Raw genomic sequence first — 51,356 nt, forward strand, 5'->3', positions numbered from 1 at the left:
TCTTCAATTCTCTTAATGATTTTTCTGCTCTTCGTCAGAGACAGAATTCAACGCAATACTAAGCTTTCATCTCAACCCTGTAAGCTAAGATATTCTCGTGTATCGCGTCGGGATGAGTGCATTATAGGGAAAAAAAACTGGTACGCAAGCACTTTTATAAATATGCGCGCTCGACCGGTTCTTTTTCAGCCAAATAAAATCTCAAAAACATACAACTGACTGATTTATATGGTTAATTTATTTTTGAAGAGTTTTGATCTTTATATCTACTATCTTTATAGGCTGTTTTGGTACGTTTTGATGCATGCCATAGTTTGATGTAGGGACCTGAACAATACGGTCAACCACATCCATTCCTTTAATTACTTTTCCAAAAACTGCATAACCAGGATTACCTGCAGAACGATTTAAAAAATTATTATCTGCAACGTTTATGAAAAACTGACTAGTAGCTGAGTCAGGATTTGCTGTACGAGCCATTGCCAAAGTTCCTCGTGTGTTAGCAATTCCATTTCCAGCTTCGTTTTTGATTGGTGCTCGGGTTGTCTTTTCCTGCATATTTGCAGTAAGTCCACCGCCCTGCACCATGAAACCAGGAATTACGCGATGGAAGATCGTATCTTTATAAAAGTTCGACTTTATATAGGTTTTAAAATTCTTTACGCTGATTGGGGCTTTCTCGTCATAAAGTTGTATTTCTATGTTGCCTAAATTTGTTTGCATTTCAACTAAAGTATCAGCCCAAACTGAATGACTGCTTAGACCTAAGCAACATAGCATTAATAATTTTTTCATATATTCCTACAGTAAAATGCAAAAACTTAATAGAGGTTAAATTTAATCGTCTATATAAAAGAATTCTAGTGAGTATTTATTATCTTTTATTTAAGGCCTAATATTTTGGATGTGTCCATGTTCCACGTGAAACATGGACTAAACTTTTATTTAGCTATTTTTATCCCAAAATTTTCTGAAGTTTTTACTGATCTCGATGGTATAGCGTTTTGCCTTTTTCGAAATAGGTGTCAAATTTATAAAACCATGGGTTTGATCTGGATATTCTTCATAATGCATTTTGACGCCATTTTGTCTTAGCTTATAGCTATAAATTTTTGCTTCGTCATGCAGTACGTCATGACCAGCCGTAATCACAAAAGCTGGTGGATTCTTTTTCAAATTACCATAAGTTGGAGAAATAATTGGATCATCTAATTCTACATTATGCTGAGTTGCATAATATTGAGTGACATAATTAATATCGCTATCCGTCAAAACTAATCCTTCGTTATAAGCATAAAAAGAAGGATGTCGGCTTTTAAAATCAACTGTAGGATAAATGAGAAGCTGTGCTTGTGGAGCATAAGGTTTGTTTACTGATCGTTGAGCTACAACCGTACTGATATTTCCACCTGCACTATCGCCTGCTACAGCAATACGATTTTTTAATATTTTTAGCTGTCTACGATTTTGATAGACCCAAGCCAATGCATCTTCGCATGATTGAATTAAATGTTGAGGTGAGACTTCTGGTGCAAGAGGATAATCAATGCTGAGTACTTGTACTTTTGCGTATTTGGCCAATATGCGGCACACCTCATCATGAGTATCTAACCCACCCACGACAAAACCTCCTCCGTGATAGAAAACCAATAGAGGTAATTTTTTATTAGGTGCCGGGTGATAGTGTCTTGCGAAAATAGTTCCGCTTTGAAGCGGTAAGCGAATATCTTCTACAGAGTCTACTTCTGTTGATTTCTGACGGATAGCCAACATTTGTGTATCGAATTGCCGTCTAGACTCTAAAGGATCTGAACCAATAAAACCGATACGTCCCTGTTTAATTTGTACGGCCATCATACATTTAGTGAACGAGTCGAGATCTGGGTATTGGTAGGAATATCCTAGAATTTTGGCAAGTGACTCTTGGGCCAATCGAGGTAACTTATCAAGAGCTCGAGCAGCAGGCCCTTGGCCCTTATCTAGCAATGTTTGAATTTTTTGATTAAATGCTGTCATGCCTATCTCCATGAATTCCTCTTATCCTTCATATTTTCTACAGAATTCTTTGTTGTTTGACTATATTCGCATACAACTCATGTAATCAAGATACAAAGGTAAAAACCAATCTACGCTAATCTGATTTATAGCAAATGTCATTAACAAATCTGTCGTTTAAAACAGGACTTTTTTGCCAATTATTGTTAACAGACAAAAGGAGATTGTGCTATGTCAGCAAAACTAGTTGTTACTTTGTTAGCAACCAGTCTTTTAACTGTAGGCTGTGTTGCTTATACAGATGACCCTTATTATCGCGGTGGTTATGGTTACCATGATCATGATGATGATCGTTATGACCGTAATGATGGACGTCGATATAGTGATTGGGAGCGAAAACGTTGGGAAGAGCGTAAAAGAATATACGAACAACAACGTAAAGATGTTCGCGAACTGGACAGAAATCGTCGGGATTGGGGAAAAAGACATCGTGAATGGGAGAAGAAACGCCTAGAAGATCGTGATCATGACCACCGAGATTATCGTCATGATGACTAATCTCATTACTATATAAAAAGCCCCAAAGAGATAAGTCTTTTGGGGCTTTTTTGAGAATTCTAAATTCTCTTAATTATAGAGTAATGAGTAGCAGCTCACTTCATACATAAATCGGCATCTTAAATATATGACTCTATAATTTTTTAACTGTTCTTATCGCTAAGAATTACTGAGCTGTCGCAGAACCTGAAACAGAACCAGAAGCACCAGCATCAACTTGACCTGGTTGTGCTTGACCAGAAACACCAGCATCTACACCTACACCAGCTTGTACGCCAGATGGGCTAGCGCTAGTTTGAGCAGAACCTGATGCATTTAAACCAGCTTCAGATGCACAACCAACAGCTGTAAAAGCAACACCAGCAAGTACTACAGAGATAAGACCTAATTTTTTCATAATCGCTTTCCTTTCATTACGACAAACATTTAAATGCAAAGTTCATCTTCGCGCTGCCTATAATTCACAATTTTTTTTTCTGACGTGCGTATCATTGGTTGTCTTTTGTAGTAATAGAAGTACAAATTGTGCAATTTTTTATTAAAATCTCTTCCTTAGCCTCACCTCTACCTTTTATATAGAAGCCACAACTTAAGCTTTTGTTTAATTTTATCAATTTCTAATTTTTATCTTAGCCTTTTACTCTAGTCAAAAATTTTCTCTTTATAGAAACGCTATATAAGGTGCGTAGAATGTTACAGAGACTTTTTACTTAAAAATGCCTTAGTTCATCGAAAAAAGCCGCGTATAGACCACGGCTTTTTTGAATTTTTTTAGCGCGTCACCTTAAATTATGGCCATTGCATCTCGCCTTTTACAACTTTTGCACCTAGCTCTAGGCTATCCACACTCTTTAATGTTGGATATTGTTTCTGCATGAGCTGACTTAGCTCACTCGCATTTTTACTTACTTTGACCGCTTTCTCATAGCTCTTGAGATAGTCGATAGAAAAGTTAACTGCATCTAAACCTTGTGGAGCTCCCTCAACCATATGAGCTGGAACAACTGTTTGAGGCTGCAATGCTTTAATATTTTCTAAAGTTTGAATCACTTCATTGCGGTCTTTAACTTTTGGTGTATCCGCCATCCATAAATGAATGCCTGAAGAGACAGGAATACCCCCTACTACTGCTTTAGAAGAAGGAACCCATAAATAAGTAAGTTCTTTCTTTCCTTTAATTTCGATTGACTCATTTTCTAACTTTAAGGTTTTAGCAGTATAAGCTTGAGGCACAATAATTTGGCTAGGCGCATTTGCACCCATTTGTGGACCCCAATATTTCACTTTAAGCGCTTGAGTATCTTGGATATGTTTAACAGTTTCCGGCGTTGCGATGATTTGTACATTTGGGAAGTATTGTTTAAATACATCTAAGCCAAAGTAATAGTCCGGATCTCCATAACTTACGAAAATTGTCTTTAGTGTTTTACCACTATCCAAAATATCCGCAGCAATACGTAATGCTTCAGATTTTGAGAATTGCGCATTCACCAACAGAACTTCTTTATCGCCTTCAATTAAAGTAGAAGTCACACCGAAATGTTCGGGTTTAGCCAAGAAACTTTGAATTTTCAAATCTTGCGCAAAAGCTGAGGAAGTTACTGTTAAAGCAGTAGCAGTTGCTAGGGCTGAAGCAGTTAATTTAAAAAATTTCATTATGTATTCTCCAAATTCATGAGAAATACTTTAAATTGCAATTCCTGTAAGGTAAATGCACTAAATTAAGATAAACTGTTGCATACATTGTAATAATGATAAAGCATATGGACACATTAAAAGCCATACAAGTTTTTGTTTCTATTGCTCAGCATGGCAATTTGACCAAAGCCGCAGAACACCTAAATTATTCACGTGCGATGGTTTCTCGTTATCTTGAGCACCTAGAACACACATTCTCAACTCGACTATTCCAAAGAAATACCCGAAAAATATCTCTCACTCCAGCGGGTGAAAAAGCCCTGCTCTACTGCGAGAATATTTTACAACAACAGCAACTTTTACAAGAGCTAGCCGCACCTGAACAACATAATGGTACGATTCGTTTTACCTGTGGTTTATTTTTATTTCAATTAGGGGTTGGAGAATGTATTCGCCAATTTAAACAGCAACATCCGCATATTCAATTTGATGTATATCTGACTGAAAATACAATGGACCTAATTGATGCACAGGTCGATTTAGCCTTACGTATAACACAAAAAGTTGCAGACGGATTAATTGCGAGACCAGTTTGTCAAATCGAGTCTGTTTTCTGTGCTCATCCTGATTATTTAAAACAGCACAGTCCCCTCTCCCATCCAAGACAACTGATTCAACATGATTGTTTAGCTCATCATAGCCAACATCAATTTTGGACACTTTTTGATACTGAACAGCAGCCTCAAAACTATCCTTTGAACGTTACCTTTAAAAGTAATGATGTAAATGCTGTTTATGACATGTGTGTACATGCTCAAGGTGTGGCGATGCTACCTACTTTATTAGTTAAAAAAGATTTAAAAGAAAAAAGATTAGTTCCTTTATTTAAAAACTTTTCAGCTCCTGAGTTAAGTTTGTCGGTGGTATATGCTTCGAGACAACATTTACCCAAAATAACGCAAGAATTTATTGCTTTTATGATCGAAAACTTAGATTTTTACTTAAAACCGCAAAATTAAAAGTTTTAAATTGCCGTGTACGCTTGAATTTTTAGGCAATGCCCATACTTCATCCCTATTAATGAATTACAGCATATGCATGGCAGTTCAGGTTTTACCCAGTAAATGCTGATGCCAAAAGGACTGTACATGTTTAAAAACCCATTTAAACGGAGATCATCAATGGCTAATGAGCAAAATGAGCAAGCTCAAGACATTCAACACGAGCAAGCAGAGCAATCTAATGAGCAAACTCAGGCTGAAGGTGTAGAGCAAGCAAACGACGTTACCGTTGAATCTTTACAAGCACAAATCACCAAATTAGAAGAAAGCCTAAAACTTGAAAAAGCACGTACTGCGAATGCAGTTTACGAAGCACAAAAAAGTGTAGAGCGTATTCAACGTGAGTCTGACAAGCATAAAGAGACTGTGCTTGAAAAATTTGCAAAAGAATTACTAGATTCTGTTGATAATTTAGAGCGTGCAATTCAAGCAGCTGGCGATGAAGAAACACCAGTACTTGAAGGTATTAAGCTAACCTTGAAGTCGCTGTTAACCACACTTGAAAAATTTGGTGTTGTAGAAGCTGATACAAAAAATGGCTTCAATGCAGATTTACATCAAGCTGTAGGTATTGACCCAAATGCTAAAGCGAATGAAATCGGTAGCGTTTTACAAAAGGGCTATACATTAAATGGTCGCTTATTGCGTCCTGCTATGGTTATGGTTGGTCAATAAATAATTTTTTGAGAGTTTTTAGATTTTTTTTCGCTAAAACGCTTGAAAAAAATAGATTCACTCTCATATCGGATAACAAGCAAAAACATTGCAAAAGAATTTTTGAGGAAAACGTCACATGGCAAAAATTATTGGTATTGACTTAGGTACTACCAACTCATGCGTTGCTGTACTTGAAGGCGATAAAGTAAAAGTAATCGAAAACGCTGAAGGCGCACGTACAACTCCATCGATCATTGCTTATAAAGATGGCGAGATCTTAGTAGGTCAAAGTGCTAAGCGTCAGGCAGTAACTAACCCGAAAAATACATTATTCGCTATCAAGCGTTTAATCGGTCGTCGTTATGAAGATCAAGCGGTACAAAAAGATATCGGTCTTGTACCTTATAAAATCATCAAAGCAGACAATGGCGATGCTTGGGTTGAAGTAAACGATAAAAAATTAGCGCCTCAACAGGTTTCTGCTGAAATCTTGAAAAAGATGAAGAAAACTGCAGAAGACTATTTAGGTGAAACAGTTACTGAAGCAGTTATTACTGTTCCTGCTTACTTTAACGATGCTCAACGTCAAGCAACTAAAGATGCGGGTAAAATCGCTGGCTTAGACGTTAAACGTATCATTAACGAACCAACTGCTGCTGCACTTGCGTTCGGTATGGACAAAAAAGAAGGTGACCGTAAAGTTGCAGTTTACGACTTAGGTGGTGGTACTTTTGACGTATCAATCATTGAAATCGCAGACCTTGATGGCGACCAACAAATCGAAGTGTTATCAACAAATGGTGATACTTTCCTTGGTGGTGAAGACTTTGATAACGCATTAATTGAATTCTTAGTTGAAGAATTTAAGAAAGAACAAAGTGTGAACTTGAAAAATGATCCACTTGCGTTACAACGTTTAAAAGAAGCTGCTGAAAAAGCAAAAATCGAGCTTTCTTCATCTAACGCAACTGAAATCAACCTTCCATACATCACTGCTGATGCAACTGGTCCTAAACACTTAGTGATCAATGTAACACGTGCGAAACTTGAAGGTTTAGTTGCTGATTTGGTTGCTCGTACAATTGAACCTTGTAAAATCGCTCTTAAAGATGCTGGTCTTTCGACTTCTGACATCTCTGACGTAATCTTGGTTGGTGGTCAGTCTCGTATGCCACTTGTACAACAAAAAGTACAAGAATTCTTTGGTAAAGAGCCACGTAAAGACGTAAACCCTGACGAAGCAGTTGCAATCGGTGCTGCGATTCAAGGTGCGGTATTGTCTGGTGACAAAACTGACGTTCTTTTATTAGACGTAACACCATTAACTTTAGGTATTGAAACAATGGGTGGTGTATTAACACCAATCATTGAGAAAAACACGACGATTCCTGCGAAGAAATCACAAGTGTTCTCTACTGCTGCTGACAACCAGCCTGCTGTAGACATTTCAGTTTACCAAGGTGAACGTAAGATGGCTCAACAAAACAAATTGTTGGGTAACTTCCAATTAGGCGACATTCCACCTGCTCCACGTGGTGTGCCTCAAATTGAAGTATCTTTCGACATCAATGCTGATGGTATCTTGAAAGTATCTGCTAAAGATAAGAGCACTGGTAAAGAGCAATCTATCCAGATTAAAGCAAACTCAGGTTTGTCTGATGCTGAAATCGAAGCAATGATTAAAGATGCTGAAGCGAATGCTGAAGAAGATCGTAAGTTTGAAGAACTTGCAAAAGCTCGTAACGAAGCTGACGCATTAATTTCAAGCTCGAACAAAGCAGTTAAAGATCTTGGTGATAAAGTTACTGAAGATGAAAAAACAGCTGTAAGCACTGCCGTTTCTGAACTTGAAGCAGCAACAAAAGAAAACGATGTAGAAGATATCAAAGCGAAAACTGAAGCTTTACAAAACATCTTGATGCCTATCACTCAACGTGCTTACGAACAAGCACAACAAGCTGGTGGCGCTGAAGGCTTTGATCCAAATGCATTCCAAGGTGGCGATGCGGGTCAACAAAAAGCAGATGATGGCGTTGTAGATGCTGAATTCACTGAAGTTAAAGATGACAAAAAATAATTTGTTTCTTTAATAAAAAACCGCGCTTAGGCGCGGTTTTTTATTAGTTACAAAAATTAACAATAAGATTTTTAATGATATTATCCAAATATTTCTGTCAGAAAGATCAATAATAAAAATTAAATATTTAATTTTAAATAATATTTTTTTGTTAAAAGACCACTGTTATTTACTACATTAATTATTTGATTATTGCCAAGTCTGAGAACATCTTTTTTAATTTTTCGATCAATATCACAAACGCCACCTAATCTATTGAGATTTTTATCATTTTGACGAATTAAATTAACTAGCTAACAATAAGATTTATTTATATTTTTTATTTTGCCATGAAAAAATTTCTATGGTGGGGATTGAGCTTATGCTTATGCATGGGCTTACAAACAACACTTTTTGCTCAAAGCAATCTGCCAATTAATTCATCTCAACAACCTTTAAAATACCGAATTGCTTTTATTGACCCGCGGTTTCAAATCACCAAAGAACAATTAGTTGAGGTAAGCCAACAAGCGGCTGAAATCTGGCAAAAAGAAACTGGGAAGACCTATTTTATTTATGATTCACAGGCTCAATTATCAATTAACTTAATCTATGATGATCATCAAATGCTTAAAGATGAACAACAAAACAATTTGGATGGACTTTTGCAAAAGCAGGAAGCATGGCGCATTAAAAATGAAGAAATTGTTTTAAATAAACAAGAGGTTGCACAACTATCAACTGATTTGAATGAGAAAAAGATAAGTCTAAGAGCTGAGTTTGAACAATATCAACAAGACGTAATACGCTTTAATCAAGGAGAACAGCAGTACTATCGGGCCGATAATTTAAAAGAACGGAAAAAACAACTAGAACAGAAATCGGAAGATTTACGAATTGAATCCAACAGTCTAAATTTTAAAATTCAAGCACTTAACTTAAAGATTAAAGAGCTAAATCGAGAGCAAAGTGATTTAAGTGCCTTAAAAACACAATTCAAGTTAGAGCAAAAAACTAGTATTCAACCCTTCCATAAAGGATTATTCAGTCAAAACCAAATCCAGATTTACGGCTATGCTTCTTTAAATGATTTACGCTTGACCCTTGCTCATGAACTTGGCCATGCTTTAGGTCTCAAACATACGACTAATCCTAAATCTTTAATGTATCCCTATTTAAAAGAGCAAGATATTCATAACTTTAAATTAACAGATTCAGATTTAGATTTATTAGGTTCAATTTATAGACCAAATTAAGGAAAAATCGTTAAAGTTAAATGATTAAAAAAACTAAACAAAACTAAATAAATTAAATTTTTTCTAAAAAATAATTTGGCATTTGGTAAAAAATAATGAGACTAAAGTCTCATTTATTTTCCTGATTTGTACGTTTTTTGATTGATTTTTCATTTTATATTCTTATAATACGTTTTTTTTAAAATCTCCCCCCTTCGATTATGCGTTTAACATCTTTGTTATTAGGCGTAGCCTTTGCTTTTTCTAATTTTCAGGCTAATGCTAATCTTGCAACTCCAGCTCATACTCAAATCCAGCAAAAAACAGGTCAACATTTGACTTATAAAATTGCTGATATTGATCCACGTTTTGGTTTAAGCCAAGACCAATTAATTCAAATTAGTCAACAAGCTGCGGACATTTGGAAGCAAGGCACGGGACAGGATTATTTTACTTATGATCCAAATGCAAAGTTAGAAATTCGTTTAGTTTACGATAATAGTCAAAGCCGTTCTGAACAGCGTCAAAAAATCGCAGCTCAGTTCCAACAAGAACAGCAACGTGTAATTGATGAGCAGCAACAAATTAAGCAATTGAAGCAAACTTTAAGTCAAACTCAGTCTAACCTTGAAAGTAAAAAGCAGATTTTGAATGAAAAATTGAAAAATTTTGACCAGCAAATGATGCAATTTAACCAAGGTAAATTAGCACCTGAATATAGTGCTAAATCTCTGGCTAAAACTCAGAAAGATTTGCAAAAACAAACTGTTGCTTTAAAGAAAGAAATTGCTGCTTATAATCAGCAAGCTAAAGATTTAAATGTAAAAGTTACTCATTTTAATCAGATTAATAATGAGTTTAATAATTCATTGAACCAATTTAAGCAAAATGCTCAAGCGGATGTCTTTAAAAAAGGTATCTACAACGGCAAACAAATTGTGATTTATGAGTTTAAGTCTATTGATGATTTACGCTTAACGATTGCTCATGAGTTAGGACATGCGCTTGGCTTAAAACATAGTGATCAACCAAATGCATTGATGCACTCAGTTCGTAAAGATGGTGACAAAAAAATCACTGGCCTTACAGATGCTGATCGTGATCTATTAAGTGCTTTACCTCAATAATTAAAGACTTGATATAAAATGATGTATCTATTTCTATATAGATACATCGAAATTGATATCAAAGTCATGTTATTGTGGTCATAAGAGCTAACGAAAATAGAATGGAGATCAAGATGAGTTATTATCATATCCTGATTGAAGTAAATGATCATATCAGCACAATTGAACAGACAAGAGATATTGAACTGTTTGATATTATTGAAATTAAACCATACCTCCATTCTATTCTAATTCCCTTTTTCAATGAGCATGAAATCGAGCTTGAGGATGAAAATATCGAATATAAAGATATTCTCCATCTTGAAGTAAAACAAACACTGTTACCGATTGAACATTTAATTGAAGAAGAACAAAAGCAGTTACCAAGTGATACTGATGTCACCATTACTGCATATGAAATCTTTAATGATCGTGACTTAAGCCAAGATGTTACTTCAGTTATTTTTGATATTTTGGAAGCGGTTAAATTAGAGTAGTAAGCTTACATAATTGCCTATAAAAAAGGTCTGCTCATGCAGACCTTTTTTATTATTTTCAGATTATTGCATCATTTTTTGAGCTTGTTCTTGACGGAATGCGCGTAAGATTTGTTGCCCTGCCCGTCCCGTTGGATTTAAACCTAAACGGGTTTGCTCCTGACGAATAGCTACACGGGTTTTATCACCAATAAGGCCATCAACTGCACCAATATCATAGCCACGATTAATCAAAAACTGTTGGATTTCACGACGCTCGGCACGTGAAGTTCCTGGATCATCAGTTGGCCAAGATGAAACAAATGGACCAGCACCTTTTAAACGATCAGATAAATGGGCAATCGCAAGTCCATAACTTTCCGCAGCGTTATAGCTGTAAATAGCATCAAAATTCTTAAATACTAAAAATACTGGACCATTTACGCCTGCAGGTGCCATTAAACCCGCTGAAGTACTGCTAGATAAAGCCCCTTGAATAAGTGGAGAACCATCAATTCGAGTTACCCCTCGTGCACTCCAGCTACTTAAAGCTTTCTTTGAACGTCGCCCTTCTCCATCAATTGACATACCTTGGGGTACTTTAACTTCAAAACCCCACGGCATTCCTGTTTGCCACCCTGCTTTATTTAAGAAATTAGCCGTTGAAGCCAGCGCATCAGCTGTACTCGACACTAAATCTCGACGGCCATCGCCATCAAAATCAACAGCTAAACGTTCATAAGTAGATGGCATAAATTGAGTATGACCAAATGCCCCAGCCCATGAACCTTTTAATTGATCTTCGGTTAAATCACCACGTTGTAAAATACGCATAGTGGCAAAAAACTCAGTGCGGAAATAACTTTGTCGACGACCTTCGCAACTTAAAGTTCCGAGTGCTTGTAATAAAGGATATTTTCCAGAAATATCACCAAAATTACTTTCGACACCCCACACTGCTACAATTGTTTCCGGCGGCACACCGTAGGTTTGAGAAGCACGGTTTAAAACATCTCGATGTTGCGCCAGTTTTTGTTTACCAAGCTCAACGCGCTCTTCATCAACTAGACCAGAAAGATAATCCCAAATTGGTGTCGAAAATTCTGGTTGGTAATTTAATTTATCAATAACTGAATAATCTGGGGTCAAGTTTTGAGTATAACGATCATAAGTTGTACCAGCCACACCAGCAGCAATTGCTTGAGAACGTAAATTTGCCAAACAGCTTTGGAAATTATTATTAGGCGTATAATCTTCGCTCGTCACTACTGGAACAGTAGCACTGCTAGATATTGTAGAACCATTAATTACGAGCTCTGCTTGAGCCTGAGTCATCGCTAAAAATACAGAGCCAACAATACAAGAAAAACGTCGCATATTATCCTAGTTCGATTTTTAAATTTAAATTTGTAAGTACCATACCATTATGAGTCCAAAATTTCAGAGAGAAAACGTAAATTTGAATTCATAATCTCTACTTTAAATTCATTTCCTATGTTTTAAATTCAAATTTTCTACTTTATTTTTGAATTTAAAATTCTCCTGATTGAAATTATTAGTTTTGAATTCAAAACCGATACTCAAGTTTAAATTCAAAAGTACTTCTTTTAAATTTAAACTACAAACTTCTTTTATTGTGGATAACTTTATCCACAACAGAGCAAAAACCACTTCTATTCCTTAATTCTATTCTATATCACCTTATTATTTATTACAGGCTGGAGCCAATCACTACAGAAACCCGTATTTTTTAAATTTAAAGATCAGCCAAAAATTTTAAATTCAAAACCTCATACCAATAGACTTCTGTTTTTGAATTTAAAAATGCACATCCAATTCCCTCATTTAAATTTAAAAATACTTTCGTGGATAACTAGTTTTAAATTCAAAAGTACCCAAAACAGTCATTTATGATTTTAAATTCAAATTATGGTAGCCTTTTTAAATTCAAAAACCCCAATTAAAGTTATCCACAGCACCAAAATATGTGAGTTCTCTTATTTTTAAATTTAAAAGATAAAAAAAGCGATCCGAAGATCGCTTTTTAGAGAATTAAAAATACTTTTAGAGGGTCATATCTTTTGTTAAAGCAAGTGGTTCTGGCAAAATTTCTGCCAATTGACGGCATAAATTCGTCAATTCATTACTATCCACAGGCATTAAAGTGATATGACCTAATTTGCGGCCAGCACGTTCTGACTTGTTATAAAGATGCAGATGAGCACCATTTAAGGCAAGTACATCTTCAGTTTTAGGATGCTGACCAATAATATTGATCATAACCGTTGGGCGAACAACTTCTGTTGAGCCTAGTGGTAATCCTGCAACAGCTCGAATATGGTTTTCAAACTGTGAACATACGGCGCCTTCAATTGACCAGTGGCCTGAGTTATGCACACGCGGTGCCATCTCATTTGCACACAAACCTTGTTCAGTTACAAATAGCTCGAGAGTCAATACGCCTACATAGTTGAGGTGATTCAGCAAACGTGTAATGTAGTCTTGAGCAACGGGTTGCAAAGCTTCACTATTCGGTGCAGGAACAATTGAATGCGATAAGATACCATTATGATGATGATTTTCAGCCAATGGCCAAGTTTTTACTTCACCATTTTGGCCACGCACCGCAATAATTGAAACTTCGCGAGAGAATTTAACAAAGCTTTCGGCAACTAGACTTTTTGCAGGCCCAAGTTCAGCCCAAGCAGTATCAATTTGGTCCTCTGAACGAAGTACAAACTGACCTTTGCCGTCATATCCACCCGTTGCAGTCTTAAGCACGATCGGTAAACCAAGCTCAGCAACAGCCTTTTTCAAGCTTTCTAGACTATCTACTGCACGATACGGCGCAACCGGAATAGCAAGCTCATCAAATAATGCTTTTTCTGACAAACGATTTTGCGCAGTTGCTAAAGCAATACGGGGAGGGTGCAACGTTTTGGTTTGTGTCAAAACATCCACATCTTCAACTGGCGTATTTTCAAACTCAAGACTAAAAACATCAGCACTTTCAATAAACTGCTTTAAACCTTGCTCATCTTGGCTAGAAAAGACTTGGCCTAAAACATCTGCTGGACAATCTGTATTTGCTTCAAAAAAAGTACACTGAATATTTAATGGTAACGCCGCTTGAGCCATCATTCGACCCAGTTGCCCACCACCAAAAATACCGATAGTTTTATCCATCTCAGCCTCTTACACCTGACCCGGAATATTTTTGCTTGCAACTTTATCAGTTTGCGCAGCACGGAAATCAGCAACATTTTTTGCAATTTCAGGACGAGTTAAACCTAAGATTTGTGCTGCCATAATTGCAGCATTCGTCGCACCTGCTGGACCAATCGCCAAAGTACCCACTGCAATACCAGCTGGCATTTGTACGATTGAAAGCAAAGAGTCTACGCCATTTAAAATTGATGATTTAACTGGCACACCTAAAACTGGTAAATCAGTTTTTGCGGCACACATTCCAGGTAAATGCGCTGCACCACCTGCACCGGCGATAATCACTTGAATACCGCGATCACGCGCAGTTTCTGCATATTCAAATAAACGATCTGGAGTACGATGAGCAGATACCACTTCCGCTTCAAATGGGACACCAAGCTGTTTAAGCATATTGGCTGTGTTTTCGAGAGTTGCCCAATCAGATTGAGAACCCATAATAATTCCAACGAGAGGTTGAGCGTCTTGTGCTGCGGCCGCATTCATTGCTAATGTTCCAGAGACAAAAGTAAAAGAAGATAAATCTCGACGAGAGCCAAGTTTTAAATGGTTCGGAAGCTCATTATTATAGACTGATTTTTCATCTCACGAAAATTTAACTGACCAGCTCTGCGAATATTTTTAATATCATCAAAAAATGTCATGGTTTAACAGCGAAACATCCTCAAATTTTATTAATATAGCGCGCTTAATCAAATCAATGCTTTTGACTATGAAAGCCCAACACTAAGAGATCAACAATTTTCTAAAATTCTAAAAAAAGCGTGTAAACATCCTACAAAATAATCTGGTATTTAGAAGAGCAATGGCTTGTACAAAATAGAATAAATCATTTAATTCACAAGCCGTTACAGATTATTGGCTTCTAAATACGAAATAAACACAACCAAATAGGCATAACATTGCCCACAAATAATCGAGTTTAAATGGTTGTTTAAATAAGAAAATCATAAAAGGTACAAACACGACCAGTGTAACCACTTCCTGAGTGATCTTCATTTCACCGAGTAACCAGCCTTGCGCGCTTAGCATACGAGTGGCTGGAATCATAAAACTGTATTCAAGTAAGGCAATAATCCAACCGAATAGAATCGCTTGCCAAAGTGGAGCGTGGTGCAAAAATTTAAGATGCCCATACCATGCGAGCGTCATAAAGCAGTTAGAAATAATTAATAGCGTAAAAGCTAAAACCGTTGGGCTCAAAGGCACATCCTTCATCATCACGATGATTTAAGTATTTTAACGATACAAAATATTATAAAAGATAAAACTGTAATTCAGCTTAAATCTAAAAAATAAAGCTGTAGTTTTATTAGGGCCTCAAACACATAGAACAACAACGATTTTTGACTATCTTTTCGAGTTTAGCCTTGCTATCGTTGCTGGCAAATTTATCAATAATGCACACATAGCAATTCATTTTAATGTTGTGTACAAAAGCAGTGGAGAAGGCGAGCAATGCATCTGCATATCTTGGGTATTTGTGGAACTTTTATGGGCTCTTTAGCACTTTTGGCTCGTGATTTAGGACATAAGGTAACCGGTTCCGATTTAAACGTTTACCCTCCAATGTCTACCCAGTTAGAAAATGCAGGCATTACACTCATGCAAGGCTATGACCGTAGTCATTTACAGCCTCATCCGGACTTGGTTATTGTCGGTAATGCCATGAAACGTGGTATTGATGCCGTGGAATATATGCTGAACGAAGGCTTGCCTTATATTTCTGGGCCACAGTTCCTAGCCGACCATGTTTTACAAGGTAAACACGTGCTTGGTGTAGCGGGTACTCACGGAAAAACAACCACAACGACTATGTTGGCTTGGGTACTTGATCAGGCGGGTTTAAATCCGGGCTTTTTAATTGGTGGTGTTCCACTTGGTTTTAGTGAAAGCGCTCGTTTAGGTGGTGGCAAATACTTCTGTGTTGAAGCCGATGAATATGACTCTGCTTTCTTTGATAAACGTTCTAAGTTTGTTCATTATCATCCGAAAACGGCGATTTTAAACAATCTTGAATTTGACCATGCCGATATTTTTGATGACCTAGCAGCGATTCAAAAGCAATTCCATCATCTTGTTCGTACCATTCCAAGTGAAGGCCGTATTATTGCGCCGATTACTGAAACGCATATTGATGAAGTACTTGAAATGGGTTGCTGGACACCAGTGATTCGTACAAGTTTAGAAGCGAATGAAAAAGCTGCTCTGTCTGCCGAATTAATTTCAATTGATGGCAGCCATTTTAAAGTACTCGAAAATGGCAACGCCGTTGGTGAAGTTAAATGGACTATGACAGGGCAACATAGTGTCGCTAATGCTTTGGCAACCATTGCAGCCGCTCAACATGTAGGCGTTGCACTTGAAACGGCTTGTGAAGCTTTGTCTAACTTTGGCGGTGTAAAACGTCGTATGGAGTTACTCGGCACAGTCAACGGCATTGAAGTTTATGATGACTTTGCTCACCACCCAACAGCAATTGACACCACTTTAGATGGTGCACGTAAACGCTTAGGTGAACGCCGTTTATGGGCCATTATTGAACCACGTTCAAATACAATGCGTATGGGCAGTCATAAAGATGGCTTAGCACATTCAGCACGCTTAGCAGACGAAGTGATCTGGTATCAGCCAGAAGGCTTAGATTGGGATTTACAACCTGTAATTGAAGCTGCTTCTAATTGTGCTCAAGTCAGTCGTTCACTTGATGAAATTATTGAACGTATTGTCAATGAAGCGGGCGAGGGCGATGCTGTTGTGATTATGTCTAACGGTGGCTTTGGTGGCTTACATCAAAAATTAATGAGCGCATTAAAAGCGAAAGCTGCTTAACCTCCGCTTTAGATGATTCAATAAAAAACGGGTTTCAAATTGAAACCCGTTTTTATATCAATTACTTTTCAAACTTTTTCTGGTTCTATAGTAGTCATAAATTTATTAGAAACCATTAAACGTAAACTATAGACAATACCCATCGCAAAAACGCTATATCCCACGTTATTACAAATAAACGGAATACATAAAATAATAAGCGCGGTAATCGGGTAAAACCATTTTGTGATTCCAGATAAGCATTGGAACTCGTAAAGTATCCAAATACAGGTGGTATAGAGCACCACGCTCACCGCAACAACTATTCCCATATATAAATCGGAAATATGCGCATGATGGGTTGTGACATCTACGGCAGCAGCCAGCGCAGCACCGACCGCAGCAATAGTGACAAAAACAAAATAATGGCCGTATCCCCAAACAAAAGGACGTACACCTTTAATATGATGGTGATGTTCACTACGATCAAAATAAGCCCACCACATTGCAAACATCAGTATCAATCCACCAATCATCAAGAAGACTGCAGGGATATTTATTGACTGAGTTGCTAAAGCATCACGAATCGCATTAAAACTACCGATAATTGATTCACCCAACACAATAATTGTGAGTAGGGCATAGCGCTCTACAATATGATGAGGATGCCACGGCGTTGGAGAATATTTTTCTGCATAGATCGGAACAATAAGCTCCAACACCACTAAAAATAAAAATACGGGGATAGAAAGTATGTGGGCGAAATTAGCCACTAACCAACCAATTTGTACTAAGACTATACCTATCGCATAGCGATAAGCCGTAATTCGCCGTTCAGGATCATGTTTTGCTGCTCGTAGCCACTGGGTAACGAGCGCTAAACGCATAATCACATAACCCACAATAATGATGTCAAAGTCCTGACTATGAAATACATCAGGAATACCTGCGGCCATGACCAAAGACCCTACAATCTGTACAAAAGTAAGGCATCGATACAATGCATCATCATTATCATATGCCGAAGCAAACCATGAAAAATTCATCCATGCCCACCACAGCGCGAAAAACACCATCAGGTAGCTTGGTAATGCATGCCAGAGGTGATTTTCAATAATTGCGTGGTGTAACTGCTGACCAGCTGTTGCAATCGCGACCACAAAAATTAAATCGAACAATAATTCGAGGGGAGTCGCTGCTCTATGTGGTTGTTTTGGATCTCTTGGAGATAGGGGCCTCAAACTTAATTTTTTCTGTTCTTCTTGAGTAGTCATGAAACAATGTTCTCGAATAAAGTGCCGAAACGTTAACACTTTAATCTCAACGCTCAGATCACGCATTAAAAATTATATAGACCTACTGTTTAATCTTTACTCATCAGTAGACTATATTTCATTTTTGTGACAATTCTTTATCAAGACATTAAGCTTAATTCTTTATCATAGCTCACGTTTTTGTTCTTGTTTGGAATATGAATGTCTTTAGAAACACTCAACCTTAGCTTATTCCATGTGATTAATGGGGCTCAGGATGCGAGTCAATTTATCATTCGTCTTGCTATCTTTTTTGCTAATGATCTCCTCTATATTCTCTTATTCATCCTTACATTTTTATGGTTCTATGGCGATCAAGATTTAAAAAATAGGGTCATTAAATCTGTCTTTTTAACCTGCGTATCACTTTTAGTAGGTTATGTTATTTCTCTGTTTTACCATCACTCAAGACCGTTTGTAATGGGTGTTGGTACGACTTTTATTGAACATTCACCAACTGCATCTTTCCCAAGTAATCATATGCTAATTTTTAGCACCATTGCCCTGTCTTATTTATTTGCTCAGCGCAAAATGATTGGAATCATTCTTTTATTTTTATCATTTGTAGTGGCGTGGTCACGTATTTATTTAGGTGTGCATTTTCCTTTAGACATGTTAGGGGCCTTTATTGTCGCACTACTGGTCAATACGGCGGGTTATTACTTCTGGAATGCTTATGGTACGCATTTAACAGCATTCTTTATTCACCTTTATCAAATTATATGCAAACCACTTTTAGACCGCGGTTTCATTAAATAACCTATAGATCTTTTTTGCATTCACCCTCGACATTAAGTTCAGTTGCGTAATACAAAAAAATCTGCCATTCTATGTGGACTTGGATATGTTTTATCCAAAACAGAATTTAGTTTGACAAGGGGAGTAGCCTCCTCCAAACATAACAGCAATGTTATGTGTCAGATATCGTCAATACACTTTTATTAAAAAGTCGGTATCTGAGCATCGTGAAATTCATGATGTAGGCAAGACCTTGATCATGTTGATACAGATGTTTAATTCATCTGGCAACGGGTCAAGGTTTTTTTATGCCCAATTGCCGGATGTAGGGAGGATTTATGGAATCGATCGGCAATCTATGGCTGTACGTAGCATTCTTTGGCATCGTCATTGTAATGCTCTTAATTGACTTTTTAGGATTTAAGCAAAAGCAAGGTCAGGATGTCTCAATTAAGCAAGCTGCTTATTGGAGTGTAGCGTGGGTAAGCGTCGCAGCCTTATTTGGTGGTGGTTTATGGCTTTATCTACAACAAACGGTCGGAGTGACCTTAGCAAACCAAAAAACCATGGAATACTTTGCGGGTTACTTACTCGAAAAGTCCCTCGCAATTGACAACGTTTTCGTCTGGTTAATGATTTTCGCTGCGTTTGCTATTCCTGCTGCGTTACAACGTAAAATTTTGCTCTACGGCGTATTAGGCGCAATTGTACTTCGTACCCTCTTTATTTTTATTGGTGCATGGTTCGTTCAAGAGTTCTCGTGGGTGCTTTATATCTTCGGTGCGTTCTTGGTATATACAGGCTTTAAGTTCTTAAAAGGCCAAGAAGAAGAAACCAATATTGAAGATATCAAGCTCTTAAAATGGTTACGTAACCATATGCGTATTACACCGCAGCTTGAAGGTGACAAGTTCTTTGTACGTCAAAACGGTTTATTGTGGGCAACGCCGTTATTTCTAGTTTTGATTTTGGTTGAAGCTTCAGACGTGATTTTCGCAGTAGATTCTATTCCTGCTATTTTCGCGGTAACTAGCGATCCGTTTATTGTTTTAACAGCGAACTTAATGGCAATTTTAGGTTTACGCGCAATGTTCTTCTTACTTGCTGGTGCTGCGACTAAATTGCATTACTTGCCATACGGCTTAGGTATTATCTTATTGTTCATTGGTGCAAAAATGTTGTTGCTTGATGTATTCCACATGCCAATCTGGATCTCGTTAAGCTTTATCGTAATAGTCTTAGCAATCACTGCTTACCTTTCTTTACGTCATAATAAGCGACAAATCTCATAGAATTTTTACTTACATAATATTAAAGGGCTTTCATAGAAAGCCCTTTTTAAATTAGGAATTGACTATTTTTAATTTTGGCCATTGTTGTAACCAATTTTTGCTTTCTACACGATTTTTGAAAGTCTGATAACTAACTAGAGCTGAATTCCAACGTAGATTCAATTCAAATAAATCTGATAAGCCAAAAGGTGCAATTATTTCTAAATTACCGAAAGTGTCGAAACGTATTGCTACAGCTGTTGCTGTTTCTGACCATAATGATAATGCTTCCTCAATCGAAGTTAATGGTTGAATTTTTTCACCATTATCTTTACGGTACCATGTATGTACCAAAGCCTGATTAACAACATCCCAATCTTGATTTGGAAATTTGCTTTTTAAATCACTTTGCAATTCTTTTTGATAACTATCATCATATTCATTAGCATCATAATAAATCACATCCATATCACTTGTATTTAAATCATAAGTTTTGCCATGTAAATATGACCAAACAGTATTTCTCACAGCGCCAGCACTTAAATAAACTTTTGGATGCAATTGAGAAATGATAGCTAATATCTTTAATAAACAAGGAGATTTCATCACCAAATCAATAAAATCTTGTTGATAATTATTATATATATTTGTCATATTTGGAAAAATACTAAAGTCATCCACCATGTAATAGTACATAGAAGCTCTGTACTTTAAAAGCGCTGATCAATATCATATGCCAACTTAAAATTTATCTTTCCTAATCAGAAACATAATAGATAACAGCTATTCGGTATTTTATGCCGAACATACTTATTAAAATGTGTGGAGTCTCATGCGTTCTAAAAAAATTAATCTTGTCGTTGTCCCTCTATTACTCACGGCATGTAGCCATAATGATGGTCCTTTAGTACAAGACGTATATAACAACCAATATGATTGTGCTCGCGACTGGAATACCCAAACTTGTGAAGAAGAAAATAGCTCAAGTGGGCATGGTTCTAGTTATGTTGGAACACGCTATTTAGGGCCTGCGTATTATCAAAATAATCGGGAAGTTTCTTTTCACGGCAATACCTTACATCCTTACAGCAATTTGAGTGTGGGTCGTCCCATCATTTCAAGCACAGCGAAAAGTTCGTCTTTTTCATCCCCAATTCGTGGTGGTTTTGGCCGTAGCGGTTTTTCTTTCGGCGGCTAAATCTTCAGGCATTTACTTAATATGAAAAGAAAAATATTTGCTCCACGCCCAGACTGGCAAGTGGAGCATCAAAATATTGGTTTCGATTATTTTAATTTACCTTCTCTTGATGGCTCAATTTACTGGTCTGAAGGAGTTGCGTATGAGTTCACACTTAAGCAGATTGAACAACTTGAAGATGCAGCAAATGAACTGCATCAGATGTGTTTATCGGTGGTAGGAGATCTCATTCAACGGGGCAATTATCCAACTTATTTTCAAATTCCTGAAGTCGCTATAAACCATATTGAACATTCTTGGAAACAGAATGCACCCATGCTCTATGGCCGCTTTGATTTCGCTTACGATGGGCGAAATATCAAAATGCTGGAATATAACGCCGACACCCCGACTGGCTTACTTGAAGCTTCTGTTGCGCAGTGGCTGTGGATAGAACAAGTCTCGGGCATTGCAAACCGAGATCAATTTAATAGCATTCATGAAGACCTAATCAAACGCTGGAAGACAATTTTACCGCGTGGTAGCCATGTGCATTTTGCTGCTTGTCAGGAGGCTGGAAGGGAAGACTGGGGTAATTTAGAGTACTTGATGGATACGGCTTATCAAGCTCATCTACAAGTTTCCGAGCTTTCTATGGAAAACATAGGCTGGAACGACCAAGATTTTGTCGATCTTCATAACCGCCCCATTCAAAACATATTTAAGCTCTACCCATGGGAATGGATTTGGGAAGAAGCATTTTCTCAATATATCCATCCACAAACACAATGGATTGAACCTTGCTGGAAAATGTTATTTTCAAATAAAGCAATTCTGGTTGAACTTTGGAAACGTTATCCAAACCATCCATTGTTGGTCGAAACCCATACGTATGAACCGCAACAAGCTTTGTCTGGTAAATGGGTGAAAAAGCCGATTTTGGCAAGGGAAGGAGCCAATATTCGAATTTTACAAAATGGTCATGACCAAGGTGCAGCTTCTGGTAGCTTTTATTTTGATGACTACGACAAATATGGTTATGTCGTACAGAAATGGGTAGACACCCCATTATTTTCGGGGCAACTGCCTACACTCGGTTTATGGATGATGGGACATCAATGCGCAGGGATGTCTATTCGTGAAGATTGTTATGACATTATTGGTAATGATGCTCACTTTGCAGCACATTATTTTATTGAGTAATAAACGCCTAAATATATTTAAAAAAGCACTTTAAAAGTGCTTTTTATTGTGCCATCAACGCAATCAATCAGTGCATTCTAAGTACATAGTAAATAATCAACGTTCTTTTTTAAAAAGCCAAATTAGAACAAAAATTCAAAAATATAATGACTTAATCTTATGTAATTTAATACTTTTATCTTTATTTCTTTAATTAAAAATTAATATTGGCAAGCTCTTTGCATCTCCTAAAAAGAAAAAAGCCTAGATTTTAAGGGCTCGCGAGAGCCCTGATTTTTTTAAGGAGTGATGCCATGAATGCGATTCCAACTTTAACGCCCCTTGCCATGCCATGTAACAGCAGTTTTGAAGCAAAAGATTGGGAAATTTTATCTACTCACTGGTATCCCGTCGCACGTACTCAAGATGTCTCTACTGCACCTCAACGCGTCACGCTACTAGACGTCAATATGGCGTTATATAAAACAGAAAGCGGTGAAATTCATCTGGTTCGAGACATTTGTCCACATCGTGGGGTGCCTTTAACCAAAGGTTGGGTCGATGGTGAGGAGATTGTGTGTCCTTATCATGGCCTACGCTACAACACCGAAGGAAAATGTACCCAAATACCAGCACAACCTGAGTTAACCAAAATTTCTGATCGCTTTTCCCTGACCAAATTTCCAGTCGTGCAACGATATGGCCTGATTTGGACCAGTATTCATGGTCGTGATATTACTCGAGCCAGTATTCCTGTATTAGATACTTGGGAGCATGCAGAACATCAATCAATTTTACCGCCTTTTGTCGATATTGGCGGCTCTAGCGGACGTCAACTTGAAGGGTTTATTGATGTCGCTCATTTTGCTTGGGTACATCACAACGCCTTTGCGAGTCGTGATAATCCCGTCGTCCCTAAATATCACACTGAATGTACTGAATATGGCTTAAAAACGGTCTATATCAGCAATGTCAGTAACTATCCGCATGAGCTAAAGCATCTCGAACCAGAAGGCTTTTTGTGGAAACGTACCTTTGATGTCTATCCACCTTTTTCAGCCGTACTCACGGTCGATTTTCCAGAAGGCGGTGTCTTAAAAATCTTGAATGCTTGTTGTCCTGTTTCAAGTAATAAAACCCGTTTATTTGTTCCACTCACGCGTAACTTTGACCAAACTGGCGATTTAGAAAAGGTATATGCATTTAATGCGCAAATTTTTGCTGAAGACCAAGATATGATCGAATCACAAAAGCCAGAAGAACTACCGCTTGATTTAATGATGGAAGCTCATTTTGAAGCAGACCGTTCATCAACGACTTATCGACGGATTTTGGCAGAATGGGGACTAAGTAAACGTTATACCGTTTAAATCTTGGCTAACTGGGGTACAATCAACCGAAAAAAGTGAAAATATATAGGCTTTCCATGTCATTGATTGCAAATACCACCGTTGTGCGTGGTCGTTTTTTAGATATTCAACAAACTGTCTCTGAGCCAACTGATATTCCAAATCAAGTGCGTTATTTAGAAGATGGTGTATTGATTAGTGAACATGGAAAAATCAAATGGTTTGGTGCATGGGCAGACGCTCAACAGCATCTACCGGCTGGAGTTGAGGTTCAACATTACCCAGAACAATTGATTGTACCTGGCTTTATTGATACCCATATTCACTTCCCACAAACTGAAATGGTTGGAGCATACGGCGAACAGCTTTTAAGCTGGCTTAATACTTATACATTCCCAACTGAAATCCAGTTTCAGGACAAAGCATATGCAAGTGAAATTGCCCAGTTCTTTGTTCAAGAACTCTTAAAACATGGTACAACCACAGCACTGGTTTTCTGTACAGTCCATCCGGAATCTGTTGATGCCTTATTTGAAGCCGCAGAACACGTTCAGATGCGTTTAATTGCCGGTAAGGTACTCATGGACCGGCATGCACCTGAAGCGCTGTGTGACACACCAGAAACGTCTTACAGCGACACCAAAGCACTTATTGAAAAATGGCATGGTAAAGGCCGTGCTCTGTATGCGATTACGCCACGTTTTGCACCGACTTCTACACCTGAGCAATTAGAAAGAGCAGGGCAGTTAAAACAAGAATTTCCGGATGTATATGTACATACCCACTTAAGTGAAAACAAAGATGAAATTGCTTGGGTGAAATCTTTATTTCCTGAACAAGCTGGCTATTTAGATGTTTATCAACATTATGGCCTGACTGGTAAGCGTTCCGTTTTTGCGCATTGCGTTCACTTAGAAGATGAAGAATGGCAATGCATGCATAATACGCAGTCTGCTATCGCATTTTGCCCAACTTCAAACTTGTTCTTAGGCAGTGGTTTATTCCCATTGAAAAAAACATGGGAAAAACAAGTAAAAGTGGGCTTGGGTACAGATATCGGTGCTGGTACATCATTTAGTTTATTGCAAACTGTTAACGAGGCTTATAAGGTACAGCAGTTACAAGGCGATAAACTTTCAGCTTATGAAGCGTTCTATCATGCAACTTTAGGTGGAGCAAAAGCGCTTGATTTGCAAGATCAGTTAGGCAACTTCAACGTCGGTAAAGAAGCAGACTTTGTGGTACTGAATCTCAAGCCAACAGCATTACAGGAACTTCGCCAGTCTAAATCCAAATCTGTTGAAGATTCACTGTTTGCATTATTCACTTTAGGTGATGACCGTAATATTGAAGCGACTTATATTTATGGAAACCGTGCTTATCAAAAAGAAACAGCCAAATAAAAAAGGCATTGTTAAGTTTTTGTTATTATTTGGAATATGTGCTCTTGCGTTAAAGCGTGATAGACATAGTCCGCAAAATGATGAAATTTCACAGTCATCAAAGGGTGCATGAAACGTCATTTTGCTTTAAAATTTTACCATTAACTCAGATTTTCGAGGTGTTGCAGGTCAACACCTTTTTTATTTTTTCTTTTATATCTTGTAGGAATCTGCCATGACTGTTGCAATGAGCATCATGATTTCAACCGAAGAAATTCAAGCAAAAGTCAAAGAGCTCGGCGAGCAAATTAACGCTCACTATGCAAATAGTGATAAAGAATTAGTCCTTATTGGATTACTTCGTGGTTCTGTTATTTTCATGGCAGACTTGTGCCGTACAATTACCAAACCGCATGAACTCGACTTCATGACAGTGTCTAGCTACGGCGGCGGTACGACTTCAAGTCGAGATGTTAAAATCTTAAAAGATCTTGACGGTGAAATTCGCGGTAAAGATGTATTGGTTGTTGAAGACATTATCGACTCAGGCAATACCTTAAGCAAAGTAGTTGAAATGTTGCAAACTCGTGAGCCAAATTCGATTCAACTTTGCACATTAGTGAGTAAACCATCTCGCCGTGAAATTGATCTTGAAGTGAAATTTTTAGGTTTTGAAGTAGAAGACAGATTCATTGTGGGCTATGGCCTAGACTACGACCAAAAATATCGCCACTTACCTTTTATTGGTGAAATTGGTTTATAAATTTCATAAAAATAGCACCGCAAGGTGCTATTTTTTTATATAAAACCTGAGCTTTGAACAAAAAAGACACAAAAAGTCGCAATCTGCTACAGACAAAATAGACAGCTCTACCGCACGATAGAATATGAAGCAAAATCATTAACTTCATCAAAAAAACAACTGGAGAACAAATATGTGGTCACTTATTGTTGCTATTGTGGTTGGTTTCTTTGCTGGTTTAATCGCTCGTGCTTTACATCCAGGGGACGATAAAGCAGGTTTCATCGTAACTACCTTGATTGGTATTGCTGGTTCACTTTTAGCCACTTATGGCGGTCGTTTACTTGGACTTTACGGCGAAAACTCAGCTGCAGGCTTTATCGCATCCGTGATTGGTGCCGTCGTTATTCTTTTTATCTACAACTTGATTGCACGAAAAAGTTAATTACTTTTAGGCAATCAAAAAGCACCTAATGGTGCTTTTTTTAATTTATTTTAAAGGCCTAACTCTTTCCACACTGCCTGAATTTCTTCAGCAGAACGGGCTCCAACCAGTTTAAAACCATTTGCAAAAATTAAGGTCGGAGTGCCATTAAAACCCAGTTTTTTTCCTAATTCCAAATTACGATCAATTGGGTTTGCACAGCTCGTAACTGTTGGTTTAACGCCTTGTTGAATCAGTTTTTTCCATGAGTAAGATTGATTTGGTGCACACCAAACTTGTCTAGAAACCACAATAGACTGAGGTTTTAAAGGATAGATAAACGTGTAAATAGTCACATCTTTAAGCTTGTCTAGTTCAGGTTCAAGCTGCTTACAATAAGGACAATTTGGATCAGAAAATACTGCTAAAATATGCTGACCATTACCTTTGACTGTTTTAATTGCATCTTTTAGAGGTAGCTGTTTCCAATCAATTGAGTTCTGTCCTAAAACTAAATCTTTGGTTAAGTTCTTCTGGTCTTTTAACCGAATCATAGAGCCTATAAACATATGTTGTCCATCTTCACCAACATAAATGATTTGCTGATCAAGATTAGCGCTATATAGCCCAGGCATTTCAGTTTTCTGAATATTGCTAATTTTCAAATTAGGATATTGTTTTTTAATATTTTCCCTAACAGTATCCACATTAGCGAAACTCACACTTGCAGTTAAACTAAATAGTGCCAATATTCCTAATTTTTTAAGCATAAAACCGACTCATAGGTAGGAGAGGAACTATTTTAATCAGTTCAGCTTTTTAAAACAGAACTGATTACCGAGTTATAACCAAACTGCCACTCATTTATGCCAATGTTTCACGTGGAACATAAATAGGTTTTAGAGTATTAATTTCTACCGATATATGCACAATTTCATCATGAATGGATAAAGCATGGCGAATTTGGTCTGCAGTTAAAGAAATATCATCAGTTTCGAGTGCCAAAATACAAGAAAACTTACCTTTCGCGACCTTCCAAACATGAATATCTGTAATTTCAATATGTTTAGGAAATTCAGCAATGACTTCACGAATTTCTTCAACCACAGGATGATCCATTTCAGCATCTAAGAGAGTTTTTCCTGTCTCTTTCATTAAGCCGAGAGACCATTTTGCAACCAAAATAGCACCTAAAATTCCTAAAAGTGCATCTAAAAAATCCCATCCGAAATATTTACCTGCGAAAAGTGCAATAATTGCGAAAACAGAAGTCACAGCATCTGCAACCACATGTAAAAAAGCAGCTTTTTGATTTAAATCATGGTGATGATGCCCATGATCATGATCATGATCATGATGGTGATGGTGATGGTGATGGTGATGGTGATGGTGTCCATCATCGTGAAGTAACCATGCGCAAATCAAATTAATGATCAAACCCAAAATCGCAATCGGAATAGCTTCATTATAAAAAATTTCAACTGGATTAAATAAACGTTGTATCGATTGAAGCGCCATAAAAATGGCGACCACCATCAACAAAATTGCACTGCTATAACCCGCTAAAATCTCGATTTTCCAAGTTCCAAAACTAAACCGGCGATCTTTTGAATAATGACGAGCCGCACGATAAGCAAAATAGGCTAAACCGAGAGCCAACATATGTGAACTCATATGCCAACCATCAGCCAGAAGTGCCATTGAATTGAAAAACCATCCACCCAATATTTCTAGCACCATCATGGATGCAGTTAAAATTGTTGCAATCAAAATACGTTTTTGTGCAAGTGGATTTCCTTCATCAAACTGATGTTGATGATGACGTGATACACTATGATCCTGCATAAAATTTAAACCCAATATACTCCCTACCAGTATATTAAATTATACAAGAGAACACAGATGAGTCACGTCGGTCAGGATAAAAAAATAGTTAATCGTGTAAAACGACTAAAAGGACAAATTAATAGTATTGAGCATGCTGTGGAACAGCCAGATATTTCATGTATAGAAATACTTCAACAAGTTGCTGCAATTAAAGGGGCGATAAATGGTCTAATGAGTGAATTGATGGAACAGCACTTACATCATCATGTGCTCAAAGAAGCAAAAGTCGATCAGAATGAGTTAGATGAGTTTTTAAAGGTTCTAAAAAGATACGGTTAACGAGTGACTGAATGACGCAGCTAAGTGCATCATTCAGAATTTTGTAATTATTTTCCAATACAGAATGAACCAAAAATCTTGCCTAATAGGTCATCGGCACTAAAGTCACCAGTAATTTCCCCTAAAGCATTTTGGGCAAGACGTAGAGACTCAGCAACCAGTTCACCTGCGTTAAACACAACAAGTTGCTCGCGTGCTTCTAAAAGATAGAGCTGTGTGCGCTTCATTGCGTCTAAATGGCGTGTTCTTGCAATAAAGGTGTCTTCCTCAGGGTGGAAGCCTGCATGCGCTGTAATCGCATCTACGAGGCCTTGTACGCCCATTTCTTGTTTTGCAGAAACGGTTATATGACGGAACCCTTGAAAATCGCTTATTTCAGCTAATTGACCAGTTAAATCGCATTTATTACCAATTAACATTAAACGACGCGGTTCAATGTGCTCAGCAAAATATTCTTGAGCAAGTTTTAAGGGGTCATCACCTTGATTTAAATCATAAACCAGCAATAACAAATCAGCCTGCTCAATTTCTTTGATTGCTCTACGAATCCCTTCTTTTTCAACGATGTCACCTGTCTCACGAAGGCCGGCTGTGTCTGTTAAAGTGATTGGTAGACCATTTAAGCTAATTTTTTCATGCAATACATCACGGGTTGTACCGGCAATATCCGTCACAATTGCACGCTCAACACCTGCAAGCGCATTTAACAGGCTTGATTTACCCGCATTTGGTTTACCTGCAATAACAACTTGTAAACCTTCACGTAATAATTGCCCTTGTCGTGCAGAGGTTTGAACTGCATGTACCGACTGCTGAACATCTTCAAGTAAAGCTAAAATTTTGCCATCTGCCAAAAAATCGATTTCTTCTTCAGGAAAATCAATTGCAGCTTCAACATGCAAGCGTAAATGAATCAGTTTTTCTAAAACGGTATTAATTTTTGTTGAAAAAGCGCCTTGTAAAGAACGAACTGCAGAGCGTGCCGCAGCTTGCGAAGTCGCATCAATCAGATCTGCAATTGCTTCTGCTTGTACCAAATCCATCTTGCCATTTTCAAAAGCTCGCATGGAAAATTCACCGGCTTTTGCAGCAATTGCACCAAGCTCAAATAAGCGTCCAAGCAAGGCATTTTGAATGACCGGACCGCCGTGACCTTGTAGCTCTACAACATCTTCACCTGTAAACGAGTGTGGATTAGGAAAGCAAAGAACAATCCCTTCATCCATAATGTTGCTATCAGCATCATAAAACTTACGAAAACCCGCCATACGTGCTTCAGGCAAGTTTTTTTGTGTCAGGTTTTGAGCAATTTCATAAGCCTTAGGTCCAGATAGGCGAATCACGCCCACACCACCACGCCCAGGTGGCGTTGCAATTGCAGCAATCGTGGTTTGACTTTGCATATTATTCACCTAAAAACCTAAAATCCAGCCAAAGAAAAATCCGCCTAAGATTACCATCTTAAGCGGATTTATTCAGCAAAAGTTCAACGATTAAGAAGCCGATTCAGTCTTACTGATACGACTTTTCTCAACACTCTTATTAATAAACGATTGCTGTAAAATAGTAATACTGTTGTTCACAATCCAGTACAGCACGAGACCTGCCGGGAAGAACAACATAAATACAGTGAACATAATCGGCATAATGCGGAACACTTTTGCCTGCATTGGATCAGCTGGTTGCGGGTTCAACATCTGCTGAGCAAACATGGTAACACCCATGATTAACGGCAAGATGAACCAAGGATCCATCGCTGACAAGTCTTGAATCCAACCTAACCATGGTGCATGACGTAATTCCACACTTTCCATGAGTACCCAGTACAAAGCAAGGAAAATTGGCATTTGTAGCAACAATGGTAAACAGCCTGAAAGTGGATTTACTTGTTCACGCTTGTATAAAGCCATCATTTCTTGCGAGAAGCGCATACGGTCTTCACCGAACTCTTCTTTCATGCGTTGCATTTCTGGTGCAATCACACGCATTTTCGCCATAGAACGATAACTTTTTGAAGATAAAGGCCACAAAATCAATTTTACTAAAATCGTAAGTAAAATGATTGACCATCCCCAGTTACCCACAATGTTATGGAAGAATTGAAGACCTAAGAACAGTAACTTAGCAATCGGCCATAACCAACCATAATCAACAGTCTGATTTAAACCAACAGCTAAATCTTTTAATTCAGATTGTACTTTCGGACCTGAATAAAGTTTTGCATCCACTTCCATTGAAGTGCCTGCCGGAACATTAATCACTGGTGAAGTAAAACCAATGATATTCATATGATCAGCAGATTGACGAGATTCAAGTTTAGCCACATAAGGCTGGCCATTGGCTTGAGTTAACTTAAGATTTCCAGGAATCCAAGCACTGACAAAATAATGCTGAACAATCGCAACCCATCCACCTTTCGCTTCAGTATTTACTTTTTCTTCTGAGAAATTAGCAAATTTAAGCTTATTGTAATGTGCATCAGGCGTTCCCCAAGCTCCACCTAAGAAAGTTCCTAGAGTGAAAATACCTTGAGAAGATTTACCAGGATCATCAGAATTATCACGCTTTAATTGTCCAAACATCTGACCTTGCCAGCTTTGTTGGCTACGGTTAATGACTTGATGTTTTACAACAATTGGATATTGACCTTGGGTGAAAGTAAAAGTCTTAATAATTTCAACGCCTTCAGGTGTTTTAAATACCATCGGAACGTTTAAAACTTTTCCAGTTTGACCCTTTTGATCCTGTACGCCTTTAGCATCAGCCAAAGTATATGATGTTTTTTCAACAGCATATAATGGACGACCACCACGACTACTATCTGGTCCATTCAAACCAATTAAGCCAGATTGAGCAACATATGTACGCTTGGCATCATTTTCAAGCATAACAAAAGGTTGATCGCTGTCTTTGCTTTTGTCGTGTGAGAGTAATTCAATACGAACAATATCACCACCTTTTGGATTGATCCAAATATGGTAAAGGTCAGTTTGTACTGAAATAAGCTGTTGATTCACAGGTGCAGTTGCATCTGTGGTTTGTGACTGCGCAATATTTGCTTGTGGCACATCGGAAGCCACTGTTGCATTTTTAGCATTTGGCAAATCAGCAGATACTTCATGCGAGCTTACAGCCGCCGCTTGTTGTTGCGGTGCAGTTGCAGCATTTCCATAATCTTTTTGCCAAGCCAAAATGAGCAAATATGCGGTGACAAACATGGCCCCGAGAATTGCAAACCTGGCCCATTGTTGCATATCTATTACCCCAAATGGTTAGAGAGATTTTGCTTCAGTAAACGATCACGAAAGGGTACAGCAACATGATGCGTTTGAGAATCTATTTGATGAAACGAAATAAAACGAATTGCTTTTGGCGGTACCGGATCATATCCAGATCCTCCCCACGGATGACAACGACAAATCCGTTTAGAAGATAACCAAACGCCTTTTATCGCACCATGAGTTTGCAATGCTTCTATCGCATATTGGGAACAAGTCGGGATATAACGACAACGGGGTCCAAGAAGCGGACTAATCGCAATTTGATACAGTCGAATCAACCAACGTAGAAAACGGACCATTGGCTATCTCTTAATTCTGCGAGGTTGTGCCAACTTTAGAATGTTTTTTTGCTAAGCGCTGTAATTTTTGCCAAGCAAAATCTAATTGTTGATATAGCTCAGCATTCGTAATCGTTTCTATACCAACTTTCGGCATCACCACAACATCTATGTCTGATCCAAAATTCGGCTGATGTAGACGAAAGCTCTCACGAGCAAGACGTTTTATTCGATTTCTTTCATGCGCACGGCGCACTTTTTTCTTAGCAACAACAATACCCAAACGGCTTTTAGGCTGTTCGGTTAATTTTGCAAGAAATAAAAAATGGGGTTGATGCACTTTAAAAAGCGCACCATCAAATACACTTTTATAATCTGCAGCACAGCGTATTCGCACGTCTGTGCTAAAACTGTAAAGTGTCATCACACCCAAGTCTGGTCAGCGTAACAGTATTAAACAGTTAAGCTATGACGACCTTTTGCACGACGACGAGCTAATACTTGACGACCAGCTTTAGTTGCCATACGAGCACGGAAACCATGAACGCGTTTACGCTTTAATTCAGATGGTTGGAAAGTACGTTTCATATTGAAACTCCCAAAAATGATCTTTCTATAAAGGTCCGCGATTTTATTGTGCAATGTTTACGCTGTCAATGAAAAACCAAGAAAGTTTTGTATTTAACCCAAATTTTTAATCTCTTTACTTCTTTTTATCCTTGCCATAATTCAGTGCAATATATAGCTTTAAAAGTTATACACAAAGTAATTGTCTATTTTTATTAGAACTTTTAATATATACACACCTTATATACATATTTATCAACAAAACCAGATATCATTTTGCTTTTGATTTGCTTCATTTGAATTTAAATTCATATTTTGCAGTTATCCACAAAAGATTATCCTCCTATTAAATAAATTCAAATTTAGAAATTTAAATTTATTCTTATTAGGGATAACTTTTTCTGTGGATTTCGCACTTTTAAATTTAAAAAACAAATATTTGAGTTGTTGATAACTCTGTTTTTACTATATTTATGGATTGTGGATAAGTTTATGTGTTAATTTATCCACAGGTTGTGCAAAAAGTTATACACAAGCCGTTTTGAATTTAAATTTATTCACAAGAGATTTCTTTTTAGGCAAAATCAAACGAAATCGTCATGACAGATGTGGATAACTTGGTTAGAATGGCGACCCCTTCTCATCAGGAAGGGTTAATCTTTAGATTATTTGAATTTAAAAACGCAGAAATAGGGGATACACATGCTTTGGACAGACTGCTTAACTCGCTTGCGACAAGAGCTATCTGATAACGTCTTTGCGATGTGGATTCGCCCATTAGTTGCTGAAGAAGTAGAAGGAATACTGCGTCTTTATGCACCTAACCCTTATTGGACGCGTTACATTCAAGAGAACCATTTAGAATTAATTTCTATATTGGCCGAACAGTTATCTGAGGGACGTGTGCGTCAGGTTGAGATTTTAGTTGATTCTCGTCCTGGCAGTATTTTGTCATCGAGTGAACAGCCAGCAACTACAACAGCTGCTTTACACAGTGCACCTCAACAAACTATTAAAGTAAAAAAAGAACTGGATTCAATTTCTAGTTCAACTACTAGTGGTGTTGTAAACACTAAAACACCGAAAAAGAAGCTATTAAATCCTCAATTTACTTTTTCTTTATTTGTTGAGGGCCGTTCAAACCAGATGGCTGCTGAAACATGTAGAAAAGTATTAACTCAATTAGGTGCCTCACAGCACAACCCATTATTTTTATATGGCCCGACAGGGTTGGGTAAGACTCACTTGATGCAAGCGGTTGGTAATGCTTTATTACAAGCCAAGCCTAATGCACGGGTGATGTATATGACCTCTGAGAGCTTCGTTCAGGATTTTGTAAGTTCTTTGCAAAAAGGCAAAGTTGAAGAATTTAAGAAAAATTGCCGTTCTTTAGATTTACTGTTGGTTGATGATATTCATCTCTTAGCTGGTAAAGAAGCAAGTTTGGTTGAATTCTTCTATACATTTAATGCTTTACTTGATGAATCTAAACAGATTATTTTAACTTCAGATCGTTATCCAAAAGAATTGACCGAGTTAGATCCGCGTTTGGTATCTCGCTTTTCTTGGGGACTTTCTGTAGGTGTTGAGCCACCAGATATTGAAACTCGTATCGAAATTCTATTGAAGAAAGCTGAAAATAGCGGCGTTGATTTACCTCGGAACTGTGCGTTATTTATTGCACAACAAGTGGTTGCCAATGTACGTGAACTTGAAGGTGCGCTCAATAAAGTTGTTGCAATTTCCCGTTTTAAAGGTGCGCCAATCGATCTTGATGTTGTCCGTGAGTCTTTAAAAGATGTATTGGCAATTCGTGCGCGTACAATTAGTGTAGAAAATATCCAACGTGTGGTCAGTGAATATTTCCGTATTCCTTTAAAAGAATTGGTTGGACCAAAACGGACACGAATCTATGCTCGACCGCGTCAGTTAGCAATGGGTCTTGCTCGTGAGTTGACGGGTGATAGTTTTCCTGAAATTGGAATGGCTTTTGGTGGGCGTGACCATAGTACGGTGATGCATGCTTGTGAAAAAGTTGTGAGTCTTCGAGAGGAAGATCCGATTTTTGACGAAGATTATAAAAATCTACTGCGTCTACTTCAGAGTTAATGAAATAATAAGACGTTGTTGCAAAGTCTACGTAAGTGCAGCATAGTACACAGCTAAAAAATGAAATATTTGCTCCAAGTTGCTAGAGGAATGAATCGTGCGTTTGAAAATCGCTAAAGAAAGCTTACTCAATGTTTTATCGCATGTTGTCGGTGCGGTAGAACGTCGTCATACATTGAATATTCTTTCAAACGTCAAAATTCAGACTAATGCTCAGGCACTCACCATTACTGGTTCTGATTTAGAAGTCGAGCTGGTTGCCAGTACTGTTTTAACAGAAGGGGCATGCATTGAAGCAGGTGAAACAACTGTTCCTGCTCGTAAGTTGATGGAAATTTGTAAATCATTGCCTACAGCTGCATTGATTGATTTACAAATTACTGAAGATCAAAGATGTATCTTAAAATCTGGTAATAGCCGTTTTGTATTAGGTACTTTACCGGCAGAAGATTATCCATTATTGACGACTGAAAATAGTCAAGGTACACAAGTACAGGTCACCCAACGTGAGTTAAAGCGTTTATTTGAAAAAACTGCTTTTGCGATGGCTGTACAGGATGTGCGTTTCTATTTAACTGGTACTTTATTAGAAATTGATGAAAATCAATTGCGTGCAGTAACAACAGATGGACACCGCTTAGCACTTTGTGAAATTACTGCCTCTTCTACATCATCTCAATTGGTTCAAGCAATTGTGCCTCGTAAAGCTGTGGGTGAATTGCAGCGTTTACTCAGTATTGAAGATGAACAATTAACGTTACTCATTGGCCGTGAATTGTTAAATGTAACGATTAATACACCAAGCCGTGACAAAGAGCAGGGCGATATCACTGTTCGTTTTACGACGAAATTGATTGATGGAAAATTCCCTGATTATCGTCGTGTAATTCCACGTGGTGGCGATAAACATGTGTTAATTAGCCATGATGTGTTTAAACAATCATTACAACGTGTCGCAATTTTGAGTAATGAGAAGTTACGTGGTGTTTTCTTGAATTTTAATCAAGACTCTTTACAACTGCGTGCAAATAACCCTGAACAAGACGAAGCGATTGAAGATTTAGCGATTCAGTATCAAAACATACCGCTTGAAATGTCATTTAATGCGCAATATTTACTAGATGTTTTAGGTGTGCTTGATGGTGATGATGTTAATATGAGCATGACTGAGGCAAACCAGTCTGTATTGGTTCAAGATCCGGCACATCCTGATCAAACCTATGTCGTTATGCCGATGCGTGTATAATCTGGCTATCTAATATGCATCTTACGCGTTTAAATATTGAACGTGTGCGTAATTTAAAAACGGTTGCACTCCAAGGGTTGCAACCGTTTAATGTATTTTATGGCGCTAACGGTTCAGGAAAAACTTCAATTCTGGAAGCAATCCATTTGCTTGCAACAGGGCGGTCATTCCGTACCCATATCCCCAAAAATTATATTCAATATTCTGCCGAAGATGCGATTGTCTTCGCCCAGTCTGCAACTGAAAAAATTGGCATGCAAAAGTTAGCCACTGGTGAGCAGTTGATGAAGGTCAATGGCGATACGGTGGCTACACAAGGGCAATTGGCTAAACTGCTGCCTTTGCAACATATTGATCCACAAAGTACAGATATTATTGACCATGGGGCGAAACCTCGGCGCCAGCTTTTAGATTGGTTGATGTTCCACGTGGAACCTGAGTTTTATTTTGCTTGGCAATATTATTCTCGTGCATTAAAACAGCGTAATACCTTACTTAAAACCAGACGGAATATTTCTTTAGCGGATTTAGAGCCGTGGAACAAAATGTTGAGTGATTATGGTGAAATTTTACACTCTCAACGTTTAAGTATTGTGGAACAATGGAATGTCTTTTTTCAAAATGATTTAAGGCAATTATTACCTGATCTGGAGATTGAACTGGAATATAGTCCAGGTTTTCATACAGAGCAGGGACTTATGCAAGACTTGCTGAATCAACACCAAAAAGACATCGAAAGACGCTATACCGAATATGGTCCACATCGTGCAGATTTGCGCTTAAAAACCCCGTTTGGACATGCTGATGTTGTTTTATCAAGAGGTCAGAAAAAACTACTGATTATTGCCTTAAAACTGTCACAAATTGCAATGTTGCATGCGAGTAATAAGGAAACTGTGGTATTATTAGATGATCTGACAGCAGAATTAGACTTAACCGCACAACAACGTTTAATTGAACGATTAAGCCAACTTGGTAGCCAGGTTTTTATGACAACTTTAGATCATGCATCGGTAAAAAAACACTTACATGATCTGTCTATTTCATATCAATTATTCAATGTTGAATCCGGTCAAGTTAGTCTTGCTTCACCATAATTTTTTGATGTTACCCATCTTTGAATAAACCTATATTTGCTAGGGAGAAACCATGAGTTCAGAGTCTCAATCAGCCTCTCAAACAGAACAAACCAATGAAAAGGCTTATGATTCCTCTAGTATTAAAGTATTACGTGGATTAGATGCAGTTCGTAAACGTCCGGGGATGTATATTGGGGATACAGACGACGGTACCGGTTTACACCATATGGTATTCGAGGTTGTCGATAACGCAATCGATGAAGCTTTAGCGGGACATTGTGATGAAATTATTGTCACTATTCACGAAGATGAATCAGTGAGTGTTTCTGATAATGGCCGTGGTATTCCAACCGATATCCACCCTGAAGAAGGGGTTTCTGCAGCAGAAGTAATTCTTACGATCTTGCACGCAGGCGGTAAGTTTGACGATAACAGCTATAAAGTTTCAGGTGGTTTGCACGGCGTAGGCGTTTCAGTTGTAAATGCGCTTTCAAGTAAATTGCATTTAATTATTAATCGCGCTGGCCAAGTGCACGAACAAGAGTATCACCACGGTGATCCTCAATATCCATTACGTGTGATTGGTGAAACGGATAAGAGTGGTACAACTGTACGTTTTTGGCCAAGTGAACTAACTTTTAGTCAAACTATTTTTAACGTTGAAATCCTAGCGCGTCGTTTACGAGAGCTTTCATTTTTAAACGCGGGTGTGCGTATTGTTTTACGTGATGAACGTATTAACCTTGAGCATGTATATGACTACGAAGGTGGTTTATCTGAGTTTGTAAAATATATTAACGAAGGTAAAACTCATCTAAACGAGATTTTCCATTTCACTGCAGATACCGAAAATGGTATTGGTGTAGAAGTTGCATTGCAGTGGAACGAAAGTTATCAAGAAAATGTGCGTTGCTTTACCAACAATATTCCTCAAAAAGATGGCGGTACGCATTTAGCTGGTTTCCGTGCGGCTTTAACACGTGGTCTGAACCAATATCTTGAAAATGAAAATATTCTCAAGAAAGAAAAAGTCAATGTGACAGGTGATGATGCTCGTGAAGGTTTAACGGCGATTATTTCGGTCAAAGTACCTGATCCGAAATTCTCATCTCAAACTAAAGAGAAACTGGTATCGAGTGAAGTAAAACCAGCGGTTGAGCAAGCAATGAACAAAGAGTTCTCTGCTTACTTACTTGAAAACCCACAAGCTGCAAAATCGATTGCCGGTAAAATTATTGATGCTGCACGTGCACGTGATGCTGCGCGTAAAGCTCGTGAAATGACGCGTCGTAAGAGTGCACTTGATATTGCTGGTTTACCAGGTAAATTGGCAGATTGTCAGGAAAAAGACCCAGCACTTTCTGAATTATATTTAGTCGAGGGTGACTCTGCGGGTGGTAGTGCTAAGCAAGGCCGTAACCGTAAGATGCAGGCTATTTTACCGTTGAAAGGTAAAATTCTGAACGTTGAACGTGCACGCTTTGACAAAATGATTTCAAGTCAGGAAGTGGGTACTTTAATCACTGCACTTGGCTGTGGTATTGGTCGTGAAGAATATAACCCTGATAAACTTCGTTATCATAAAATCATTATCATGACTGATGCTGACGTCGATGGTTCTCACATTCGTACCTTGTTGTTAACGTTCTTCTTCCGTCAAATGCCAGAATTGGTTGAGCGTGGTCATATTTATATTGCTCAGCCACCTTTGTATAAATTGAAAAAAGGTAAGCAAGAACAATACATCAAAGATAATGATGCATTAGAAACGTATCTCATCTCAAATGCGATTGATGAGTTATCTTTGCATACCAATGCTGAAGCACCTGCAATTACAGGTGAAGCTCTTGCAAAAGTGATTCAGGACTATCAAGTTTCACAAAAGAGCTTACAGCGTTTAACTTTACGTTATCCAGCGAGCTTACTGGATGCTTTACTTGAAGTAGAAGCATTCAAGAGCGATCAAAACCACGATGAAGCTTATGTACAACAATGGGCTGATCAGGTACGCGATATCATTACTAGATTACAGCCAAGCTTACGTCCGGAAATTTCACTAGAGGCATTTGAACGTGAAAATGCTCAAGGTGAAAAATCTGCGCATTATTGGCCGCGTATTACGGTGTATGTTCATAACCTGCCACACGCGTATTTGCTTGATGCAGCTTTATTGAATTCAGCTGAGTATGCACGTTTGTTGAAAAACTCGAAGAGTTGGTTCACTTTACTTGAAGATGGCGCTTATTTACAAAAAGGTGATCGCCGTATTCAAGTGGCTAACTTCCATCAAGTTTGGCAACACATTTTGCAAGATTCTCGTCGCGGTATGATGATCCAACGCTATAAAGGTCTTGGAGAGATGAATGCTGAACAGCTTTGGGAAACGACAATGGATCCTGAAAACCGTAATATGTTGCAGGTAACCATTGACGATGCGATTGAAGCAGATCGTATGTTCTCTTGCTTAATGGGTGATGACGTTGAACCACGTCGCGCATTCATTGAAGAGAATGCTTTAAATGCGGATATTGATGCTTAATTCATAACATGATTCTAAATCAGTCTAGGGAGAGAATGATGAGTCAGAAGTTATTAGCTAGCCTTTTAATTTCATGTGCGGTTTTAGGAAGTTCTGCTGTTTCGGCGGCAGACCTAGAAACGAATATGAAAACTTTAGCTAAGAGTACTAAAGCATTTGCTGAAGCAAAAGATACTGATAACGCGAAACAACAGCTTGTTGTAATGCGTGAAGCAGCTGTTTCTTCTAAGCAATATTTACCACATAAACTCGAAGGTTTGCCAAAAGAAAATGTAAAGGTAAAAGAGTATCAAGCCGGTTTAGATCAGCTTGTTGCCGAGATTGATAAAGTAACTGCTTTGGTTGAGCAAGGACAATTAGATCAAGCCAAAACTGAAGCAATCAATTTAGTCACAATACGAAATGAAAATCATAAAAAATTTAGATAATTGTTTATGATATTTAAAGAAAAGGCTTTGTTTAGTTTAAGACAAAGCCTTTTCTTTTATAAGAACTGAACTTTTAAACTGCCGTTTAAGTGGTAGTTTTTATTTATATCAAGAGAATATAATTTTGAAAAAAACTCACATACTCTTATGCATTGGGATCATTTTTTTTAATTGTTTATTTCAACTGCATGCTGCGATAGCCCCCACCTTTTACGGAAAATTAGTATTTCATCGTTATAGTGATTATGACGCATGGGACAGTAAGCTTTATTTGTATAACTTCACAACACAGCAGACTACATTACTGGGCACAAATTGGAAAATTGACCATATGATGAATGGCCATTTCTCTCCAGATGGAAAATGGTTAACTTTCATGGGAGTGAACTCTGGGCAGCATTATGGTGATGCATGGGATGTATATGTTTGGAAAGTCGGAAGCACTGAGTTACCCATTAACTTAACTCAGGGCAATAATAAGCGCGATGAAGATCCTAAATTCATAGATAACCAGCGTATTATTTTTAAACAAAATGGCGATCTAAAAATCGTCAAAATGACTGATCGGACGATGACTTCTGTCACGCAAAATGGTTGGGACATAGAAGAGTCGATGCCTTATCCAATGGTGAATACTACTCAAATCTTATATGCGAAAGGTGCTGGAAATAATTCTCGAATTTTCAGTATTGATCAGTCGGGTGCTTATGATACACAACTGACCAATATAGCTTCATATTATCCAATATGGTGGCAAGGAAGTCGGTTCTTATATGTACGCTGGTACAGTCCAACAAATCCTCATGACCAGATCTATATCTATGATATGGCTAATAAACAAACTATACGTTTACCATTTAACAGTATTAATTATGATACTTCCGATCCAGCTCCTTTAGATCAGCGCTACATGGTTGTATCTCTTGCAGGACAAACAGGCAGTCGAGGTGGTTACGATTTATATATTGCTGACAGTCTATCAAGCAATGTTTGGCCTTTACCGATCAATACCAATTTAAATGAATTAGGGGCTTTTTATACGCCTTACTAATCAATAAAAAAGCCGATTAAGAAATCGGCTTTTTTATTTTAGAAAATAGATTAATCAAAAGAAGCTTCCATTTCTTCCAATTCCATCATGAGTTCTAACAGCTGCTCTTCATATTGTTCAAGTTTAGCTTTCAACTCTGTCTGTTCATTCATAAGCTTAAGTAAATCATCCTTACGTGCAGCGTCATATAAAGAAGAATCAGCTAAGGATTCTTCAATTTTGGCAAGCTGCGGTTGTAGCTTTTCAATTTGAGACTCAACCTTTTCAATATTTTTACGAATAGGTCGAGTCTGTTCACGACGGCGAGCCGCTTCTTTACGCTGTGCTTCTTTATCAACTTTAGCTGGGGCAACAGTGGTAGAGGATGAGTTAGTCTGTGCTACTGCAGTCTGAGCATTGATTTGTTGCTGGCGTGCTTCACGTAGCCATTTTGCATAATCCTGTAAATCGCCTTCGAACTCAGTACATTTACCGCCATGTACTAAAAGAAGCTCGTCACAAACACTTGCAATGAGTTGGCGTTCATGGGAAACCAGAACAACTGCACCTTCAAAATCTTGTAATGCCATGCTCAGTGCATGACGCATATCAAGATCTAAATGGTTTGTCGGTTCATCGAGAATTAAAACATTTGGACGCTGCCATACAATGAGTGCTAGGGCTAAACGAGCGCGTTCTCCACCAGAAAAGCTTTCACATGGCGTATCCATGCGTTCACCACTAAAGCCAAAACTACCTAAGAACGAACGTAGGATGGCTTCACTAATTTGTTTATCTGCTATACGGGCAAGCTGTAGCATTGGACTAGCATTGCCATCTAAAGCATCCATTTGGTGCTGTGCAAAGTAACCAATGTTAAGCAGCTCGGAAGCTTTACGTTCACCTGCCAAGAGTGGTAAATCACCAACCAAACTTTTAATTAATGTTGATTTACCTGCGCCATTCATCCCAAGCAAACCAATACGTGAGTTTGGTGTAATTTGTAATCTGATTTTTTCGGCTATCTGTTTATCACCATAACCAATGCTGGCATTATCTAAAGTCAGCAAAGGAGAGCTCATTTTAGTCGGTTCACGGAAACTAAAAGTAAATGGCGTATCGATGTGAGCGGGTGCAAGTTGCTGCATGCGTTCAAGTTGTTTAATACGACTTTGTGCCTGACGAGCTTTAGTCGCTTTTGCTTTAAATCGGTCAATAAATTTTTGTAGATGAGCACGTGTTTCTTGCTGCTTCTCAAAAGCTTGCTGCTGCTGAGCAAGACGTTCACTACGCGTGGTTTCAAATGTAGAGTAGTTTCCGGTGTAAAGCGTGAGTTCTTGATTTTCAATATGAAGAATATGATCTGTAATCGCATCTAAAAAGTCGCGGTCATGCGAAATTAAGATGAGAGTACCTTCATAGGCTTTAAGCCAATCTTCTAACCACAAAATTGCATCCAAGTCTAAGTGGTTGGTTGGTTCGTCTAGTAATAGTAAATCTGAACGACTCATCAATGTACGCGCCAAATTTAAACGCATACGCCATCCACCTGAGAAACTCTCAACGTTTAAACGTAACTGATTTTCTAGAAAGCCAAGACCCGCCATGAGCTGAGCAGCTTTAGATGGAGCTGAATAACCATGAATTTCATCAAAGCGGCCATGCAATTTAGCCAGTTCAAAATCAGTCAGTTGATCGGGTTGAGCAAGCTTATTTTGAATATCCCAAAACTCTTCATCACCTGAAAGAACAAAATCAATTGCAGGCATATCTAGGGCTTTTACTTCTTGCGCCATATGCGCCACGGTCCAGCCTGTCGGACGAGTAAGTGAACCTTCATCTGCACCTAAACTGCCAAGTAATGCAGCAAATAAAGTCGATTTACCTGCACCATTTACCCCAGTTAGACCAATCTTCCAACCTGGGTGTAATTGCATAGACGCTTTTTGAAATAGAACACGTCCACCGCGGCGTAAAGAAACTTGGTCAAATTGAATCATCTTATTGTATCGAGGTGAGTTAGGGATGCTGTATTTTAAAGAGAACTGCCGATGAAAACAAAACTTTCCGGATTTTAGTGAGTAGGTATTAATAATTAGATATATCCAGACATTCTAAATTTCGCTATTCATCTGAAATTTTCAAAATATTGAACAAGATAGAACACATTTAGAAAAATGTGGCTAAAATAAAAACAGTTTAAAGTTTGGTTGATTAATAAGCCACTAATAAAACTAGACTAAGGAAAGTCAAATGAAAACAAGATTGGGGATAATTAGTGCAGTATTTTGCTGTGCTATGGGGGCAGCACATGCAGGACAAAATGTCTGCGTGTTTGATTTATTAGGAAAGTCAGGTGAATCCTATAAAATGATGGAAGAGTGGGCGCTTGAAGCGAAAGAATGGCAAGCAGATATCACTTTAATTCCATTTCAAGATGAAGGCTTAGTTGACCGTAGACTGCGTGAAGGTAAGTGTGACGCCGCTTATATGACTTCCATGCGGGCGCGAAATTACAATAAATTTGCAGGTTCAATTGATGCGATTGGTGGGGTAACCAGTAATGCAATTGCCCAAAAAGCAATCAGTTATGTTTTAGATAAACGTAATAAACACCGAATGGTGACAGCACAAAATGGAACCAATTACGAAGTTGTTGGCATTGTCCAGATTGGATTGGCCTATTTATTTGTGAGGGATAAAAACCTCAACTCAATTGAAAAAGTACGCGGTACTAAGTTTGCTATTTTACAATATGACGCAGCGCAGAAGATTATGGTGGAAAGTGTAGGTGCCCAGCCTATTCCTTCAGAAATTACCGATTTTGTGAAAAAGTTTAATAGTGGACAAGTCGATGCAATTGCTGCGCCAGCTTATGCTTATAAACCTTTAGAGATTGGTAAAGGCGTTGGAGTAAAAGGAGCAATGTTTACTTTCCCCGTGGTTAACGTTACGGGGGATTTAGTTGCCCGAAGTGATAAGTTCCCCACAGATTTTGGTATAAAGTCACGTGCTTGGTTTATACAAAAATTACCTCAGAACTTTGCCATGATAAAACGGCTGGAAATGGGCGTACCATCAAAAATTAAAATGAATTTTTCAGCAGAAGATAAAACCAAGTATCAAAAAATTTTACGCGAAGGCCGCCTCAGCTTAACAAAACAAGGTGTATACGATGCAACCATGATGAGTGTGCTTAAGCGTGCTCGCTGTACAGTTGAACGAACAAATTTTGAATGTACGCTTAATGGGGAGTAGTTTATTTTTTAAACACAAAAACGCTACATATATTTCAAAGCTGAATATGGGTATGAAAATTGTGAATATAAAAAATAACTTACGGAAAATTAGCAATTTTTCCTTTTAATAAATAATTTAAATCGAACAAACAATGGTTCAATGAGATAAAAATATTTGAGTAAAAGCTCTATTTTTTTCTAAAAAACATGATTAATATCTGTGTTTGAAAGGAAACTTCAAACAAAAAATCTGTTCCGTGGAAGGATGAAGAAAATGAAAAAAATCGTACTTGCTATGGCTGCCGCTTCTGTTGTTGGTTTTTCTGCTTCAGCGCAAGCAGCGAGTACCGTATGTGTATTCGACCTCTTAGGAAAAGCAGGCGACTCATATAAAATGATGGAAGAATGGGCTCTTGCTGCAAAAGGCTGGGGTACTGAAATTAACTTGGTTCCTCGTCAGGACGAGGCTGTTGCTGATAATGATTTTAAAGCGGGTAAATGTGATGCTGTAGCAATGACAGCAATGCGTGCACGCCAATATAACAAATTCGCAGGATCTATCGACTCACTTGGTGGTGTTCCAAATAACCAAATCGCTCAACGTGCAATTACTTATGTATTAGATGCGCGTAATGCAGCAAAAATGACCACGAATATGGGGGGTAAAAAATACGAAGTTGCTGGTATTTCTCCGCTAGGTTCAGCATTCATTTTCGTACGTGACAAAAACATCAACTCTGTTGAAAAAGCTGCGGGTAAAAAATTCGCTGTATTAGGTTATGACGATGCACAAAAAATTATGGTGCAACGCGTAGGCGCTCAAGCGGTTCTTTCTGATATTTCAAACTTCGCTGCGAAATTTAACAATGGTCAGGTAGATATGGTAGGTGCGCCTGCTTATGCTTATAAACCATTAGAATTAAATAAAGGTTTAGGCGCAAACGGTGTAATGTGGAACTTCCCTGTATTACACGTTACAGCAGATCTAGTATTACGTTCTGATAAATTCCCAGCTGGTTTTGGTCAAAAATCTCGTGACTGGTTTGTTAAACAGTTGCCTAAGAACTTTGCAATGATCAACCGTTTAGAAGCGCAAATTCCTGGCAAATACAAAATGAACTTAAGTGCAGAAGATAAGCTTAAGTATCAAAAAATGTTGCGTGATGGCCGTATGGACTTAACTAAACGCGGTGTTTACGATGCAGGAATGATGTCTGTACTTAAAAAAGCACGTTGTTCTGTAGACAAGGCTAACTTTGAATGTTCAATGCCTGGTGAATAATCTTAATTTCTTTCAGAAAGCCTAGACTGAGTTCTAGGCTTTTTGTTTTATATGTGCTGTCAGTTCTGCCATTGTGGTTAGTTAGAAAGACGTTAAGCTAAATTTAGATAAAAACTTCATAAGGAAACATGAAGGTATAAAAATGGATCAAGGACTTAAGTGATTAAAATAATTGCTAATAGGTAGGTTAATCGCTATCTATTTTTCATGGAAATAAAATCATAAAAGCAAATACGGTCTATAAAAGTACTCCAACATGATTTTTAGATGAGGTCTATCCGATTCATACCTGATGGTGTGAAATTTCTTGGTATCGAAAAACAAAAACTCCACAAGGAAAGGAAAAAGAATATGCAATTTTCCAAAATGCTATTACTTGCGATGGGACTTACCACAGTTTCTTTTGCAGCTCAGGCTAAACAAACAGTATGTGTTTTTGACTTCGTTGGAAAAAATGGCGATGTCTATGCACTGATGAAGGATTATCAACTTGCCGCTAAAAACTGGGGAGCTGATATCGAGCTTAAAGTAAACCAGAATGAAGCCGTGATTGCGGAAGATTTTAAAGCGGGTAAATGTGATGGTATTAGTGTGTCAGGGATGCGTGGACGCCAATTTAACTCATTCACAGGGTCATTAGACGCAATTGGTGCCATTCCTGATCTCAAGCTTGCTGTAAAAGTGATGCAAGGTTTAGCGAGTCCAACTTTTAGTAAATATATGGTGAATGGTCGCTATGAAGTTGTCGGTGTTATTCCGGTTGGTGATGCTTACCTTCTAGTAAATGATCGCAGCATCAATACGGTAGCAAAAGCTGCAGGTAAGAAAATTGCTGTTCTTGATTATGATGAAGCACAAAAAATTATGGTTCAGCAGGTTGGGGCACAGGCTGTGAGTGCGGACGTAACAAATTTCGGTGCGAAATTTAATAACCATCAAGTTGATATTATTGGTGCGCCAGCAGCAGCATTTAAACCTTTGGAGCTACAAAAAGGTTTGGGCACAAAAGGTGCGATTGTGAATTATCCAATCTTACAGGTCACGGGAAATATTATTATCCGTCCAGATAAATTCCCTGCTGGTTTTGGGCAAAAATCTAGAGAATGGGTTTCGGGTCAACTACCACGTGCTTTTACCATCTTGGGTAAAATGAAAGCTGATATTCCACAAAAATACTGGATGGATGTCCCAGCAGCCGATAAACCAGGTTACCAAAAGCTCATGCGTGAGTCTCGAATTAACCTTACACAACGCGGTGTGTACGATAAACGTATGATGAAATTACTATGGCAATTCCGTTGTAAGCAAGATGCTAAAAACTTCGAATGTGGCTTACAAGATGAGAATTACAAATAATCTTGATAAAAATACTCAAGATTCGCTTTAAACTTCGAAGACAGACCCTATATTGATTATGCTATACTCAATATAGGGTCTTTTTTATTTTGAAAGGCACAGCAAAATCCGAGGAACAATCATCATGAATGCCCAAGCTCTAGTTTTGACAGATAATGCTGCCAATAAGGTACGCCAACTCCGTGATAGTGAAGGGAATGACGATCTCATGTTACGTGTATATGTAACGGGAGGCGGGTGTTCAGGGTTTTCGTATGGCTTCAATTTTGCTGAGAGCGTAAATGAAGATGATGCAGAATTCGTAAATGGCGATGTAAAAATGCTGGTTGACTCACTGAGCTACCAATATCTCATTGGTTCAGTAGTTGATTACGTAGAGGGCCTAGAGGGTTCGCGTTTTATCGTACAAAATCCGAATGCAACAACAACATGTGGTTGTGGTTCTTCATTCTCGATTTAACAGAATTTTAAAATTTAAAAAACCTCTCCGTAACGAGAGGTTTTTTTTATTGATCAAATTATTATTTTTCACGGATAGATTCTAAAAAACATTGCACGAGTTCAGGTGCATTCTGATAGGGAATCCAATGTGATGCATCCATAAAAACTGCGTCATAACTATTTTTAAAATAACGTGAGTTTAGCTCCGCACTTTTTTCTGTAACGGCAATATCATGTTTACCCCAAATAAAGAGAGTAGGAACATCTATGGCTTTAAATGGATTTTGAGGCTTGTCCCAAAAAAAGCCACGATACCAATTCAACGCCGTAGATAATCTCTTTTCCTTTATAAACTCAGCCTCGAATATTTCAATTTGCTGCTCGGTCATGCCAGATGACTTCAGAAACTTATGACCCAATTTAGGCAACTTTTTAAATAAAAGTTCGGGCAGAATCGGTAGCTGAAAAATTGCAAAATAATAAGATTTAAAAAGTTGTCTACTGCTTAAACAAGCTTTTAAAAATGCAGCTTGGTGGGGCACAGAAACTAAAGTGAGATGTTGAATATATTGTGGATATTTCATGGCAACCCCCGAAGCGATTGCCGAGCCCCAGTCATGCCCAATTAAATAAACTGGCTGACCAAGTTGCTCAATTAAACTCGCCACATCTTCTACAAGTTCACTCAATGAATATTGAAATCGGCTTTGAGGCCTAGCATTTAAACTATAACCACGTTGATGAATCGCAAGTGTTCGAAATCCATGCTGATGCAATAATTCAGAGGTTTGCTCCCAACTATGAGCAGTCTCTGGAAAACCATGCAATAAAACAACGAGAGGACCATCTATAGGCCCTGAATCAATCACATCGAATGTCCAAGCCCCACGTGTGTATTGATGAATACGGTTGGTCAGATCCATGAAAAAAAGCCTTAAATTATTTTTGTTGGCATTTATCATGAGTTTTTATGCTCATTTAAATAACAGCATTTCGGGTCAGTAAATGTGCTATGAGGTCGAATCTAACCAAACCAATCAATAAATAGTTTTATACCGCCGTGATCGTACCTAGGATTCTGAAATCCGAAGCACCTGTTACTGCTGGCAAATTACCACTTAAACCATTTACAAAACGCATTGCCAACCATGCAAATGCTGTAGCCTCTACCCAAGTAGGGGATAGCCCTAAAACATCTGTAGGTTGAACAGACCAATTATGCTTACGAAGACGCCAACGTAATTGTTCTAATAAATAAGAGTTATAAGCACCACCACCACAAACATATACTTCGCCTGTTTCCATCTCAGAGCGATAAATCGCTTTTTGAATGGCACGCACAGTAAGTTTTAATAGCGTTGCTTGGATGTTTTCAGGGGTATCTTCTAACTCATCATAAGTTAAATCATTTCGCCAATCGATTAACTGGTCATCTAACCAGTCAATATTAAAGTCTTCACGTCCTGTGCTCTTAGGCGGTTCTTTAGAAAAATATTCATGTGCATGAAGACGATCGAGCAAAGAACGGATAGGATGACCATAAGCAGCCCAATCACCATTTTCATCATATGGATGACCTGTATGGCGATGACACCACGCATCCATCAAAATATTTGCAGGGCCCGTATCAAAACCAAATACACCTTCAGGGTTATTGGCAGGCAGCATACTCACATTGGCAATACCACCTAAATTCAAAATCACACGATGAATGCTCGGATGTTGAAATAATGCTTGATGGAAAGCTGGAACCAATGGGGCACCTTGACCGCCAGCTGCCATATCTCTACGACGGAAATCTGAAACCACCGGAATCTGAGTAATTTCAGTAATAATATTGGGATCACCAATTTGTAGTGTAAATCCATGTTCTGGACGGTGACGAATAGTTTGTCCATGTGAACCAATTGCTTTTATTTGGCTACGGTCTAATTGGTGCTTTTCAATGAGAGTATTAATCCCATCACCAATCATTTTGGCTAGAGCAACATCAGCTTTACCCATGCGGTCAATTTCATTGTCATCGGGTAAAGTTAATGCCATAAGCTCATCACGTAACTCGGGTTCGAATGGAACTGTAAGTGTGGCATGAAGCTGTAGTGGCTCAAATGAAGCCGCAACAATATCCACACCATCCATACTAGTGCCAGTCATTACGCCGATATAGATTGCGCTCATATGCAACTTCCCCTGCAAGACGCTGAAAAAATGTTAGTATATCGCACAAATTGAATAACTGATGTGTTTAGGTTTTGTGATGTCAAATTTCTTGCCCGCCGAAGAACAGCTTGCCCTCATCCAACGAGGCACGCACGAAATTATTTCAGAAGAAGATTTACTGAAAAAGCTTAAAGAGAATCGTCCTCTTAAAATTAAAGCTGGTTTTGATCCTACAGCACCAGATTTACATTTAGGACATACCGTTCTTATTAATAAATTAAAAACTTTCCAAGATTTGGGCCATGAAGTTACCTTCTTGATTGGTGACTATACAGCGATGATCGGTGACCCAACTGGTAAAAGCGCAACTCGTCCGCCGTTGTCACGTGAACAAGTAGAAGCTAACGCTAAAACTTATCAAGAACAAGTTTTCAAAATATTAGATCCGAATAAAACAAAAGTACGTTTTAACTCAGAATGGTTTAATCAAAAATCTGCTGCTGACCTTATTCAGTTAGCAAGCCAGCAAACCGTATCTCGCATGTTAGAACGTGATGACTTTACAAAGCGTTATAGCAATCATCAGCCGATCGCAATTCATGAGTTTTTATATCCTTTAGTTCAAGGTTATGACTCTATTGCACTTGAAGCAGACGTAGAATTAGGTGGTACAGACCAGACCTTTAACTTACTTATGGGTCGTACTTTACAAAGTCGTTATGGCCAAGAATCTCAAGTGTGTATCACTGTGCCGATTCTAGAAGGTCTAGATGGCGTAAATAAAATGTCTAAATCTTTAGGTAACTATATTGGTGTATTTGATACACCAGGGGCAATGTACCAAAAAGTTTTATCAATGCCAGACTCTTTAATCGAACGCTATTTCGATTTATTAAGTTTCAAATCTCTTGATGAGATCAAAGCTTTATTAGATGAAATTGCTGCTGGTCGTAATCCACAAGAAGTAAAACGTATTCTTGCACTTGAGCTCGTTGAGCGCTTCCATGATGCAGAAGCTGCTGCTAATGCCCATAAGAGTGCGGGCAACCGTATTACAGAAGGTGAAGTACCTGAAGACACACCGGAAGTAACTATTTCACGTGGTGAGTTTGGTGGAGAAATCTTTATTGCTACCATTCTACGTGTAGCAGGCCTAAATCCGAATGCAGCAGCTGCAAAAGATGCTGTAGCTCGTGGAGCAGTAAAAGTTGACTGGAACGCGGTTGATGCAAGTTTCTCTGTAAAAGAAAACGGTACTTTCATTATTCAGTCAGGTAAGAAAGCAATTGCACGTGTAATTTTCACTGATTAATAAGAAAGTTATATGGTGATAAAAGCAGGAGTAATCCTGCTTTTTTATTTTAGAGTTACCAAAGTAATTAAACGTTCCACGTGGAACCATCTAAGCATACTTATATAGTTAAAGAATTAAATTAAAAAACAATAAGAAATATAAAGCGGGGTAGAGTATTTACTCTATTACTTCTTTGGATTCTTTGGATTCTTTGGATTCTTTGGATTCTTTGGATTCTTTGGATTCTTTGGATTCTTTGGAATTAAGGGACTATATATGTCTATAAACTCTATTGAAGACATCAAAAATCTAAGATGAAGTTTATTTTCCCAAAATAAGAATTAATAAAAGTGATAGAAACGCCTAAAAAAAAGTCATATATATCACTTTTTTCGCAAAATAGTAGAAAAAAACGGCACTCAAGTGAAAAAGGTTGAAATACCCCTTGCAAAGGGAATTGGATGG

Annotated in this window: 47 protein-coding genes and 1 pseudogene; 28 read left to right on the forward strand and 20 right to left on the reverse strand. The window is 38.1% G+C overall.

All coding sequences use genetic code 11. The annotated features are described in order from the left end of the window. Positions 1–237: 237 nt before the first annotated feature. Positions 238–795, reverse strand: coding sequence for a peptidylprolyl isomerase (locus tag AWW73_RS08245; RefSeq protein ID WP_062849371.1), 558 nt, complete (start codon positions 793–795; stop codon positions 238–240). Positions 796–945: 150 nt separating this feature from the next. Further along, the gene (locus tag AWW73_RS08250; RefSeq protein WP_031949338.1) at positions 946–2,016 is read right to left on the reverse strand and encodes an alpha/beta hydrolase; all 1,071 of its coding nucleotides are present in this window, start codon (positions 2,014–2,016) and stop codon (positions 946–948) included. Between the two features lie 210 nt (positions 2,017–2,226). Here AWW73_RS08250 and AWW73_RS08255 point away from each other — a divergent pair, with 210 nt between their 5' ends. Then, positions 2,227–2,553 carry a hypothetical protein gene (locus AWW73_RS08255; RefSeq protein ID WP_062849372.1) on the forward strand — a complete coding sequence of 109 codons (327 nt, stop codon included), beginning with the start codon at positions 2,227–2,229 and terminating at the stop codon, positions 2,551–2,553. A gap of 166 nt (positions 2,554–2,719) precedes the next feature. On the opposite strand, the gene AWW73_RS08260 is transcribed toward AWW73_RS08255, so the two are convergent. Together AWW73_RS08260 and AWW73_RS08265 are read right to left on the reverse strand one after the other, a co-directional pair. Next, positions 2,720–2,950 carry a hypothetical protein gene (locus AWW73_RS08260; RefSeq protein WP_000733015.1) on the reverse strand — a complete coding sequence of 77 codons (231 nt, stop codon included), beginning with the start codon at positions 2,948–2,950 and terminating at the stop codon, positions 2,720–2,722. Positions 2,951–3,342: 392 nt separating this feature from the next. Next, positions 3,343–4,209 carry an MBL fold metallo-hydrolase gene (locus AWW73_RS08265; protein WP_062849373.1) on the reverse strand — a complete coding sequence of 289 codons (867 nt, stop codon included), beginning with the start codon at positions 4,207–4,209 and terminating at the stop codon, positions 3,343–3,345. Between the two features lie 107 nt (positions 4,210–4,316). Between AWW73_RS08265 and AWW73_RS08270 the strand changes: the two genes are divergently transcribed. From AWW73_RS08270 to AWW73_RS08295, 6 genes and pseudogenes are all read left to right on the forward strand, one after another. Continuing rightward, positions 4,317–5,210, forward strand: a complete 894-nt coding sequence (locus AWW73_RS08270; protein WP_062849374.1) for a LysR family transcriptional regulator — start codon at positions 4,317–4,319, stop codon at positions 5,208–5,210. A gap of 162 nt (positions 5,211–5,372) precedes the next feature. Further along, positions 5,373–5,927 carry a nucleotide exchange factor GrpE gene (gene grpE / locus AWW73_RS08275; protein WP_002115470.1) on the forward strand — a complete coding sequence of 185 codons (555 nt, stop codon included), beginning with the start codon at positions 5,373–5,375 and terminating at the stop codon, positions 5,925–5,927. A 118-nt stretch (positions 5,928–6,045) separates the two neighbouring features. Then, entirely contained in the window at positions 6,046–7,986 is a 1,941-nt protein-coding gene (gene dnaK, locus AWW73_RS08280; RefSeq protein ID WP_002115449.1) for a molecular chaperone DnaK, read from the forward strand. A 329-nt stretch (positions 7,987–8,315) separates the two neighbouring features. After that, the gene (locus AWW73_RS08285; RefSeq protein WP_062849375.1) at positions 8,316–9,221 is read left to right on the forward strand and encodes a matrixin family metalloprotease; all 906 of its coding nucleotides are present in this window, start codon (positions 8,316–8,318) and stop codon (positions 9,219–9,221) included. Between the two features lie 137 nt (positions 9,222–9,358). Further along, positions 9,359–10,327 (forward strand): annotated as a pseudogene (locus AWW73_RS08290) (M57 family metalloprotease). 101 nt (positions 10,328–10,428) lie between these two features. Further along, positions 10,429–10,803: a hypothetical protein gene (locus tag AWW73_RS08295; protein WP_014207668.1), complete on the forward strand. Its 375-nt coding sequence runs from the start codon at positions 10,429–10,431 to the stop codon at positions 10,801–10,803. 63 nt (positions 10,804–10,866) lie between these two features. Here the strand turns inward: AWW73_RS08295 and AWW73_RS08300 are convergent, their stop codons facing one another. From AWW73_RS08300 to AWW73_RS08320, 4 genes are all read right to left on the reverse strand, one after another. Then, entirely contained in the window at positions 10,867–12,159 is a 1,293-nt protein-coding gene (locus tag AWW73_RS08300) for a lytic murein transglycosylase (protein ID WP_057105516.1), read from the reverse strand. 687 nt (positions 12,160–12,846) lie between these two features. Then, positions 12,847–13,968, reverse strand: coding sequence for a 5-(carboxyamino)imidazole ribonucleotide synthase (locus tag AWW73_RS08310; protein ID WP_062849378.1), 1,122 nt, complete (start codon positions 13,966–13,968; stop codon positions 12,847–12,849). Positions 13,969–13,977: 9 nt separating this feature from the next. Then, positions 13,978–14,493, reverse strand: coding sequence for a 5-(carboxyamino)imidazole ribonucleotide mutase (gene purE / locus AWW73_RS08315; RefSeq protein WP_002115451.1), 516 nt, complete (start codon positions 14,491–14,493; stop codon positions 13,978–13,980). Between the two features lie 369 nt (positions 14,494–14,862). Further along, positions 14,863–15,225: a DMT family protein gene (locus AWW73_RS08320; RefSeq protein ID WP_075384089.1), complete on the reverse strand. Its 363-nt coding sequence runs from the start codon at positions 15,223–15,225 to the stop codon at positions 14,863–14,865. A gap of 240 nt (positions 15,226–15,465) precedes the next feature. Here AWW73_RS08320 and mpl point away from each other — a divergent pair, with 240 nt between their 5' ends. Then, on the forward strand, positions 15,466–16,839 hold the full coding sequence (mpl, locus tag AWW73_RS08325) for a UDP-N-acetylmuramate:L-alanyl-gamma-D-glutamyl-meso-diaminopimelate ligase (protein WP_062849379.1): 1,374 nt from the start codon (positions 15,466–15,468) through the stop codon (positions 16,837–16,839). A gap of 68 nt (positions 16,840–16,907) precedes the next feature. Here the strand turns inward: mpl and AWW73_RS08330 are convergent, their stop codons facing one another. Then, positions 16,908–18,158 (reverse strand): low temperature requirement protein A, encoded by a 1,251-nt coding sequence (locus AWW73_RS08330; RefSeq protein WP_062849380.1) that lies wholly within the window; start codon positions 18,156–18,158, stop codon positions 16,908–16,910. A 135-nt stretch (positions 18,159–18,293) separates the two neighbouring features. On the opposite strand from AWW73_RS08330, the gene AWW73_RS08335 reads away from it, so the two are divergent. Further along, positions 18,294–18,890: a phosphatase PAP2 family protein gene (locus AWW73_RS08335; RefSeq protein WP_062849381.1), complete on the forward strand. Its 597-nt coding sequence runs from the start codon at positions 18,294–18,296 to the stop codon at positions 18,888–18,890. A gap of 317 nt (positions 18,891–19,207) precedes the next feature. After that, positions 19,208–20,161 (forward strand): TerC family protein, encoded by a 954-nt coding sequence (locus AWW73_RS08340; RefSeq protein ID WP_061875017.1) that lies wholly within the window; start codon positions 19,208–19,210, stop codon positions 20,159–20,161. Between the two features lie 51 nt (positions 20,162–20,212). Here the strand turns inward: AWW73_RS08340 and AWW73_RS08345 are convergent, their stop codons facing one another. Continuing rightward, positions 20,213–20,836, reverse strand: a complete 624-nt coding sequence (locus AWW73_RS08345) for a nucleotidyltransferase family protein (protein ID WP_081409552.1) — start codon at positions 20,834–20,836, stop codon at positions 20,213–20,215. 136 nt (positions 20,837–20,972) lie between these two features. On the opposite strand from AWW73_RS08345, the gene AWW73_RS08350 reads away from it, so the two are divergent. From AWW73_RS08350 to AWW73_RS08375, 6 genes are all read left to right on the forward strand, one after another. Continuing rightward, positions 20,973–21,338 carry a hypothetical protein gene (locus AWW73_RS08350; protein WP_062849382.1) on the forward strand — a complete coding sequence of 122 codons (366 nt, stop codon included), beginning with the start codon at positions 20,973–20,975 and terminating at the stop codon, positions 21,336–21,338. A 21-nt stretch (positions 21,339–21,359) separates the two neighbouring features. Beyond that, a complete protein-coding gene (locus AWW73_RS08355; protein ID WP_062849383.1) occupies positions 21,360–22,520 on the forward strand; it encodes a glutathionylspermidine synthase family protein in 1,161 nt (386 codons plus the stop codon). 293 nt (positions 22,521–22,813) lie between these two features. Beyond that, positions 22,814–23,869: an aromatic ring-hydroxylating oxygenase subunit alpha gene (locus AWW73_RS08360; protein ID WP_062849384.1), complete on the forward strand. Its 1,056-nt coding sequence runs from the start codon at positions 22,814–22,816 to the stop codon at positions 23,867–23,869. Between the two features lie 56 nt (positions 23,870–23,925). Beyond that, a complete protein-coding gene (gene guaD / locus AWW73_RS08365; protein WP_062849385.1) occupies positions 23,926–25,251 on the forward strand; it encodes a guanine deaminase in 1,326 nt (441 codons plus the stop codon). A gap of 214 nt (positions 25,252–25,465) precedes the next feature. Further along, the gene (gene hpt, locus AWW73_RS08370) at positions 25,466–25,993 is read left to right on the forward strand and encodes a hypoxanthine phosphoribosyltransferase (RefSeq protein WP_002115408.1); all 528 of its coding nucleotides are present in this window, start codon (positions 25,466–25,468) and stop codon (positions 25,991–25,993) included. Positions 25,994–26,165: 172 nt separating this feature from the next. Then, positions 26,166–26,417 carry a GlsB/YeaQ/YmgE family stress response membrane protein gene (locus tag AWW73_RS08375; protein ID WP_016139726.1) on the forward strand — a complete coding sequence of 84 codons (252 nt, stop codon included), beginning with the start codon at positions 26,166–26,168 and terminating at the stop codon, positions 26,415–26,417. A 50-nt stretch (positions 26,418–26,467) separates the two neighbouring features. Here the strand turns inward: AWW73_RS08375 and AWW73_RS08380 are convergent, their stop codons facing one another. Beyond that, the gene (locus tag AWW73_RS08380) at positions 26,468–27,166 is read right to left on the reverse strand and encodes a DsbC family protein (RefSeq protein WP_062849386.1); all 699 of its coding nucleotides are present in this window, start codon (positions 27,164–27,166) and stop codon (positions 26,468–26,470) included. Between the two features lie 94 nt (positions 27,167–27,260). Then, the gene (gene dmeF, locus AWW73_RS08385; RefSeq protein WP_081409553.1) at positions 27,261–28,256 is read right to left on the reverse strand and encodes a CDF family Co(II)/Ni(II) efflux transporter DmeF; all 996 of its coding nucleotides are present in this window, start codon (positions 28,254–28,256) and stop codon (positions 27,261–27,263) included. 42 nt (positions 28,257–28,298) lie between these two features. Between dmeF and AWW73_RS08390 the strand changes: the two genes are divergently transcribed. Further along, positions 28,299–28,562 carry a metal/formaldehyde-sensitive transcriptional repressor gene (locus AWW73_RS08390; protein WP_062849388.1) on the forward strand — a complete coding sequence of 88 codons (264 nt, stop codon included), beginning with the start codon at positions 28,299–28,301 and terminating at the stop codon, positions 28,560–28,562. A gap of 47 nt (positions 28,563–28,609) precedes the next feature. Here AWW73_RS08390 and mnmE read toward each other — a convergent pair whose 3' ends face one another. The 5 genes from mnmE to rpmH form a co-directional block, all read right to left on the reverse strand. Next, entirely contained in the window at positions 28,610–29,965 is a 1,356-nt protein-coding gene (gene mnmE, locus AWW73_RS08395) for a tRNA uridine-5-carboxymethylaminomethyl(34) synthesis GTPase MnmE (protein ID WP_062849389.1), read from the reverse strand. Between the two features lie 90 nt (positions 29,966–30,055). After that, positions 30,056–31,816, reverse strand: coding sequence for a membrane protein insertase YidC (yidC, locus tag AWW73_RS08400; protein ID WP_031949360.1), 1,761 nt, complete (start codon positions 31,814–31,816; stop codon positions 30,056–30,058). 5 nt (positions 31,817–31,821) lie between these two features. Continuing rightward, positions 31,822–32,142 (reverse strand): membrane protein insertion efficiency factor YidD, encoded by a 321-nt coding sequence (gene yidD / locus AWW73_RS08405; protein ID WP_003656027.1) that lies wholly within the window; start codon positions 32,140–32,142, stop codon positions 31,822–31,824. Between the two features lie 10 nt (positions 32,143–32,152). Then, positions 32,153–32,545: a ribonuclease P protein component gene (rnpA, locus tag AWW73_RS08410; protein WP_005063921.1), complete on the reverse strand. Its 393-nt coding sequence runs from the start codon at positions 32,543–32,545 to the stop codon at positions 32,153–32,155. A gap of 29 nt (positions 32,546–32,574) precedes the next feature. Further along, complete coding sequence (gene rpmH / locus AWW73_RS08415) at positions 32,575–32,709, reverse strand: 50S ribosomal protein L34 (protein WP_000831329.1); 135 nt, start codon at positions 32,707–32,709, stop codon at positions 32,575–32,577. Positions 32,710–33,390: 681 nt separating this feature from the next. On the opposite strand from rpmH, the gene dnaA reads away from it, so the two are divergent. The 6 genes from dnaA to AWW73_RS08445 all read left to right on the forward strand — a co-directional run bounded on the left by dnaA (position 33,391) and on the right by AWW73_RS08445 (position 41,140). Beyond that, the gene (gene dnaA / locus AWW73_RS08420; protein ID WP_031949361.1) at positions 33,391–34,797 is read left to right on the forward strand and encodes a chromosomal replication initiator protein DnaA; all 1,407 of its coding nucleotides are present in this window, start codon (positions 33,391–33,393) and stop codon (positions 34,795–34,797) included. A 97-nt stretch (positions 34,798–34,894) separates the two neighbouring features. After that, a complete protein-coding gene (dnaN, locus tag AWW73_RS08425) occupies positions 34,895–36,043 on the forward strand; it encodes a DNA polymerase III subunit beta (protein WP_002115478.1) in 1,149 nt (382 codons plus the stop codon). Positions 36,044–36,057: 14 nt separating this feature from the next. Further along, positions 36,058–37,140, forward strand: a complete 1,083-nt coding sequence (gene recF, locus AWW73_RS08430) for a DNA replication/repair protein RecF (protein WP_062849390.1) — start codon at positions 36,058–36,060, stop codon at positions 37,138–37,140. Between the two features lie 52 nt (positions 37,141–37,192). After that, positions 37,193–39,661 carry a DNA topoisomerase (ATP-hydrolyzing) subunit B gene (gene gyrB / locus AWW73_RS08435; protein WP_016142635.1) on the forward strand — a complete coding sequence of 823 codons (2,469 nt, stop codon included), beginning with the start codon at positions 37,193–37,195 and terminating at the stop codon, positions 39,659–39,661. 35 nt (positions 39,662–39,696) lie between these two features. Further along, positions 39,697–40,089 (forward strand): cytochrome b562, encoded by a 393-nt coding sequence (cybC, locus tag AWW73_RS08440; RefSeq protein WP_061875009.1) that lies wholly within the window; start codon positions 39,697–39,699, stop codon positions 40,087–40,089. Positions 40,090–40,213: 124 nt separating this feature from the next. Further along, positions 40,214–41,140: a TolB-like translocation protein gene (locus AWW73_RS08445; protein ID WP_062849391.1), complete on the forward strand. Its 927-nt coding sequence runs from the start codon at positions 40,214–40,216 to the stop codon at positions 41,138–41,140. A 50-nt stretch (positions 41,141–41,190) separates the two neighbouring features. Here AWW73_RS08445 and AWW73_RS08450 read toward each other — a convergent pair whose 3' ends face one another. Continuing rightward, positions 41,191–43,119 (reverse strand): ATP-binding cassette domain-containing protein, encoded by a 1,929-nt coding sequence (locus tag AWW73_RS08450; RefSeq protein ID WP_062849392.1) that lies wholly within the window; start codon positions 43,117–43,119, stop codon positions 41,191–41,193. A 253-nt stretch (positions 43,120–43,372) separates the two neighbouring features. On the opposite strand from AWW73_RS08450, the gene AWW73_RS08455 reads away from it, so the two are divergent. From AWW73_RS08455 to erpA, 4 genes are all read left to right on the forward strand, one after another. Next, positions 43,373–44,377 carry a putative solute-binding protein gene (locus AWW73_RS08455; RefSeq protein WP_062849393.1) on the forward strand — a complete coding sequence of 335 codons (1,005 nt, stop codon included), beginning with the start codon at positions 43,373–43,375 and terminating at the stop codon, positions 44,375–44,377. A 255-nt stretch (positions 44,378–44,632) separates the two neighbouring features. Then, positions 44,633–45,640 carry a putative solute-binding protein gene (locus tag AWW73_RS18930; protein ID WP_003656045.1) on the forward strand — a complete coding sequence of 336 codons (1,008 nt, stop codon included), beginning with the start codon at positions 44,633–44,635 and terminating at the stop codon, positions 45,638–45,640. A gap of 351 nt (positions 45,641–45,991) precedes the next feature. After that, positions 45,992–46,996, forward strand: a complete 1,005-nt coding sequence (locus AWW73_RS08465; RefSeq protein ID WP_009392891.1) for a putative solute-binding protein — start codon at positions 45,992–45,994, stop codon at positions 46,994–46,996. Between the two features lie 124 nt (positions 46,997–47,120). Further along, a complete protein-coding gene (gene erpA, locus AWW73_RS08470) occupies positions 47,121–47,456 on the forward strand; it encodes an iron-sulfur cluster insertion protein ErpA (protein WP_002115421.1) in 336 nt (111 codons plus the stop codon). A 61-nt stretch (positions 47,457–47,517) separates the two neighbouring features. Here the strand turns inward: erpA and AWW73_RS08475 are convergent, their stop codons facing one another. Continuing rightward, on the reverse strand, positions 47,518–48,360 hold the full coding sequence (locus tag AWW73_RS08475) for an alpha/beta fold hydrolase (protein WP_062849394.1): 843 nt from the start codon (positions 48,358–48,360) through the stop codon (positions 47,518–47,520). Positions 48,361–48,487: 127 nt separating this feature from the next. After that, the gene (locus AWW73_RS08480) at positions 48,488–49,615 is read right to left on the reverse strand and encodes an anhydro-N-acetylmuramic acid kinase (RefSeq protein WP_062849395.1); all 1,128 of its coding nucleotides are present in this window, start codon (positions 49,613–49,615) and stop codon (positions 48,488–48,490) included. A gap of 61 nt (positions 49,616–49,676) precedes the next feature. Between AWW73_RS08480 and tyrS the strand changes: the two genes are divergently transcribed. Further along, positions 49,677–50,909: a tyrosine--tRNA ligase gene (tyrS, locus tag AWW73_RS08485; RefSeq protein ID WP_079748541.1), complete on the forward strand. Its 1,233-nt coding sequence runs from the start codon at positions 49,677–49,679 to the stop codon at positions 50,907–50,909. The last annotated feature ends 447 nt before the right edge of the window (positions 50,910–51,356 follow it).

Source organism: Acinetobacter lactucae (assembly GCF_001605885.1).
In the GTDB taxonomy this organism is placed as follows: domain Bacteria; phylum Pseudomonadota; class Gammaproteobacteria; order Pseudomonadales; family Moraxellaceae; genus Acinetobacter; species Acinetobacter lactucae.

Excerpts from the sequence above, each read along its gene's own strand:
- AWW73_RS18930 (WP_003656045.1), top strand. The coding sequence starts at position 44,633 with ATGAAAAAAATCGTACTTGCTATGGCTGCCGCTTCTGTTGTTGGTTTT.
- AWW73_RS08265 (WP_062849373.1), bottom strand. The coding sequence starts at position 4,209 with ATGAAATTTTTTAAATTAACTGCTTCAGCCCTAGCAACTGCTACTGCT.
- AWW73_RS08300 (WP_057105516.1), bottom strand. The coding sequence starts at position 12,159 with ATGCGACGTTTTTCTTGTATTGTTGGCTCTGTATTTTTAGCGATGACT.
- AWW73_RS08260 (WP_000733015.1), bottom strand. The coding sequence starts at position 2,950 with ATGAAAAAATTAGGTCTTATCTCTGTAGTACTTGCTGGTGTTGCTTTT.
- mnmE (WP_062849389.1), bottom strand. The coding sequence starts at position 29,965 with ATGCAAAGTCAAACCACGATTGCTGCAATTGCAACGCCACCTGGGCGT.
- erpA (WP_002115421.1), top strand. The coding sequence starts at position 47,121 with ATGAATGCCCAAGCTCTAGTTTTGACAGATAATGCTGCCAATAAGGTA.
- AWW73_RS08295 (WP_014207668.1), top strand. The coding sequence starts at position 10,429 with ATGGAGATCAAGATGAGTTATTATCATATCCTGATTGAAGTAAATGAT.
- AWW73_RS08270 (WP_062849374.1), top strand. The coding sequence starts at position 4,317 with ATGGACACATTAAAAGCCATACAAGTTTTTGTTTCTATTGCTCAGCAT.
- recF (WP_062849390.1), top strand. The coding sequence starts at position 36,058 with ATGCATCTTACGCGTTTAAATATTGAACGTGTGCGTAATTTAAAAACG.
- yidC (WP_031949360.1), bottom strand. The coding sequence starts at position 31,816 with ATGCAACAATGGGCCAGGTTTGCAATTCTCGGGGCCATGTTTGTCACC.
- AWW73_RS08255 (WP_062849372.1), top strand. The coding sequence starts at position 2,227 with ATGTCAGCAAAACTAGTTGTTACTTTGTTAGCAACCAGTCTTTTAACT.
- AWW73_RS08250 (WP_031949338.1), bottom strand. The coding sequence starts at position 2,016 with ATGACAGCATTTAATCAAAAAATTCAAACATTGCTAGATAAGGGCCAA.
- rnpA (WP_005063921.1), bottom strand. The coding sequence starts at position 32,545 with ATGACACTTTACAGTTTTAGCACAGACGTGCGAATACGCTGTGCTGCA.
- AWW73_RS08340 (WP_061875017.1), top strand. The coding sequence starts at position 19,208 with ATGGAATCGATCGGCAATCTATGGCTGTACGTAGCATTCTTTGGCATC.
- AWW73_RS08335 (WP_062849381.1), top strand. The coding sequence starts at position 18,294 with ATGTCTTTAGAAACACTCAACCTTAGCTTATTCCATGTGATTAATGGG.
- grpE (WP_002115470.1), top strand. The coding sequence starts at position 5,373 with ATGGCTAATGAGCAAAATGAGCAAGCTCAAGACATTCAACACGAGCAA.
- hpt (WP_002115408.1), top strand. The coding sequence starts at position 25,466 with ATGACTGTTGCAATGAGCATCATGATTTCAACCGAAGAAATTCAAGCA.
- tyrS (WP_079748541.1), top strand. The coding sequence starts at position 49,677 with ATGTGTTTAGGTTTTGTGATGTCAAATTTCTTGCCCGCCGAAGAACAG.
- AWW73_RS08350 (WP_062849382.1), top strand. The coding sequence starts at position 20,973 with ATGCGTTCTAAAAAAATTAATCTTGTCGTTGTCCCTCTATTACTCACG.
- AWW73_RS08355 (WP_062849383.1), top strand. The coding sequence starts at position 21,360 with ATGAAAAGAAAAATATTTGCTCCACGCCCAGACTGGCAAGTGGAGCAT.
- AWW73_RS08390 (WP_062849388.1), top strand. The coding sequence starts at position 28,299 with ATGAGTCACGTCGGTCAGGATAAAAAAATAGTTAATCGTGTAAAACGA.
- AWW73_RS08320 (WP_075384089.1), bottom strand. The coding sequence starts at position 15,225 with ATGAAGGATGTGCCTTTGAGCCCAACGGTTTTAGCTTTTACGCTATTA.
- AWW73_RS08310 (WP_062849378.1), bottom strand. The coding sequence starts at position 13,968 with ATGGATAAAACTATCGGTATTTTTGGTGGTGGGCAACTGGGTCGAATG.
- AWW73_RS08245 (WP_062849371.1), bottom strand. The coding sequence starts at position 795 with ATGAAAAAATTATTAATGCTATGTTGCTTAGGTCTAAGCAGTCATTCA.
- AWW73_RS08345 (WP_081409552.1), bottom strand. The coding sequence starts at position 20,836 with ATGTACTATTACATGGTGGATGACTTTAGTATTTTTCCAAATATGACA.
- rpmH (WP_000831329.1), bottom strand. The coding sequence starts at position 32,709 with ATGAAACGTACTTTCCAACCATCTGAATTAAAGCGTAAACGCGTTCAT.
- AWW73_RS08455 (WP_062849393.1), top strand. The coding sequence starts at position 43,373 with ATGAAAACAAGATTGGGGATAATTAGTGCAGTATTTTGCTGTGCTATG.
- AWW73_RS08480 (WP_062849395.1), bottom strand. The coding sequence starts at position 49,615 with ATGAGCGCAATCTATATCGGCGTAATGACTGGCACTAGTATGGATGGT.
- AWW73_RS08465 (WP_009392891.1), top strand. The coding sequence starts at position 45,992 with ATGCAATTTTCCAAAATGCTATTACTTGCGATGGGACTTACCACAGTT.
- purE (WP_002115451.1), bottom strand. The coding sequence starts at position 14,493 with ATGAATGCGGCCGCAGCACAAGACGCTCAACCTCTCGTTGGAATTATT.
- AWW73_RS08360 (WP_062849384.1), top strand. The coding sequence starts at position 22,814 with ATGAATGCGATTCCAACTTTAACGCCCCTTGCCATGCCATGTAACAGC.
- dnaA (WP_031949361.1), top strand. The coding sequence starts at position 33,391 with ATGCTTTGGACAGACTGCTTAACTCGCTTGCGACAAGAGCTATCTGAT.
- yidD (WP_003656027.1), bottom strand. The coding sequence starts at position 32,142 with ATGGTCCGTTTTCTACGTTGGTTGATTCGACTGTATCAAATTGCGATT.
- mpl (WP_062849379.1), top strand. The coding sequence starts at position 15,466 with ATGCATCTGCATATCTTGGGTATTTGTGGAACTTTTATGGGCTCTTTA.
- guaD (WP_062849385.1), top strand. The coding sequence starts at position 23,926 with ATGTCATTGATTGCAAATACCACCGTTGTGCGTGGTCGTTTTTTAGAT.
- AWW73_RS08375 (WP_016139726.1), top strand. The coding sequence starts at position 26,166 with ATGTGGTCACTTATTGTTGCTATTGTGGTTGGTTTCTTTGCTGGTTTA.
- AWW73_RS08450 (WP_062849392.1), bottom strand. The coding sequence starts at position 43,119 with ATGATTCAATTTGACCAAGTTTCTTTACGCCGCGGTGGACGTGTTCTA.
- AWW73_RS08330 (WP_062849380.1), bottom strand. The coding sequence starts at position 18,158 with ATGCGTGATCTGAGCGTTGAGATTAAAGTGTTAACGTTTCGGCACTTT.
- dnaK (WP_002115449.1), top strand. The coding sequence starts at position 6,046 with ATGGCAAAAATTATTGGTATTGACTTAGGTACTACCAACTCATGCGTT.
- AWW73_RS08380 (WP_062849386.1), bottom strand. The coding sequence starts at position 27,166 with ATGCTTAAAAAATTAGGAATATTGGCACTATTTAGTTTAACTGCAAGT.
- gyrB (WP_016142635.1), top strand. The coding sequence starts at position 37,193 with ATGAGTTCAGAGTCTCAATCAGCCTCTCAAACAGAACAAACCAATGAA.
- AWW73_RS08285 (WP_062849375.1), top strand. The coding sequence starts at position 8,316 with ATGAAAAAATTTCTATGGTGGGGATTGAGCTTATGCTTATGCATGGGC.
- AWW73_RS08475 (WP_062849394.1), bottom strand. The coding sequence starts at position 48,360 with ATGGATCTGACCAACCGTATTCATCAATACACACGTGGGGCTTGGACA.
- cybC (WP_061875009.1), top strand. The coding sequence starts at position 39,697 with ATGATGAGTCAGAAGTTATTAGCTAGCCTTTTAATTTCATGTGCGGTT.